We start from the raw sequence: 40503 nt of genomic DNA on the forward strand, positions 1-40503 counted from the left end.
GCTGGAAAGTGTCGGCATAGTATCAGAGCCCGGCGACACCCTCGAAGCAATCATGGCCATCGCGGAGCTGTTTCTGGACCGGCAGCGCAAGGTGGACGCCGAGTATGCCGAGGCGCTCAGGATGGTGAGTTCCAAAGAAGAGGATCTAGCTGCCCGACGGGTTGCGGTAGGGGTGGCGGAGCGTCGCGAGGAGGAATGGCTGGCCGGCATTACCGAAGCGCTCAAGGGAACGTGGCTCGAAAGCGGTCTGTCCGCGTCAGGCGTTGGCGCTGTGCTCGATCAATTGGCCGAACTGTCAAGAAGCCTGCAGGAACGGGAGGATCTGCAGCTGCGTATCGACAAGATGGAGGCCGATAGGGCCAATTTTCTGGTCGAGGTCATCGCCGTTGCGGTCGAAGCCGACGAGCCGACGAAGGATGGCGAGCCGGAGCAGTTGGCTACCCGCCTTGCCGAGCGCCTGGAGCGTGCCGAGCGGACACGTGAAACGAAGGCAAGCCTCGGCAACGAGCTGAAGCGCCTCAAGGAGGCGCGCGAAATCCTCGACACCGAGATTTCGGCACACGAACGCCGCAAGAATGAAGTGCTGGGCGTCTTTGGCGTCGCCACTCTGTCCGAGGTAGTCGAACGCGACGAGCTGCTGCGTGAGCGCGATGGCTTGCGCACTACCGTCGCCGAACTTGAGGAGCGGATAGTGGCGGAACTCGCAGTCGATGGATTCGACCAGGCACGCTCGATCCTGGACGCGATCGATTTCGACAGCCTCGCGGTCGAGAAGGCTGAGGGCGAGCAGCGGCTTCGCCAGTTCGATGAAATCATCCAGCAACAGCTGATCCGACAGACCCGCGCGGCAGACAAGTTGGACGCCATCGGCGGTGACAGCGCGGTTGCCCGCCTGGATGCCGAACGGCGCACAACCCTGTTGGAAATCGAGGAGAAGGCCACCCGCTACATTGAGCTGAAGCTTGGTATCATGTCGGCTGGAAATGCTTTGCGGATCTACCGTGAGAACCACCGTTCGGGGATGATGGCGCGTGCATCAGACGCATTCAAGCTAATGACCCGTGGGCAGTATTCAGGCCTTACAACCCAGCCCGTCAAAGGCGAGGAGGTTCTCATCGCGGTGCAGCGCGACGGGCAATCCAAGCTCGCTGAAGCGCTTTCGAAGGGCGCGCGCTTTCAGCTCTACCTAGCACTGAGGCTCGCCGGTTATTACGAGTTCGCCCAATTCCGGCCCTCGGTTCCCTTCATCGCCGACGACATCATGGAAACCTTTGACCATATTCGCTCGGAGGAAGTTTTTAGATTGTTTGGGGAGATGGCGAACACAGGTCAGGTCATCTATCTCACGCACCACAAGCACCTATGTGAAATCGCCAAGGCTGTTGTGCCACAATCTACCATTCACCAGCTGGATTAGGCTCGATTAGAATTCGCGTCAAAACGGTTCAACTAACCAACTCGTCTGACATAGGAACCTTCGATCGAATCCGTCATGACGTCCCATAGAGGCTGAGAAATGCCTATTTTGTTCTGCAATGTTGCGTGGATGAACGACTACGCCGGGCGGAGCGCGGATGCCCGCCTCTCGGTGGCGGGGCATTTCGAGTAAGCAGGGTTATTGCGCCGAAGAATGCAACTTTGTTGCAGCCAACGACGGGTACGTTTACGTCGCTTCGAGACGATTAAGGGCGAATTGGATCGGCAGGTGCGCCCACAATATGGGTTCAGTTCAAGGGGCGTAACCCGCCCAGCACTACAAGGATAAGATCAGGTCGTTCAGGGCTAGGACGCTCGCCGAAAATGCATTCGTGCTGCCCCGGAGGGATAGGCACCGCGTCAAAGGGTGGAGTGGCCAGGCAAGCTGATGGTATGCGAACGATACGACAGATCGATCCGCCAGAGCATTCGTCAAGAGAGTAAAGGCATTATCGAAGGCGAGCCAGTCGCTCCCGTCGGGGCATCGCCCGCAAGCGGAGGATCGCGCCGCGCCGTGCATGCGATTGGACCTCTCGTCCCGCTGCGCTGCTGAGAACTCTCCTGTCAGGCGGTCTAGGTTCCGCGCTTCGGGCCGAGCAGGAAAACTATGAGGGCAGCGACGAACGTGGCAACAGCACTGTAGGCAATGGCGCTGGCGATCCCCGCATTCTCCACCAACAGCCCGCCGAAAATCGCGCCGGCTGCGATTGCCACTTGGAATGCTACGACCATCAGCACACCGGCGCTTTCGGCCTGCTCGGGAACGGCCCGCCGCACCATCCACGTCTGTAATCCCACCGGCACCGCGCCGAAGGCAAAGCCCCACGCGCCAACCGCAATCCCCGAGGCGAAGGCCGATGCTCCCGCCGTCAGTAGCGAAACAGCCGCTATCCCTATGAGCAGCGGTGCAAGGGCCGCGACTGCCTTGAGACTGTACTCGGCCAGAAGCCCGCCGGCCAAATTGCCGAAGAATCCGCCGATGCCAAAAGCAAGCAACACAAGCGAGATCGTCTCGACGTCAAGCGCGGGAATCTTTTCGAGGAAGGCGCGGATATAGGTGATTCCGGCGAAGTGGCCGGAAGCGACCAGCAGGATGACAAAAAGCGCAACCTTGACCATCGGAATCTTTGCCACATCCAGCAGGCTGCGGACGCTAGTCACTCCAATCGGAGGCAGTCTCGGAATGGTTATGAGCTGCACGAGCAGTGTAGCGACGCCGCCGGCTGCGGCGAGCATGAAGGCGCTTCGCCATCCCCAGATATCGCCGACATAAGCGCCGATTGGAGCTGCGCAGACGGTAGCTACGGAAACGCCGGTGAGGATGGTCGACATAGCGCGAGGCAGGAGGTGGCTTGGAACGAGCCGCATCGCCAGTGCTGCCGACATCGACCAGAAGCCTCCGAGCGCTATGCCGAGCACGATGCGTGCAGTCAGGAGAACCGCCAGCGACCACGCGCCGGCCGCCAGAACGTCCGACAAGATCAGCAGGACCGTCATGGTCCACATGACGGTCCTGCGGTCCAGGCGCTTTGTGATGATGGCCACCGTCGGCGCCGAGATCGCCCCGACGATAGCTGTCGCCGTCATCGCCTGTCCAGCCGCTCCCTCGCTGATACCGAGATCATGCGCGAGGGGCGTGAGCAGGCTGACAGGCAGAAACTCTGCCGTGACCAGCCCGAAGGTGCCCAAGGAAAGCGAAATGACGGCACCCCATGCCGGGCCAGACGGTGGGACTGGCTTTTCTGGGTCGTGCAGAACAGCGTTCATAACGCCTGCTGCGGATCGGGTCATGAACGAAGTCTCCACTTTGATGCAATGCAACGTGATGTTGGCTGCCTTGACCCAAATCTAAAAACACAAGCGCATTTCCCGGCGGCGTTGTACGGAGGAGGGGATGTTCATTGCTTCGCGATACTTTGTGACGGTGCGGCGCGCAACATCGATGCCGGTTTCCTTCAGCCGGACAGCGATGTCCTCGTCGGAAAGCACGTCGCCGGGAGATTCTGCGGCAATGATCGCTTTGATCCGATGCCGGACAGCTTCGGCGGAGTGCGCATCGCCGCCTTGGCAGGACGCGATCGCGACGGTGAAAAAATACTTCAGTTCAAAAACTCCGCGCGGGGTAAGCATGTACTTGTTCGAGGTCACCCGGCTTACCGTCGACTCGTGCACGCCGATCGCTTCAGCGACGGTTCTAAGATTGAGAGGCCGCAGGTGGGCGACGCCATGTTCCAAAAAGGCATCCTGCTGACGCACGATTTCAGCCGCAACCTTAACAATTGTCTTGGCGCGCTGATCGAGGCTGCGGATTAGCCAGTTCGCGTTTTGCAAGCATTCTTCGAGAAATGCTTGATCTTTCGAATTTTGGGCAGTCTGACGCGTGACTTCGGCATAGTAGGTTTGGTTGATCAGCAGCTTCGGCAGCGTGGCGGGATCAAGTTCGATCTGCCACCCGCCTTGCGGCGAGGGTGTGACCCAGACGTCGGGTATGATTGATTCAGAGGCACCGGATTCGAATCTGTTCCCAGGCTTTGGATCGAGCGCACGAACCTCATGCATCATGTCGAGAAGGTCTTCTTCATCGACGCCGCAATGCTGCTTCAGCGCCTCAAAATCGCGTCGCGCAAGCATTTCAAGATGAGCAACCAAAGCTGCCATTGCCGGGTCGAGCCGGTTTCGCTGGCGCAACTGAATCTCGAGGCATTCTCTGAGACTTCGCGCAAAAACTCCCGGTGGATCAAATTGTTGCAAGGTTCCGAGAACCCGTTCCACAACAGCCTCATGGACATTTAGGCTCTCGGCCAGCTCCAAAAGGTTTGCCCGAAGATAGCCAGTGTCTTCCAGATCGGCGGCAAGCTGGCCAGCGATCAGCCGCTCCTGTGGTGTGAACGCAGTGAGGGCGATCTGACGAGCGACATGGTCGTGCAATGTTTCGGCGAGGGTGGCAAACTCGTCGAGGGAAGGGCCATTGCCCGGCGGGTTGTTGGTCGTGTTGCGAAGTGATTTCCATTGCCCGAGCCGTTCAGGCGACCCTGCCCCGGTCAGTCCTTCAACGGCGTTTGCACCAGGGCCGAGAGGCTGATCCGCTCCCGAAATCGAAGCATCGTCAAAAGGCCCGCCATCGTTTGACGCAGATTCCAAGAGCGGGTTCTTCTCGATTTCCCGCTCCACGAACTGATGCAGTTCGGTATGCGCCAGTTGCAGCAAGCGAATCGACTCAATGAGTTGAGGCGATGCGACGATAGATTGCTTCTGGCGCTGAAACAGGCTTGCTGAAGATTGCATGGTGAGTGCGATAATCCTGTCGAGGAGCCTCTTGGGGCCTGCAATGGCGCCAGTGAGACGTTTTCTAGGTCATGCGGCGGCTTTCAGCGTTTCAAGGACGTTTTGCGGGGATGAGACGCCATACGGGTCGGCCTCGCAGTTGTCGGAGAAACCTTCCTCCTCGAACCAGTGCTCCACCACGCCATTGTTGATCAGGGCGGCGTAACGCCATGAGCGCATCCCGAATCCGAGATTGTCCTTGGCAACCAGCATGCCCATCTTGCGTGTGAACTCGCCTGAGCCATCGGGGATGAGCTCGACCTGCTTCAGGCCCAAGGACTTCCCCCACGCATTCATGACGAAGGCGTCGTTGACTGAGAGGCAGTAAATCGCGTCAATTCCCTCCTTCTCAAACTCATCATAGAGCTCTTCGAACTTGGGCAATTGGTAGGTCGAGCAGGTCGGCGTGAAGGCGCCAGGCAGCGAGAACAGGATGACGCGCTTGCCGGCAAAGTAGTCGTCAGATGTCTTTTCTTCCCAGCGATATGGATTTGGCCCCTCGACCGACTTATCGTGAACACGCGTGAGAAAGGTGACGAAGGGAACTTTCTTTCGAACTGTCATCAAGTTGCTCCTAAAGAAGACTGCGCTGAATTCTGGCAGAGGCTGGCGCAATACCGGGCAAAGGCTCGTATGCCCGGCACGGAATGAGGGCCTCGCGGCTCGCAACCTCCTTTTCCCTCCCGACCATGGGAACGTCTTGGCGGTGTCTTGGCCACCCGAACGCAATCGATCTGAGCGATCTGGACACCGTCGAGCCGGTGCTTTCCACGGCTATGGCGCCGGAAGCGGGATCGGTTACTAGCGATCGTGCGTTTCGAAAAAGGATAGCGGCCGGAAGGAGCCAATATCGCAAGCATATGGGGGCCTGAAATGTCTTCATGCAACACACCCGCGTCACAGGACTCCGAGTCACTGGACTGGTTCAGCGTGTTGTGGATATGTGGCAGTGACCCGCCGGCCTTGGCTTGGGTGACCCTTTGACAAGGCTTTTCGGCACTCACATGCTGAACAGGACCGGCAAACCGCATTTGCGCGCGCTGCCCGTGTTGGCGTGCCGGCATCGGACCAGCCATGCGCAAAGCGGCCATCCAGAACGGACTTCCGGAGGAGACGATGCCCCGATGTTCAGCTGCAAGGGGCACCGTCTCCTCAGGCCACGGTCTGGAGCTTCGCGTGTCGGGCATGGTGCAAGTCGCTTTCATCGTGATTTGATGGTGCTCTAACCAGGAGCAGCAAGCGGCGTGCCATTTGGAATAGAGGGGCTGTTGGACCGCCCCTCCTTCTCGGAGGCCGTGTCTTAGAAGATCGGGCGCGCGCTATAACCGCCTCGTCACACAGGCAACAACGATGCTGTATGGTGCGGATATTCGGCGCTTCAGCCCCGGCTGGGCAAAGACGAACCGGAAGCCGAGCCGATGCATTACCTGAGCCTGGAGGGCACTCCAGTCATTGCGTAACGTGTGGCGCTAGCGTTCATTGGTGCGCCGGCACGGCTATCGCGAACATGCGCCTGTCGCAGCGACCATGAGCGGGCGCTCTTGGGCAAGCGCCTTGGCCCCGTGAGGATCGAATTCCCCAATCGTGTCTGTTCGCCGCCTCTTATGTTCGAAACTGGACCAGAATGTCGCAAGCCCGACCTAAAGGTCGCCGAGGCGTTCTGTCCGACACTGTTCCGTCGCCTTTGTTGGCCCGCGACACCGGCCTATTTCGCCTAGCTCTTCTCTGGCCTCAGGCTAAGCCCCTAAAAGCATCACAGATTTTTTTCTTCGGTCGGCCAAATTGGCACGAGTTTTGAAGCCTCTTCGTTGCGGGCCGGGAGCCGCCGACCGACTTTCATTTCGTGGATGGCACGAATGGAACGAAGAAAGAAAAGCAAAATGTCAAATCCGCGTCGGATAGCGTCTATGGGCATGGTGTGCTCGGCGAAACCGCCCTTACCCAACAGCTCGCCGCCCTTGTCGACCCTTGCGCAGGGAAAGCTTGGCCGGCGGCGGCTCAAACGCCCACCGCGCCGACTTTGTCCTGACCTCGAAGGTGCAAGATAACGTTCCGCATCTCGCCGCGCGATGTGCCTAGACAGTTACGCGTTAGCCGTTCTTGATAATCGGTCTGCCTTCGGAGGACGTCATCTATATGCCGTCTTAGGTCTTCGCTGCCGCAGCGCCCGCCGGTCACCTTCCGCCCTCGCTATTGAGTGAAGTGCCACCATGTCCGAACAACCTTTGCCGACGCTGCCGATGTGGCGCCTCGATCACATTGAGCCATCGCCCGAGATGTTGGCGCTACGCACCAATGGTCCGATCCACCACGTGCGCTTCCCGTCCGGGCACGAAGGCTGGTGGGTCACAGGCTATGACGAGGCCAAGGCGGTGTTGACCGACGCGGCGTTCCGGCCCGCGGGAATGCCGCCGGCGGCATTCACCCCGGATTCGGTGATTCTCGGTTCGCCAGGATGGCTGGTCTCGCACGAGGGGGGCGAGCATACGCGGCTACGCACGATCGTGGCGCCGGCCTTCAGCAACGGCAGGTTGAAGCAGCTCGCGCAGCAGGTGGAGGCGATCGCCGCGCAGTTGTTCGAGACGCTGGCGGCCCAGCCCCAGCCCGCCGATCTGCGGCGCCACCTCTCCTTTCCGCTTCCTGCGATGGTCATTGGCGCGCTGATGGGCGTGCTCTACGAGGATCACGCCTTTTTTGCAGGGCTGTCCGACGAGGTGATGACGCACCAGCATGAAAGCGGCCCGCGAAGCGCGTCGCGCTTGGCCTGGGAAGAACTCCGCGCCTACATTCGCGGCAAGATGCGGGACAAGCGCCAGGATCCGGGCGACAACGTGCTGACGGATCTGCTCGCGGCGGTCGACCAGGGCAAGGCGACCGAGGAAGAGGCGATCGGCCTGGCGGCAGGCATGCTGGTAGCGGGGCACGAGAGCACCGTGGCACAGATCGAATTTGGCCTGCTGGCCATGTTCCGCCATCCGCAACAGCGCGAACGCCTGGTGGGCGATCCATCCCTGGTGGACAAGGCGGTGGAGGAAATCCTGCGCATGTACCCGCCTGGCGCCGGCTGGGACGGCATCATGCGCTATCCGAGGACCGACGTGACCATCGCGGGCGTGCATGTTCCCGCAGAGAGCAAGGTGCTGGTCGGCCTGCCGGCGACGTCGTTCGATCCGCGCCATTTCGACGACCCGGAAATCTTCGACATCGGACGTGACGAAAACCCGCACCTGGCGTTCTCCTACGGGCCGCACAGCTGCATCGGCTTGGCGCTAGCCAGGCTGGAACTCAAAGCGGTGTTCGGTTCGATCTTCATGCGCTTTCCCGCGCTGCGCCTGGCGGTGGCGCCCGAAGAACTGGAGTTGCGCAAGGAGATCATCACTGGCGGGTTCGAGGAGTTCCCGGTGCTCTGGTGATGGGCGGACGCCACGAGGAATCGCGATGTCCTCGAATTGCCCGCGCGACTGCCGCGCGCCGATCAGATCAGCCAACCAACAGGTGACCAAGATGGACGTGCAAGAAACCACGGCAGCATGCCGGGACGCCTTCGCCGAACTCGCGTCGCCAGCGTGCATTCAGGACCCGTACCCATTCATGCGGTGGTTGCGCGAGCACGATCCGGTACATCGCGCGGCGTCGGGCCTCTTTCTGTTGAGCCGCCACGCCGACATCTACTTGGCGCTTAAAGCCACTGGCGATGCTTTTCGGGGGCCGGCACCAGGCGAACTGGCGCGCTATTTCCCGCGTGCGGCGAGCAGCCTGTCGCTAAGTCTGCTGGCGTCCACTTTGGCGATGAAGGAACCTCCAACGCATACGCGTCTGCGCCGGCTGATCTCGCGCGATTTCACCATCGGCCAGATCGACAAGCTGAGGCCGACCATCGCTCGCATTGTCGCAGCGCGCCTGGACGGCATGGCGCCCGCACTGGAGCGCGGGGAGGCAGTGGACCTGCATCAGGAATTCGCGCTGGCCTTGCCCATGCTGGTTTTCGGAGAACTGTTCGGCATGCCCCCGGACGACATTCTCGCGCTCGTCACCGGCATCAGCGCCATTCTGGAAGGCCTGAGCCCGCACGCCAGCGATCCGCAGCTCGCCGCGGGGGACGAGGCCAGCGCCAGGGTGCAGGCCTACTTCGGCGACCTCATACAGCGCAAGCGCACCGATTCCCGCCACGACATCGTGTCAATGCTGGTCGGCGCACACGACGACGATGCCGAGACGCTGTCGGATGCGGAATTGATCAGCATGCTCTGGGGCATGCTGCTGGGCGGCTTCGCCACCACTGCTGCGGCCATCGGCCATGCTGTCCTGGCGATGCTGGCGTATCCCGAACAGCGGCACTGGCTGAAGGGAGATGCCGTGGGGGTGAAGGCATTCGTCGAAGAAGCCCTGCGCTACGACGCGCCCGCCATGTTCAGCTCCATTCCGCGTATCGCCCAGCGCGACATCGAAATGGGCGGCGTGGTGATCCCGAAGAACGCGGACGTGCGCGTGCTGATCGCGGCCGGCAATCGCGACCCGGACGCCTTCGCCGATCCCGATCGCTTCGATCCCGTGCGGTTCTGCGGCACCAGTCCTGGCATGTCGATCGACGGGAAGATCATGCTGACCTTCGGCCACGGCATCCACTTCTGCCTTGGTGCGCAACTGGCCCGGGTGCAGTTGGCCGAAAGCCTGCCGCGGATCCAGGCGCGCTTCCCCACGCTGGCATTGGCCGAGCAGCCGACCCGGGAGCCCTCCGCGTTCCTTAGGACGTTCCGCGCGCTGCCGGTGCGGCTGCATGGGCAGGAGGGCTGAGATGCGCGTCGTGGTCGATCAGGATCTGTGCGGAACTACCGGGCAGTGCGTGCTGACGCTGCCGGGCACCTTTCGCCAGCGCGAACCGGACGGCGTGGCCGAAGTGTGCGTGGCGACGGTCCCGCAGGCGCTGCACGCCGCCGTGCGGCTTGCGGCCAACCAGTGCCCGGTCGCCGCCATTCGGGTGATCGAAAGCGACGCCGGCCATGACGAGCGCGCCAGCGCCGACCCTGCGCCTTCTCCGGCGCAGGCCGAGCGGCATGCCGCGAAAGAACAATGCAATTCAGGAGACACGATGGCAAGGTTTGAAGGCAAGGTGGCCGTGGTGACCGGCGCCGGCGCCGGCATCGGCAAGGCATGCGCTCTCGCCATCGCGCGCGGGGGCGGCAGAGTGGTGGTGGCCGACATTGATGGCTCGGCGGCCATCGCCTGCACCGCGCAGATCGCGGCCGAAGCAGGCCACGCGCTGCCCATAGCCATGGATATCGCCGATGAGCAGGCGGTGGCAGCGCTGTTCGAGACGGCGGAGCGGCACTTCGGGGGGGTCGACCTGCTGGTGAACAATGCGAGCGCCATGCATCTGACCCCGCGCGACTGCGCGATCCTCGACCTGGACCTGGCAGTCTGGGACCAGACCATGGCGACCAATCTGCGCGGCACGCTGCTCTGCTGCCGGCAGGCCATCCCACGGATGATCGACCGCGGCGGTGGCGCGATCGTCAACATGTCGTCGTGCCAAGGGCTCAGCGGTGACACGGCGCAGACTTCCTACGGCGCGTCGAAGGCGGCGATGAACATGCTCTCGGCTTCGCTCGCCACCCAGTACGGTCATGCGCAGATTCGCTGCAACGCGGTTGCGCCGGGTCTTATCATGACCGAGCGTCTCCTCGCCAAGCTGGACGAGTGCATGCAACGGCATCTGCGCCGGCACCAGCTTCTGCAGCGCGTCGGCCGCCCCGAGGACGTGGCCGCGCTCGTGGCGTTCCTACTCTCCGCCGATGCTGCGTTCATCACCGGCCAGGTCGTGTGCATCGATGGCGGCATGCTGGCGCATGTGCCGACATACGCCGACGGTGGCAACAGCTGCGCCGCGCGCCCTCCCGGCGACACCGAATCGGCGACGGCGGCGCGCTGCTGATGGACATGCTGCTCAACCCACTCAACCGTCGGCACCGGCTGCGATCCGACATCCCGGTCATGCCCGGCGCTTTCCCCCTGGTCGGGCATCTTCCAGCCATTGTCTGCGACCTGCCGCGCCTGCTGCAACGCGCAGAACGGACGCTGGGCAGCCACTTCTGGCTGGATTTCGGCCCTGCCGGACATCTGATGACCTGTGTGGATCCGGACGCATTCTCTCTGCTCAAGCACAAGGACGTGTCCTCGGCGCTGATCGAAGAGATCGCGCCCGAATTGCTTGGCGGAACGTTGGTTGCCCTGGACGGCGGCGCGCACCGGCAGGCGCGCGATGCCATCAAGGCAGCGTTCTTGCCCAAGGGGCTGACCCAGGCCGGGATCGGAGACCTGTTCGCGCCGGTCATCCAGGCGCGGGTGCAGGCGTGGCGCGCCCGCGGCGAGGTAACTATCCTGCGCGAGACCGGCGACCTGATGCTGAAGCTCATCTTCAGCCTCATGGGAATCCCCGCGCAGGACCTGCCGGGATGGCATCGCAAGTACCGGCAATTGCTGCAGTTGATCATCGCGCCACCGGTCGACCTGCCCGGATTGCCTTTGCGGCGCGGCCGCTCCGCCCGCGACTGGATCGACGCGCAGTTGCGCCGGTTCGTCCGCGATGCGCGCGCGCATGCCGCGCGCACCGGGTTCATCAACGACATGGTGAGCGCTTTTGACAGCAGCGACGGTCCGCTCTCCGATGACGTCCTGGTCGCGAATATCCGCTTGCTGCTGCTTGCCGGTCACGACACCACTGCCTCGACGATGGCCTGGATCGTGATCGAGCTGGCGGGGCAGCCTGTGCTGTGGGACGCCCTGGTCGAGGAGGCGCAACGCGTGGGCGCGGTGCCGACCCGGCACGCGGACCTGGCGCAGTGTCCGGTCGCCGAGGCGCTGTTCCGCGAGACACTGCGCCTGCATCCGGCGACCACGCTCCTGCCGCGTCGCGCGCTGCAGGAATTGCAACTCGGCCAACGGCACATTCCCGCGGGCACCCACCTATGCATCCCGCTGCTGCATTTCTCGACCTCGGCGCTGCTGCACCAGGCGCCTGATCAGTTCCGCCTGGCGCGGTGGCTGCTACGCACAGAACCGATCCGGCCCGTGGACATGCTGCAGTTCGGTACCGGTCCACACGTCTGCATCGGCTACCACCTGGTATGGCTGGAAATGGTGCAGTTCTGCATCGCCTTGGCGCTGACCATGCACAAGGCCGGGGTGCGGCCGCAGTTGCTGAGCGACGTCGAAAAAGGCCGGCGCTACTACCCGACCGCACATCCGTCCATGGCAATCCGCATAGGCTTCTCATGAGCTGGGCACGCCCTGTGTGGCAAGGCAGCGGCGCCGGCGGGGCGCGACATTGCTGCACTCAGCGCACGCACTCGTGTGACGACTTGCGCTCGCCGTGGCCGTCTCAGCTACAAGGACATGAACGACATGCAAACCTGTTCCACAATACACGACGACCGAACTGGCGTTTCCGCATTCGGCGGGTTGGGCGCGCAGGCGCGCGGCGCATCTGGCGGGCTGCTCCCGGAGATCTGGATGCAGGACGGCGCAAAGCGGGTCGAACAGGCGCTGGCGCGTCTGCTCTGCGCCGAAGACGACGGTAAGACAGAGCTGATGGCAGCCATGCGCTACGCCACCTTGCATGGCGGGAAGCGCACCAGAGCCTTGCTCTGTCTGGCTGCCGGCGCACTGGCGGGCACGCCGGCGCACATGCTCGACGACGTCGGCGCCGCCATCGAGATGATGCACGCCTGTACCCTGGTCCACGACGACCTGCCCGCGATGGACGACGACGTGCTTCGCCGCGGCCTTCCGACCGTGCACGTAAAGTTCGGCGAAGCCACTGCGATCCTGGTCGGCGATGCGCTGCAGGCCCACGCCTTCCTGACGCTGGCGAGCCTGGATGCGCCGGGCGACAATCGTGTCGCGCTCGTGCGCGACCTGGCGCAGGCGGTGTCCGCGGAGGGTGCCGCAGGCGGGCAGGCCATGGATCTGTCGCTGGTCGGAAAGCACGCCGGGCTGGACAGGATCCTGGCGATGCACCGGATGAAAACCGGAGCGCTAGTGCGCGCGTCGGTTCGCATGGGCGCGCTATACTCCATCGCGGAGGATGCCGCGCACGCTGCGCTGTATGCTGCGCTCGATCGCTACACCGCCTGTTTTGGCCTGGCGTTGCAGGTTGCCGACGACATTCTCGACGCGACGGCGAATACCGCGACTCTTGGCAAGACCCCCGGTAAGGACGCGGCGGCGCAGAAGCCGACCTGCGCGTCAATCATGGGGCTGCAGGCTGCGCGCCAGTTCGCCCTGTACTTGTTGCACGACGCCGGGGAGGCCATCGCCCCTCTGGGGCCGCGTGCGGAAGGGTTGGCGCAGATGCTGCAGCGGGCCAACGTCTATCTGTCCGCGCCATACGCATGAGCGCGCCCATCCGTAAGGACTCGCCCCTGTGCTGGTGCGATCGGCCGGCGGGCGCTGCATGCTGCACTGTGTCCGTGTCGGCGGCGACGTGCGCGACGTCTGCACGCTTCTGTTCTCGTTAGCCCTCTGCAGAAGGAACATCCCGCGTGAACGCGCTGTCCGAACAGATCCTTTCCGAATTGCGTCACCTGCTGAGCGAGATGAGCGACGGCGGCAGCGTCGGTCCGTCCGTATACGACACGGCGCGAGCTCTGCAGTTCGACGGCAAAGTCACCGGTCGGCACGAGGCATATGCGTGGCTCATTGCGCAGCAACAGGCCGATGGCGGATGGGGAAGTGCGGACTTCCCGCTGTTTCGCCATGCGCCCACCTGGGCGGCGCTGCTGGCATTGCAGCGTGCCGATCCTCTTCCCGGCGCCGCCGACGCAGTCCAGGCTGCAATCCGGTTCCTCGAGCGCCAGCCCGATCCCTACGCGCATGCGGTGCCGGAAGACGCGCCCATCGGCGCGGAGCTGATCCTGCCGCAGTTGTGCGACGAGGCCGCATCCTTGCTGGGCGCCTTGGCGTTTCCGCGCCACCCGGCGCTGTTGCCGTTGCGGCAAGCACGCCTGGTCAAGCTGGGGGCTGTGGCGACCTTGCCGAGCGGCCATCCGTTGCTGCACTCCTGGGAAGCCTGGGGGGCGTCGCCGGCCACCGCATGCCCGGACGACGACGGCAGCATCGGCATCAGTCCGGCGGCCACCGCCGCGTGGCGTGCGCACGCCGTGACACAGGGAAGAACGCCGCAGGTCGGGCGCACCGACGGGTATCTGCAGGCGGCATCGCGGGCAACGCGCACCGGCATCGAAGGTGTCGTTCCCAACGTCTGGCCGATCAATGTGTTCGAGCCATGCTGGTCGCTGTACACCCTGCATCTGGCCGGTCTGTTCGCGCATCCCGCGCTCGCCGAGGCGGTGCAAGTGATCATCGCGCAGCTCGACGCCCGCCTCGGAGTCCGCGGTCTGGGCCCTGCCTTGCACTTCGCGGCCGATGCGGACGACACCGCCGTTGCGTTGTGCGTCCTTCGCCTTGCAGGCCGCGACCCGGCGGTCGATGCATTGCGCCATTTCGAAACCGGCGAGCTGTTCGTCACCTTCCCCGGCGAGCGCAATGCCTCGGTGTCGACCAACATCCATGCCCTGCATGCGTTGCGAATGTTGGGAAAACCCGCCGCCGGCCCCAGCGCCTACGTCGAGGCCAATCGCAACCCGCACGGTCTATGGGACAACGAAAAATGGCACGTTTCGTGGCTGTATCCAACCGCGCATGCGGTCGCTGCGCTGGCGCAAGGCAACCCGCAGTGGCGCGACGAGCGCGCGCTGGCAGCGCTGCTGCAGGCGCAGCGCGACGACGGCGGCTGGGGCGCCGGTCGCGCGTCCACATTCGAGGAAACCGCCTATGCGCTGTTCGCGTTGCACGTGATGGACGGGAGCGAAGAGCCGGCAGGACGCCGGCGCATCGCGCAGGCGGTGGCGGGTGCGCTGAAGTGGATGCTCGCCCGCCACGCAGCGCACTCACTGCCCCAGACACCGCTGTGGATCGGCAAGGAACTGTATTGCCCCACCCGGGTGGTGCGCGTGGCCGAACTCGCCGGGTTGTGGCTGGCGCTTCGTTGGGGGCGGCGCGTCTCGGCCGAGGGAGCAGGAGCGGGGCCATGATCCCGACCCATCGCGCGCTGCAACAGGTGCTGGAGTGGGGGCGTTCCCTGACCGGGTTCGCCGACGAGCATGGCGTGGAAGCAGTCCGGGGCGGCCAGTACATCCTGCAGCGCATCCAGCCGAGCCTGCGCGACACCAGCGCCCGCACCGGCCGCGATCCGCTGGACGAGACGCTGATCGTGGCGTTCTATCGCGAACTGGCGCTGCTGTTCTGGCTGGACGATTGCAACGACCTTGACCTGATCGCGCCGGAGCAGCTCGCCGCGGTGGAGCAGGCGCTGGGGCAGGGCGTGCCGTGCGCGCTCCCCGGATTCGATGGCTGTGCCGTGCTGCGCGCTTCGCTCGCCGCGCTCGCCTACGATCGTCGCGACTATGCCCAGCTTCTCGAGGATACCCGGTGCTACTGCGCGGCGCTGCGTGCCGGACACGCGCAGGCGGCAGGGGCGGAACGATGGTCCTACGCCGAGTACTTGCAGAACGGCGTGGACTCGATCGCCTACACGAACGTGTTCTGTTGCCTGTCGTTGCTGTGGGGGCTGGACATGGCGACCTTGCGCGCGCATCCGGCGTTTCGCCAGGTCCTGCGGCTCATCTCCGCGATAGGGCGCTTGCAGAACGATCTGCATGGACGCGAAAAGGATAGGTCGGCCGGCGAGGGAGCTAACGCGGCGATCCTGCTGCTGCAGCGCTATCCGGCTATGCCTGTGGTGGAGTTCCTCAACGACGAGCTGGCCGGCCATACGCGCATGCTGCACCGGGTGATGGCGCAAGAACGCTTTCCCGCGCCGTGGGGACCGTTGATCGACGCCATGGCGGCCATTCGCGCGCAGTACTACGAGACCTCAACCAGCCGCTACCGCAGCGACGCTGCGGAGGGAGGCCAGCGTGCGCCGGCCTGAACGCGCGGGAAGCGGCGGCTTGCGCGCGCTCCCGTCGGTCCGATCCGACGCAACGCCGTCGCCCGATGCGGCGGATGGAGCGAGCATCAGCGACACCAAGTTGAGCCGGCGCAAGGACGACCACCTGGACATCGTGCTGGATAGTCGAACGGCACGGGCCAAGGCCGCCGGCTGGGAGTACATCCGCTTCGAACACTGCGCATTGCCCGAGTTGGATCTGACGCAGATCGACCTCAGCGCCTCGCTGCTGGGCAAGACCATGCGCGCGCCTCTGCTGATCAGCTCCATGACCGGCGGCATGCCACGCGCCGAGGCCATCAACCGGCATCTAAGCGAGGCAGCGCAAGCCTTGGGGATCGCCATGTGCGTCGGTTCGCAGCGCGTGAGCCTGCAATCCCGCAACTCCCAAGGGCTGACGCGCGCGCTGCGCCGCCAGGCCCCAGACGTTCCCTTGCTGGCCAATATCGGCGCCGCGCAACTGCGTGAGGCCGACGGCCTGGACCTGGCGCGCCGGGCGGTGGATGCACTGGAGGCCGATGGACTCATCGTCCATCTCAATCCGCTGCAGGAAGCGGTACAGCCGGAGGGCGACCGCGACTGGCGCGGCGTCCTGGCGCAGATCGCTCGCGCCGCGCGCAGCATGGGGGTGCCGATCGTGGCCAAGGAAGTGGGGTCGGGCCTCTCTGCCTCGGTGGCTTGTGCGCTCGTTCAGGCGGGCGTGGCGGTGATCGATGTCGCCGGCGCCGGCGGCACCAGTTGGGCCGCGGTGGAGGGCGAGCGGGCCCCCGATGCCGCCGACCGTACAGTTGCGATGGCGTTCGCCGATTGGGGGATCCCGACCCCGGCCAGCGTGCAGGCGGTACGTCGGGCGCTGCCAGCGGTGAAGCTGATCGCGTCGGGCGGGGTCAGCGACGGCGTCGACGTGGCCAAGGCTATCCGCCTGGGCGCGGACATCGCCGGGCAGGCAGCCGGCGTGCTGCGCGCGGCTACGGTATCCACCGAGGCCGTTGTCGCGCATTTCGAGATCGTCATTCGCCAGTTGGCCGTCGCCTGCTTCTGCACCGGCTCGGCTGATCTGGCGGCATTGCGTCAGGCGCGCTTGTTGCCCTCGGCGCACCTGCCCGCCGGTTGACGCCGGCGGCGCCCGTACGTGCGGCGGGCGCTAGTCCTACTGAGTGAGAAAGTCTCGGAAGCGGGGGGATTGCCTGGTCGCGGGGTTGTTCGGGTGCTGCTTCGTGATCGGGGAGGCACCCCGCCATGCCCCGAACGGACAGCCGAGAGTAAAGCGGTATTCGACGGCTATGTCGATGCTTGATCAGGGTGGTCACGCCGATCGAGCCGAGCCCCTGAAAGGGCCGGAACACCAGGTGCGGCGGGAGACCGGCAGGAGCAGATGGTGCAAATCCATTGCAATGAAGGAGTATTCCTGCAAGCAACGGAGAAGGTAAGCCAGCCTCAATCCCTTGTGTTTGCTTGGTGTTATGCAAATTAGGCACCGATCCACATTGCCCCCGAGTCATGCGCGGTCGGTCGTGAGGTGCCTCCGGCTATCCACAGCACTTCCCGGCAAGGTGCCCAACGCCCATTAGAGGCGCATGGATCGGCTTGATCAAGGCGTTGGGCGCGGTCGTCATGAAGCCGTAAAGCTCGAAATCGCCGGCGCCGTCCTTGACCTTGCGCACCCCATGCCATGGCGTCCAGAGGCCAGCGAAGAAGAAAAGCGGCCGGTCCTCATTGAGCGCGCGAACCAATCCGCTGAATACCTGTCTCAGGGTCCTTATGCCGGGTGTTGGGCTGGGCTCCGAGAAACTCGTCACAGGCACCACACAGCGATGCTCAACCCCAACATACTGCTGCCAATGGCCGTATTGTGGGTTGCGGATATTGGTCGTGCCGTAGTCGGCCTTGCCCTTGACCCGTTCGAGCGGTGTCGGCATTCCCCAAAGCAGGTTGGCGACTTCACGTTGCCCGTCTGCCGCATTGCGGACCACCGGACCGGGCTGGTTGGGGGCTGGTTGGGGTAGATGTCGATGGACGGTTCAGGTTGCCTGAGATGGTCGCGCAGAGCCCTGGTGCACTGGCGTATGGCTTCTTGCGACGTGGTGATGTTGTGCAGATTGCACATCTAGGAAGGAGCAACCCCGTTCTTTTTGGCAAGCATGGAAAGGGCTTTTTCCTTGATATCTGCCGCGACCAAAGTCAGAGCTTCGTCGCGATCCTTGAAACTTGCGATCGATGTACCCTTGAGGGTCGCCTGAAAAGAGCCGAAGAGCTCTTCCTGCCACAGGCAATTTCTCGCGATCACTGGAATAACAACCGTCGTGTTGTTGGCCTCTCTCTCCATCGCGTGAGTTAGCTCAATCTGGTTGCAATAACGCGAGTTGATAAAGTCAACGCTTATCAGGAGGATGATAATGTCGGCGCTCTCTAGATTGCCCTTGATGGCGTCCGCCCATTTGTCGCCAGTCTCGATTTCGCCATCGTGCCAAGCCTCGACAAGACCAAGTCGGCTCAGCGGCGTAAGGTGCTTTAGAAGGTCAACCTTGATAGCCGCGTCTGCATGCGAGTAGGAGATAAACGCCTTGAGAGGCTTGGGACTGGGGCTAGCCGCATTTTGGGGGAGGGACATAGTCCCACCGGGACCTCCTCTTATCAGTCCATTCTTCCTCAGGCGGTCCTTAGTTGTCGTGTAACGTTCTTCTATCCAACCCAGTTTATTGAAAAGGGCTGCGTTCTTAACGCTCACTTTTCCGCCCCCCGACAATTCTCTAACGGCGTCCATAAACCGGTCTTCTAGAGTTCCAACGCGCTTCCGCGATTTTGCCTTGCTTGCCATTTTATGGAGCCCCCCGAATCTAGGTCGACACTTCCAGCGAAAGTCTTTTGCAGTCAAGTCGACGCTGGAAATTAAGCCGGGAAATCCTCTAATTGGGGAGCCGGCTTGTTGCCAGCAATAAACTCGAACGGTGCGTTGCGTCTTTGTGTTAGCTTGTCGGGTCGGAGGTCTAGCCAGCCTGAGTTAGAGCCTTCTCAAGCGCCGGTCTGGGCACCTCAAGCTGCGCCTTGTCGCCACCCCATAGTCGTCCCCGACGCTGCGAGCCGTCCAAGGGTTGTCAGCTCTGGTGATGCTGACACGGGGCCTAGCTTACGCGCTTACCGTCATCTCAGCCCCTGTCGGTTATGTCCGCGGCCAGGGCATCGATATTCCGTCGAATTGCTCTCCCAGGTCGCACCGCTCCTTGGCTCATATCGCATTCACCAGACTATCTCTGGAACGAGATTGACCGACCCGGGAACGCTCCAGGCCGATCCGAGCTAACCGGTCAATCCAAACAACTTCGAATTACCTTAGCGGGTATTATTCTAAAAATGCCCACGGTGCCCCGGTTACAGGCAGCCCGCGAACGCGGGCGAAAGGGTGGACGCCGTCCGAAACAAACCCAATCAGCCCTCCGAAATCACTCGACTCAGCTAAATGAAGGCTGTGCGGCATCTGAAGCAGCCCGTCTCTTTCATAGGACCACCGTCGAGTATCATCGGCGCCGAGGTCAAATAGCCGTTGGCTGAATGTTCTTTCAGTTGGCCGTCTGCAGCGACGCATGCACTAGGCCTATTACGAAGAAAAGCCGGTGGACGGTGGCCACAGCAGCTGTATGAACCGTGCTCGCCGGCGTGCCTTCGGACGTGGCAACCGCATCGGGTCGAGCCGATCTGGAAGGTGCTGCCGATCGCCCCGTCGAGCTACCACGACCATGTCGCCAAGCGCATCGATCCTTCCCGGCTGTCGGCTCGGGCGAAGCGGGATGAGGCCATGGCCTTGAAGGATGAGGTCCGACGCGTGTTCGAGGCCAACTTCCGCGTCTACGGCGTTCGCAAGGTCTGGCGGGAGTTACAGCGTGAGGGCTCGACGTCGCCCGCTGCACGGTTGCCCCACTGATGAGGGCCATGGGTCTTGAGGGCATCATCCGCGGCAAGCCGATCCGCACCACGGTGAGCGACAAGGCCGCACCTTGCCCTCTCGATCACGCTAATCGCCAATTCCATGCCCCGGCGCCGAACATGCTGTGGGTCTCCGACTTGACCTGCGTCGCGACCTGGACGGGCTCCGTCTATGTCGCCTTTGTCATCGACACCTATGCGCGAAGGATCGTCGGCTGGCGGGTGAGCCGGACGGCGCATGCCAGCTTCGTTCTGGACGCTCTGAAACAGGCTCTCCATGATCGGCGGCCCGTGCAGGGGGGCAGGCTGATCCATCACAGCGATAGAGGCCGCCCAATACGACTCTATCAGATACACCGAGCGCCTGGCGGAGGCCGGCGTTGAGCCTTCGGTAGGCAGCGTCGGCGACAGCTACGACAATGCTCTCGCCGAAACGATCAACGGCCTTTACAAGGCCGAGGTGATCCATCGACGCGGACCATGGCGCGACTTCGAAGCCGTCGAGTTCGGTAGCTCGATTGGGTCGATTGGTTCAACAATCGCCGGCTGCTGGAGGCCATCGGCAACATTCCGCCGGCCGAAGCTGAGGAACGCTACTACGCCATTCTGTATGACCCAGCCATGGCCGCGTGACTCAACGAAACGGCCTCCGGAAAACCCGGTGCGGTTCAGTTCTCGGAGGAACGACGTTGCCGCGCGGCGCTAAAGAGAGAGGAAGATTGATCTCTTTCCATATCATTTTCTTCACATATGATACCTAAATAGATCATAACGCATTGAAACTACTCGCTGGATGAGATACCTTTGCGTACCATCGCGCATTGGAATAGATCGTATAGGTTGCGTTATGGACTCTCAATCGGAAATTCTACGGGAAATCGGTGGGTTTTTCAGGCAGGCGAGGTTGGCCGCTGCGATGACGCAGGAGCAGGTCGCCGATTTGGCGGGTATATCCCGTCCCCGATATCGCGACATCGAAAAGGGAGCCGCAGCCGCGCGTGCGACGACGCTCATGAATATCGCTCGCGCGCTCGGTCTGGAAATGATGCTGGTTCCGCAAGCCATGGTGCCGGCTGTCCAGGCTCTATTGCGTCCGCATGATGATGACGATCGACCCGCCTTTGTTTCTCAACCTGACGATGACGATCATGGCTCCAGTCTTTCGCGCACCTAAGACGATCCCGTCACTGGACGTGCTCTTGAATGCAGTGAAGATCGGCACAATCGTCAGGACGCCGGGCGATTTCAATGCGTTCAACTTCGATGACGCCTACCGCGCGACGGGCGGCTTTCCGGTTCTCAGCCTGTCGTTCCGGGCAGCGACGGGAGGATTGCGGAAAGATCCAAAGCCTCTGGCAAGCGCCTTGCCCGCTTTCTTCGCGAACCTCCTGCCGGAGGAGAAATTGCGGGAGGCGATGGAAAGGCATCACGAAGGCAATGTGCGGCCAGGCAATGATTTCGATCTTTTAGCGGCACTGGGCGCCGATCTGCCGGGAGCCGTACGGGCGTTGCCCAGTGACGGCGCGATAACGGTTTCGAAGGATGGCTCAAAGGATCACCCCAAGGCACGGTTCTCGCTTGCCGGCGTGCAGATGAAGCTGTCAGTCATGAAGAACATTGGAAAAGGCGGCGGCCTTACCTTGCCGATGGACGACGAGCAGGGCCGGTACATTGCCAAGTTCCCTTCGACGGCGTTTCCGGGCGTTTCCGAGAACGAATTCGCCAACCTGGCGCTGGCAGCAGCAATCGGCATGGAGGTTCCTGAATGCGAACTGGTCGAGAAGTCCGATTTTGAGGGCGTTCCCGAAGAATTCAATACGCTGTCGGAGGGCAAGGTCCTTCTCGTCAAACGCTTCGATCGCGGCGCCGGTGGCGAGAGGATACACATCGAGGATTTCGCTCAGGTCTTCGGTGTCTACCCCTCGCGCAAATATGAGGGGGCCGCTTATCACGACATAGCCTTGGCTCTTGGCGTGGCCGTCTCGCCTACGGCGGCTCTCGATTTCGTCCGCCGCCTGGCACTGAGCGTCATCACCGGCAATGGCGACATGCACCTGAAGAATTGGTCTTTGATGTATCCCGGAAACGGCGACAAGCCGGCGCTTGCACCAATCTACGACGTCCTGTCCACTGTGCCATATATTCCCGCCGACGCCATGGCGCTGTCGCTTGGAGGAGAGCGCTCGTTCAAGGCGCTAGCAGCACCGCGATGGAAAGCATTTGCGAACCGCGCAAGGCTTCCGGAGCCGGCAGTCCTAAAGGCAGTGGTCGAGACGGTCAAACTCGTCAACGAGTACTGGTGGCATCTCCCTGAGCGCGACGTTGTCGCAGCGAAAGTGCTCGAGCGGATGGACGAACATGTGAAGGCGATGACGCCGATACTGAACTCCTGCGCCGATAAGTGAGCCGAGTCCCCTCGGGTTGCTGATATAGCGGAACTTTCGATCCGCGGCCCTATGGATGGCTGGATCGAAGGCATGCCAGCGTGGCGCAAGATTCCGCGGAGTGTCCACGATGACACGCGTTAGCAAGCACGTCAGCTCGCCGGAACAGACAGCATCCGCAATTCACCCAACAGGATCGAGCTGCTGTTCGTCCACTTCAACATAACGACGCGGTTCAAACGAATTCGGTGACTGAGGATCGCGATCCGACGCTTTGTGTCGCCATTGTCGGGTCCGCTACACGGTCTGTTGCGACGATCCTTTCTTTGGCCCTCAGGCTAAACCCCTGAAAAGCAACCATCAAATTATTCTTCGGTTCGATCAGCCAAATTGGCACGAGTCTTGAGATCCTTAGGTGCGAGGCGGCTACAGCTGCCCGACCGGCATTCATGTCGCGGCAGCCGCGATGAATGGAACGAAGGAAGGAAAGCTACATGTCAGGTTTGCGTCAGATCGCCTTTTACGGCAAGGGCGGCATCGGCAAGTCCACCACCTCCCAAAATACGCTCGCCGCCCTTGTCGACCTCGGGCAGAGAATCCTCATCGTCGGCTGCGACCCCAAAGCCGACTCCACCCGCCTGATCCTGAACGCGAAGGCGCAGGATACGGTGCTGCACCTCGCGGCAGAGGAAGGTTCGGTGGAAGACCTGGAACTCGCGGACGTGCTCAAGGTCGGGTACAAAGGCATCAAATGCGTGGAGTCGGGCGGGCCCGAGCCGGGTGTCGGCTGCGCCGGCCGCGGCGTGATCACCTCAATCAACTTCCTCGAGGAGAACGGCGCCTACGACGACGTCGACTATGTCTCCTACGACGTGCTCGGGGATGTGGTGTGTGGCGGTTTCGCGATGCCGATCCGCGAGAACAAGGCCCAGGAAATCTATATCGTCATGTCCGGCGAGATGATGGCGCTCTATGCAGCCAACAACATCGCCAAGGGTATCCTGAAATACGCCCATTCGGGCGGCGTGCGGCTCGGTGGCCTGATCTGCAACGAGCGCCAAACCGACCGCGAACTCGACCTCGCCGAGGCGCTTGCTTCCAGGCTCAATTCCAAACTTATCCACTTCGTGCCGCGCGACAACATCGTCCAGCACGCCGAGCTCAGGAAGATGTCTGTGATCCAGTATGCGCCGGACTCCAAGCAGGCCGGCGAATACAGGGCGCTGGCCGAGAAGATCCATGGGAATTCGGGCCAGGGCACCATCCCGACCCCGATCACCATGGAGGAGCTCGAGGACATGCTGCTCGACTTCGGCATCATGAAGACGGACGAGCAGATGCTTGCCGAGCTTCAGGTCAAGGAAGCGGCTAAGGCGGCCGCACAGTAGCGACTACTGCCGACATGAGGCGCCGCCTGACCTGGTGCGTCTTTCAAAGAACGGCGCCTCGTCGGTGAGGCGTCACCCTGAACCTTGAAAGGGGTCCCATGAGCCTGGAATACGAGAATGACGGTGGCCTCCATGCGAGGCTAATCGAGGAAGTGCTGTCGCAATATCCTGACAAGTCGGCGAAGCGCCGCAAAAAGCACCTCAGCGTCGCAAAAAGCGGCGACGAGGCTGGCGAGGAAAGCGAGGTCCTTTCCGAATGCGAGGTCAAATCGAACATCAAGTCCATCCCCGGCGTGATGACAATTCGCGGCTGCGCCTATGCCGGCTCGAAAGGCGTGGTGTGGGGTCCAGTCAAGGATATGGTCCATATCTCGCACGGCCCGGTAGGCTGCGGGCAATATTCCTGGTCTCAACGCCGCAACTACTACCTCGGCACGACCGGCATCGACACGTTCGTCACCATGCAGTTCACCTCCGATTTCCAGGAGAAGGACATTGTTTTCGGCGGCGACAAGAAGCTCGAACGGATCATCGACGAGATCGAGGAACTGTTTCCGCTGAACAAGGGCATGACTGTGCAATCCGAATGCCCGATTGGCCTGATTGGCGACGACACCGAAGCTGTATCCCGCAACAAGGCCAAGCAGCACGGAAAGACAATCGTGCCGGTGCGCTGCGAGGGCTTCCGCGGCGTCTCGCAATCCCTCGGCCACCACATCGCCAACGACGCGATCCGCGACTGGGTGTTCGAGAAGAAGGACCTCGAGTTCGAGGCCGGCCCGTACGATGTCAATGTGGTCGGGGACTATAATATCGGCGGCGACGCCTGGGCTTCGCGCATCCTGCTCGAGGAGATGGGTCTGCGCGTGGTCGGCAACTGGTCGGGCGACGCTACGCTGGCCGAAATAGAGCGAGCGCCAAAGGCGAAACTCAATCTCATCCATTGCTACAGGTCGATGAACTACATCTGCCGGCACATGGAGGAAAAGTATGGCATCGCCTGGATGGAGTACAATTTCTTCGGCCCCTCCCAGACCGAAGCCTCTCTGCGCAAGATAGCCAAGCACTTCGGGCCGGAAATCGAGGCCAAGGCCGAGGCGGTCATAGCCAAATACCGGCCGCTGGTCGAGGCGGTCATAGCCAAGTACCGGCCGCGCCTCGAAGGCAGGACGGTGATGCTTTATGTCGGCGGGCTGCGCCCCCGTCACGTCGTCACGGCATATGAGGACCTGGGTATGGTGATCGTCGGCACTGGCTACGAATTTGGCCATAACGACGACTATCAGCGTACCGGCCACTACGTGAAGAAGGGCACTCTGATCTACGACGACGTGACTGGTTACGAGCTGGAGAAGTTCATCGAGGGGATCCGTCCTGATCTCGTTGGCTCCGGCATCAAAGAAAAGTACCCGGTCCAGAAGATGGGCATACCGTTCCGTCAAATGCATTCCTGGGATTATTCCGGCCCGTATCACGGCTACGACGGGTTCGCCATCTTCGCGCGCGATATGGATCTGGCCATCAACAACCCGGTCTGGAACCTCTACGACGCCCCCTGGAAGAAAAAAGCCGAGCCGTCGGCGGCGATCGCAGCCGAATGAAACCCTGGCCTCCCGGAAGCCGGGAGGCCATGAACGCCTGTGGCCGCTTGTCCGCGGGAGACCTGAAACTTTCGACGTCCCTGTGCCGCCGTATGGCGGACCAGATGCAAAGAGGTAACCGCCCATGCCGCAGTCGGCTGAAAAAGTTCTCGACCACGCGCCCCTGTTCGGCGAGCCGGAATACAGGCAGATGCTCGCGGAGAAGAGGCTGAATTTCGAATGTCCTCACCCGGACCAGGTCGTTACCGACCAAGGCGAATTCACCAAGACGTGGGAATACCGCGAAAAGAACCTTGCTCGCCAAGCCCTTGTCGTGAACCCCGCCAAGGCCTGCCAGCCGCTCGGCGCGGTGTTCGCGGCCGCAGGCTTCGAGCGAACCATGTCCTTCGTCCATGGCAGCCAGGGCTGCGTGGCCTATTACCGCTCGCACCTGTCGCGCCATTTCAAGGAGCCTGCTTCGGCGGTTTCCTCCTCGATGACCGAGGACGCGGCAGTGTTCGGCGGCCTGAAGAACCTGGTCGATGGGCTCGCCAACACGTACCAACTCTACGACCCGAAGATGATCGCCGTCTCGACCACTTGTATGGCAGAGGTCATTGGCGACGATCTGCACAGCTTCATCGAGAACGCCAAGGACGAAGGCTCGGTCCCGCGCGACTTCGACGTGCCTTTCGCCCACACTCCGGCCTTCGTCGGCAGCCATGTCGACGGCTATGACGTTACGGTCAAGGGCATTTTGGAGCATTTCTGGAAAGGGGAGGAGCGAACGGAAGCCGAGGGGACCATCAACGTCATTCCGGGCTTCGACGGATTCTGTGTTGGCAACAACCGGGAACTCAAGCGCCTGCTCGACCTGATAGGCGTATCCTACACCTTCATCCAAGACGCCTCTGACCAGTTCGACACGCCGTCCGACGGCGAATACCGCATGTATGACGGCGGCACGAAGATCGAAGACGTGAGGAAGGCACTCAACGCCGAGGCGACGCTGTCGCTGCAGCATTACAACACCCGAAAAACCCTAGAGTATTGCGAGGGGGTGGGGCAGGCGACGGCCTCGTTCCATTACCCGCTCGGTGTAAAGGCGACTGACGACTTCCTGATGGAGGTTTCCGCGATTTCCGGCAAGCAAATCCCGGAGGTAATCCGCCTCGAGCGCGGCCGACTTGTCGACGCCATGGCGGACAGCCAATCCTGGCTGCACGGTAAGAAATATGCCATTTACGGCGATCCGGACTTTGTCTACGCCATGGCCCGCTTCATCATGGAGACGGGCGGCGAGCCGACCCATTGCCTCGCCACCAACGGAACGTCGGCATGGGAAGCGGAGTTGAAGGAACTGCTTGCATCATCGCCCTTCGGCAAGGATGCTCAAGTCTGGGCGGGCAAGGACCTCTGGGCGATGCGCTCGCTGCTCTTCACCGAGCCGGTGGACCTGCTGATCGGCAACTCCTATGGCAAGTATCTGGAGCGCGACACCGGCACGCCGCTGATCCGGCTGACGTTTCCGATCTTCGATCGCCACCATCACCATCGGTTTGCGCTGATGGGCTACCAAGGCGGGTTGCGCGTGCTGACGACGATCCTCGACAAGATCTTCGACAAGCTCGATCGCGAGACAAGCGAGACGGGCGTGACGGACTATTCGTATGACCTCACCCGCTAAGCTTGACGGTCGGCTTTGGCCGGTCGTCTTCCCGAGGGACTTTGGAGACCGACGCAATGTCCTTGCTCAGAGCCAAAATCCAGGATGTCTTCAACGAGCCTGGCTGCGAAAAGAACCGCGGCAAGGATGCCAAGGCGCGCAAGGAGGGCTGTTCGAAGCCACTGATCCCCGGGGCGGCGGCCGGCGGCTGTGCCTTCGATGGCGCCAAGATCGTGCTGCAGCCGATCACAGACGTCGCACACCTGGTCCATGGGCCGCTCGCCTGCGAGGGCAATTCCTGGGACAACCGCGGTGCGGCTTCGTCCGGGCCAACGCTGTGGCGCACGAGCTTCACGACCGACCTCACCGAACTCGATGTTGTCATGGGGCAGGGCGAGCGGAAGCTCTTCAAAGCGATCCGCGAGATCAAGGAAGCGTATGGGCCGCCGGCGATCTTCGTCTATCCGACCTGCGTGACGGCGCTGATCGGCGACGACATCGACGCCGTCTGCAAGCGCGCGGCGGAAAAGTTCGGCTTGGCCGTTGTACCGGTCAATGCGCCGGGCTTCGTCGGCTCCAAGAATCTCGGCAACAAGCTTGCCGGCGAGGCGTTGCTCGAGCATGTCATCGGCACGGTCGAGCCCGACGATGCCGGCCCTTACGACATCAACATTCTTGGCGAATTCAACCTCTCGGGCGAATTCTGGCTGGTGAAGCCGCTGCTGGATCGGCTCGGGATCCGGGTGCGCGCCTGCATTCCGGGTGACGCCCGTTACGTCGATGTTGCCGGCGCGCACCGCGCCCGGGCGGCTATGATGGTGTGCTCGACCGCGCTCATCAATCTGGCACGCAAGATGGACGAGCGCTGGGACATCCCGTTTTTCGAGGGCTCCTTCTACGGGATCACCGACACCTCGGAAGCGCTCCGACAGATCTCTGAGCTGCTGGTGAAGCAGGGTGCCGATCCGGAGATCCTCGGCCGCACCGAGGTATTGATTGCAGAGGAAGAGGCGATCGCCTGGAAGAACCTAGCGGCCTACCGGCCGAGGCTCGAAGGCAAGCGCGTGCTGCTCAACACCGGCGGCGTGAAGTCCTGGTCGGTCGTCCATGCGCTGATGGAGATCGGGATCGAGATCGTCGGCACCTCTGTCAAGAAGTCGACCGTCGAAGACAAAGAGCGGATCAAGCAGATCCTCAAGGACGACAACCATATATTCGAGCAGATGGCAGCGCGCGAGCTTTACGCCATGCTCTCCGAACACAAGGCCGATATCCTGCTATCAGGCGGGCGCACGCAATTCGTCGCTCTGAAGGCCAAGACGCCCTGGCTCGATATCAACCAGGAGCGCCAACATCCTTACGCCGGCTATGACGGCATGGTGGAACTCGTACGCCAGATCGACCTGGCCATTCATAACCCCATCTGGTGCCAGGTACGCGAGCCGGCACCATGGGATTGCCAGCCTGCGGTGAGGGAGGAACTGCCGCGCACGAAAAGCGAGACCGTGACCTTGCATGCTGTCCAGGAATTCTCCGGCACGACGGCCGCTGATTTCGGCGAGTGTTGAGGAAGCCAATGGGCCGCATCCTTCCCCAGACCAAAGCGGCGGCGGTCAATCCGCTGAAGTTATCGCAGCCATTGGGTGCCGCCTTGGCCTTTCTTGGCGTCGACGGCGCGATGCCCTTGTTCCACGGCAGCCAGGGTTGCACCAGCTTCGCGCTCGTGCTCTTCGTGCGACATTTCAAGGAAGCCATTCCCTTGCAGACAACCGCGATGGACGAGGTGGCAACGATCCTCGGCGGGGCAGACCATCTGGAAGAGGCGATCCTCAACCTCAAGGCCCGCACAAAGCCAACGCTGATCGGGGTTTGCACGACCGCGTTGGTGGAAACCCGGGGCGAAGACTGCGCAGGAGATATCGCCAATATCAGGCTGAAGCGGACCAAAGAACTCGCGGGTACGGAGGTGGTGCTGGCCAACACGCCAGATTTCGATGGTGCGATCGAAGAGGGCTGGGCCAAAGCTGTCACCGCGATGATCGAAGGGATTACACGGCCCGGCGAGCAAGCGCGGCAGTCGAAGAAAATCGTGATCCTGCCTGGCTGGAACCTCACTGTGGCTGACACCGAGCATTTACGTGAGATGGTTGAAAGCTTTGGACTGAAGCCGGTGATTCTGCCGGACATCTCCGGCTCGCTCGACGGTACGGTGCCCGACCGCTGGGTCACGACCACCAATGGCGGCACCAGCGTCGAGGATATCCGCGAGCTAGGCACGGCCGAGCAATGTATCGTCATCGGTGAGCATATGCGCCGCCCGGCCGAGCTGCTGCAGAGGTTGACCGGCGTGCCTTACGTGCTGTTCCGGTCGCTGACCGGATTGAGGGACGCCGACCGGTTCGTTTCGCTGCTGTCCGCAGTTTCGGGCGAGGCGGCGCCGGCTGAGGTGCGCCGTCGGCGGGCGCAGTTGCAGGACGCGTTGCTCGACGGACATTTCCACTTTGGAGGCAAGAAAATTGCGATCGCTGCTGAACCAGACCAACTCTACCAACTCGCGAGCTTCTTCATCGGCATGGGCTCCGAAATCGCGGCGGCGGTCACAACGGCCGCTATGTCGAAAATTCTGGAGGAAGTGCCGGCGCAGTCGGTTCAAATCGGCGATCTCGGCGATTTGGAAGCGCTTGGCGCCGGCGCTGATCTTCTCGTTACTCATTCCCACGGCCGCCAGGCGGCGCAGCGCCTCGGCATTCCGCTCATGCGGGTCGGCTTCCCGATCTTCGACCGGCTCGGGGCCCAGCACAAGCTCACCGTCCTCTACCAGGGGACCCGCGACCTGATCTTCGAGGTTGCCAACATTTTCGAAGCCAACGGGCGAGCGCCGACGCCTGAGGCGCTTGATCCACTCCGTAAGCGAGAAATGCCAGATGAGCTCCGTCCGTCGCCTCTCGCTCGTCACTGACGAGGTTCACGTACCGACGCCGGAACGCCAAGCGGGCGCATTGCGCGTGGCGATCGCCACGCAGGACATGAAGAACCTCAACGCCCATTTCGGATCGGCCAGGCGCTTTGCTGTCTACGACGTTATGCGCGAGGAGTGGAATCTCGTGGAAGCCGTGGCCTTTGACGACGTTTCCGACGAGAGCGGGAAGCACCGAACCGAGGGCGATGACCGCATCACCCCGAAGGTGGAGGCGCTAAAGGGCTGCCATTTGCTGTTTTGTCTGGCGATCGGCGGACCTTCGGCAGCCAAACTTGTTTCCGCAAAGATCCATCCGATCAAAGTGCCGCAGCCCCAGACCATCCAAGAGGTGTTGTTGCGCACGCAGATGATGCTCAGGACGTGTCCTCCCCCTTGGCTGCGCAAGGTGCTGGCGCAGGCAGGTGTCGCTGAACAGAAACCCTCCTTCGAGGACGAAAGCTGAAATGAGGAGTGGGCCAAATGTTTGAAGCCGCTGTTGACGCTGCCGCCACCGAGGACGAGGCGGCCCTTGCCACCCCGTTCGTCAAATGCCTCGTGCGGCTGATCCGTGCCAATGATTCCCACGGGTCATGGGAAGGCAAGTCGGACGCCGAGCTGCTGGGCGACTTCATCATCACCAGGGAACAGCGCCGTGCAATTCCAATCATCGGCGATCCCGATCCGGACGTGCTGTGGAGGCTCGATAAGTTCTACACCGCCGTCGGGCTTGCGATTGAGGAACGCTCCGGCCTGATGGCATCGCCGATGATGGAGATAAGCCACGAGGGCTTCGGGCGCGTGCTCTTCACGGCCGGGCGACTGGTCGTTCTGTCCAAGACCCTGCGCGACGTCCATCGGTTCGGCTTCGAGACGTTCTGGAAACTCGCTGCGGCCGGTACCCAACTGGCCGGCGATGCCACCGCAGCCATTGAGGCTTATCCCGAGGTGGCGCGGGCGTGATGGAGCCGATTTTCGATCAAGGGGATCATGTCAGGCTCGAGGACATGCGATCGCCACCCCTCTCAGTCGAGGCGGTCGAGGCCGATTTGGTTCCTGGGGTAGCGCTGATGAAGCCACTGGTCCTGATCTGTTCGCAAGATGCGGAGTTGTATCTGTACTACAGCCACATTCTGGGGGTGGATGGCTTCAGGATCGAACTGGCCAGAAGCGTGGAAGAAGCGCTGGCATTAGCCAGTGTACGGGAGCCGCAGGCCGTGGTGCTGGACTGCCAGCCGGCAAGCTCGACAGGGTCCACCATCTGTGCCCACCTCAAGGCGGAGTTCCGGAACAGAGGCCTACTGGTTATTGCGCTGATCGCGCCCGGCGCCGAAAACCAGCACCTCGATCTCTTGAAGGCAGGTATTGACGAGAGTTTTCTGCGGCCCTTCGCGCCGGCGATGCTGCTCGACTGTCTACGCACGAAGCTGGCGCTGCCAAAGCCGGGTTCAAACGGGATCGAAAACGGCAGCTGGCTCCGCTGTGGCAGGCTAGAGATGAATGTCGATGCCCGCCGAGTTCATGGTAACGGCCACGACATCCACCTTGGACCGATCCAGTTCAAGCTGCTGCGGCATTTGCTCGAGACTCCCGGCATGGTGTTCACCCGAGTCGAGTTAAAGAACGCAGCTTGGGGGGAAAAGATCCATGTCGGTGAACGCACTGTCGATGTCCATATCAGCCGGATCAGAAAGGAGCTGGAGAGGACGTCGGCCGGGAGCGTCATTCGAACCGTCAGGTCCGACGGCTACTCGCTGGAGGAGGCGGACGTTGAGCCTGAAGCTGACGGTGAATAGGCATCGGTGCGCTGCCACTCGCTCGAGTGGCCGGACGGCTGAACAGAGAACTGATGTAGTGCCACCCCCATCTCCGTCTTGCCGAGGGCAAGTCTTGCGGCTTCGAAACGCGCCTACAGATACGACATACTTAGAAAGAAGCAGTCAGATGGCCTTCAAAAGCGTACTCAGTGTGACGGGAGTTGACCACTCCGATCAGGATGTCAGGACAGCTGCCAGCTTGTGTGCCGAAGTCGGCGCGTATCTTTCCGTACTGGTGATGTCGCCTCTGCCGCTCGTGATGCTCGCCTCGGCCGCTGGGCGGTGGCATCCCCGAGTGGCCTGGACACGCGCACGCCATTGCCGCACTGGAACAACGGCACAGACACGAGATTTCACAGGACACGGGCAGTTCGGAAAAAAGATCCAGGGAAATTCACAAACTGCTGAAAGCCAACGTGGCGGTGCTATGATGTCGATATTGCGAACTGCGATCAGGCCAGCGGTGCGACAGCGGGCGCTCTGCAACGATCTGACAATCGTCGGCCGCGCATTTCTCAACGACATTAACTCTTGTTATCAACGGCAGCCCTGTTCGACACCGGAAAGCCGGTGCTTGTCGTGCCGGCGGGCGCTGAGGCGACTCTGTCTCCACGGCGCGTGCTGGTCGGCTCGGATTCGCGAGTCGAGGCGTCCCGTCCGATTCGGGAAGCGCTGCATCTGCTAGCCGGTGCTGAGGAAGTTCGTGTCGCCCTAGTGGATCCGGAGGCGACCTGCACCGGAAATGGAACCGAGCCGGGAGCTGATATCGCTGCCTATCTCACACGTCACGGTGCTCGGGTGTCGGTTGACCTGCTGGCGAGCGCCGGAAAATCGGCAGCCACGGTGCTCGCGCAGCACGCAGTCGACGTCTGCCGACATGATAGTCACGGCGCTTATGGCAATCGCCGGCTGCGTGAGCGGCTCTTCGGCGGTGTCGCGAGATGGATAGTTGGCAAGCCGCCATTACCGCTGTTTTTGGCTCTCTGACTGGTTCTGAGGCGGCACCGTTGCTTTTCGTGCTACTCACCTGGCCTGATGCGAAGTCGGAAAAGGTGGCGGGAACGCGCAGGTTTCGGGAAGCTCACGAGCAACTTCCAGACGCCATCGCGAAGAACATTCCCGGACGCCTCTACGCGCTCGGTGTCTGCTCGCCTAGACAAGCCGTAGCGCACAAACAAACGGTCGGGCAGAAGCCCAGGCGTCCTCATGCGCTCAAAACACCGATACTTAAGCCGCGTCAGGTCGAGAAAAAGAGCCGTTTCAGCGCGGCAGGCCGCGTTCGTACCGTAGACTCAACGTATCGTTCACGATTTCCTTCACCACTGGCCGGGAACGGAACAAGGCAACGACCGTGCGGCGTTCAAGGCACCGACCTTCGAGTCCGACGGTCGAGCTCTTGCCGGCCGTCGGCGCGCGAACGGTGGCATCAATCACGTGTCATCGCCCTGGGATGGTAGCCGGGTCAGCGGCGAGGGCGGCCGCATCTTCAGCGTTTTAGTCTGCCCGGCCCACCGCGTGGCGACGGAGCGGCCTTGAGGCTGGTCAAATTCCGACAACGCTCACATTCGCACCAGGGCAGAGGCGATGCTCGGAGGGAGCGATCCCTGCAATTGCAATGGCGTTCCGCTGAGCGACCGGAACGGCAAGAAGCTCAAGCAAGGCTTGAGGCAGACGATGATGACTGGCTGGCGCTAGCCAACGCGGTCATGATGTCCATCTGTTCGTCCCTATATGTCGAGACGTCCGTGGCCACGCTTCTGTGCCGACGTGAAGCGGGTGATGCGTGTCCAAGACCTGACAATGGCAGGAAACATGTCGCGACTAATACAACCGGCTATCTGAGCCCCCGGAAGCTTTTAGGTATAATCAGCATTACTGCACGCCGAGCGCGTTGGCACGGCCTTTGCGAATTGAGTTTCAGCAACACTGAGTGAAGGCTGAATGCACGCAGATGCGCAAGACGAGCGATGCTCTCCTTTCGTTGAACCCTCGTGCCACGTCTCAAAGGGGAACAAGCTTGCCCATAAAATCACGCAACCTTTGGCAACAGCTTTGGAGGGCAAGATGATGTTGCGGATGGGGTCACCGGCTCCTTCGATCAAAGTGGAGGACTGGCTGCGTGACGGGCTCCTTGCGGACTTCCAGCCCGGCAAAGTCTATATCGTCGAATTTTGGGCAACTTGGTGCGAACTTTGTGCGGCGGAGATGCTCGAGCTGAAGCAGCTACAGGAGAAATACCAGGACAGCGGACTTGAGGTCGTCGGGATCGCGGCTGATGAAGACGCTCCAACGGGGGTCGAGGCCCGGACCAAGTTGGACGTGTGGTCAAAGAGCAGCATCTGCCGGATTTGCTGCAGGCCCTCGCCAAGTACAGGGGTGCGAAGGCTTGTTGCGGCGCTCTCTTTGCGGCTGCGCAAAACAATTTCCCGAAGGTGCCAAAGCGCGGTCGGCCGAGGAGGAAAGATAAAAAACGGTAATTGGTCGAAATGGCACTGGCCAATTTGTCCATTTCCCTGGCGTGACCGCGGCAAGGAGGGTCCATGCAGCACTTCGTCGATCGTCTGCAGCAGGATCGAGCTCAAATCTTCATGGCTCCGGTCGCATTGCGGCGGAAGTGATGTTCAACGCGAATTCGCGTGGAAGACGTCTCAGTCGTGGACGTGTTCAAGGTCGGCCCGAAGCACATCAATTGCGGGGAATCGGCCGCCTAGAGCCGGGCGTCGGCTGCGCAAGTGTCCCGAAGTACGCGTCCAAAAGCAGCGCCGTGCGATCTCATCGGAGGTCCCGATCCGGACGTGCTCTGGACGCTCGACATGTTTTACACCGCCGAGGAGCTTGCCATCGAGGAGCGCTCCGGCCTGATGACACCGCCAATGATTGAGATGAAACCTGTGAAGGCGTCGGGCGCGTGCTTTTCACGGCCGGGCGTTTGGTCGTTCTGTCGAGACGTTCATCGGTTCGGCTTCGAGACCTTCAGAAGCTAGCGCAGGCCGGTACGGAACTGGTCGACGATGCGACTGCAGCCATCGAAGCCTATCCCGACGTGGCACGGGCGTGAAGAAACCGATTTCGAGGAAGGATCTATGTCAAAGCTAGATGAGATGGGAAGAAATTCCGCAGGCTTCAGCTGCGCGCGGCAGTTGCCAAGATGAAATTGCGCGACCTTGCAGAATTGCCGGGAAAATGGACGGACATGGAGGAAGTTGCCGACGAAACATTGGCCGTTTTTGCCGAGTTGGATGGTGCCAAGAGAAAGCTCGCTGCAATGAAGAAGTTACGATGACGAGCACATTCACCACCCGCGACGGCTCCGGATGGATGCCGGAATATCTCACCGCTATAGACGGCAGGACCTGCATCGGCTGCGGCCGCTGTTTCAAAGTCTGCTCGCGCGAGGTCATGCAGCTTTACGGCGTCGATGACGCGGGTGAAATCCTCGGCGCCTGCGACGGTGAGGACGATTTCGATGGCGAGCTCAATCGCATGATCATGGTCGTCAACCATGCCGGCCGCTGCATCGGCTGCGGAGCCTGCGGCCGCGTCTGCCCGAAGAAATGCCAGACCCATGTTGCGGCCGACCAGCTCGCAGCCTGATCTGAGGAGACAAACAAGGAGAACGGCGTTGCCCTTTAGAATATTTTGTCGCGCCCTTGGGCTGGTCCTGTGCAGCACCGCTCTGACCGTCTACTTCGCTTCTCATTCCATCGGCACAGTAGTCGTCACGACGCTGGCTTGTTCCTTGCTCTTTCAGCTGGCGTATTTCGCAAGTGTGCTCTTTCTGATCTGGCGGTCTGACTGGGCCAGCCGAGCTGGCCAAAGGGCTGAGTATCTCGACAGTAGCAAGGAAGCTGGACCCGCGCCGCCACACCTTGATGAGGTGACGAATGAATCCTCAGATTTGCTCCAGCGCGATCAAATGCTGGCCATATCACTGCTGCTGCCTTGAGGCGCCGTGAGAAGGTCAGAGGTCGGTGATTAGGTCCAAACGCTCCATAGCGTGGAAGCAATAGCCAGAGCCTTTCATTATTGGCGGCGATCTCACAATATTGGTTTCCCTTCCCTCAGCATGTCCCGGCGCCGGGAGAAACAGTAAATCGAGGGACTCTTTTTGCGTTCACAATGATACCCAAAGCAGTTGCTTCGGCAACTTCCTCAAACATATTAATCATGCTGAATGCAGTGCCCACAAGTGAGACATCGATATGCTGGCCTGCCCCTGTCTTTTCGCGATGGCAAAGAGCGGCGGATGTGGATCCAAACGCGTTAACGCCAGTAAACTGGTGGAGTATCGAAATATCGACTCTGGTAGGGAGGCCATCAGGTTGACCGGTCATTTCCATCAAACCGGTGTATGCTTACGCAGGACCCGTCTGCCCGTACGCAGAGATAGAGCAATAAACAACGCTGAGTTTGACTTCAGCTACGGATTCATAGTCCAAACCGAATCTCTGCGTAACTCGGGCGTCAATGCCTGAAGGACGACATCGGCATGGCCGCCAACTTTTTGATGACCGCGAGTCCATCCGGGTCGGCCAGTGCTATCGAACTCGCGGGATCTCCAGGTTCTTGTATCGTCGCCAAATATCGGTCTTTCAATTTTGATTACCTCTGCACCGTAGCCAGAAAGCAAAGCACCCGCTCCCGGTCCGGCTACATTGTTTTTGAAATCCAATAACTTCATCCCTTCAAATACCCTTTAGCTCATGCTTGTAAAAGCTCATGCGTATAAACACTCCTTAGTAGAGTTGGGCGAGCGCCGTTCGCCTGCCGATCTTTCATCAGTCTCTTGATGAAGGGCTGTGAGCAATATGTACCTTTATGGGAGTTTGTCTGACTACCGACGATCCGTTATGCAGGCTCCCTTTAGCCGGGCATATTCACCAAATCCTCCTTCGAGGGCGGTTCTGGTCGGGTTTCGATGCCCCGTAGCACCTCTGTCCGGGGGTCTGAGCGCGATCTGGCGGTGGTTGCAGGGGTGGTCGCCCTTAGGTGTGTTTTCAGCAAGGTTCCGGAGGCGGGCCGGCCTCCCTTGCGCATAACAGTAGGCCGCTCCAGGGTTGACTAATCTTCTTATGCCCCCTGCCAGCATAACGAGTAGTTGAATGTCATAACTCAACAGCGGTGGCGCTGTTCCGCAATTCGGACTTACTGTCGGGCGTCAGCAACACGGGGCTAATTTTATGCCAATGACGCCATTCGGCACTCGCAAGATCATAATCACCTGCGCGGTCACGGGTGGATCAAAATACAATCGCGATCACCCAAATTTTCCGATTACCCCCAAGGAAATCGCCGACTCAGCCATTGAAGCCGCACGCGCTGGCGCAGCGATAGTCCATGTTCATGTGCGCGATCCCGCGACCGGCGCCGCCTCTTACGATATTGATCTATTCAAGGAGGTTTCTGATAGGATCCGCCAGTCGGCAGACGATGTCATTTTAAACCTGACCTGCGGCGGAAATGCCCGGTTTGTGCCCGACCCTGAAGATGAATCGCGCGCGGCAGTTGGAACAACGGTGGCGCCACCCGAAATTCGATATGCGCATATTGAAGAGTGTCGGCCGGACATTGCGAGTCTCGATGTTACGACATCAAATCAGGGCGATGGCGGCGATGAGTACGTTTACCTAAATACGCCGCGGACGCTACGGGCGATGGCGAAGCGCTTCAAGGAGCTCTGCGTTAAGCCAGAAATTGAGGTATTTGAGGCTGGCGATATCGGCTTTGCGCACCAGTTGATCGCTGAAGGCTTAATCACCGAAGACCCGATATTTCAGTTTGTCCTAGGCGTGAAGTGGAATGCACCGGCGACGCCCGACACAGTTGCTTACATGAAAGGCTTATTGCCGGAGCAGGCTCATTGGGGTGCGCTCGGGACGGGGCGCAACCAGTACCCGATCGCAGCGCAGTCAGTCTTGCTTGGGGGTAACATTCGCGTCGGTCTTGAAGATAATCTATATCTACGACGAGGCGTTTTCGCCACTAACGGGCAGCTTGTGGAGCGAGCTCGGCAGCTAATCAATATTCTGGGGCATGAGCCTGCGACACCTAAAGAAGCGCGAGATATCCTTGGGCTGCGTGCCAAGTGGCCGACCGCTGCTAGGCCGGTGACAGACTTCAGAGTAACGAAGGTGAACTGATGTGGTGAATGCCCCCTCGGCTCGCGTCGCTAGTATGGCTGTTTCGCGTCATGGTGGCGCTTAGGGAGGAAGGCAGAACTCAGGTGCGTATCCTTGCTAGCGACCATCGTGCTTTCGATCGGGGCGGACGACAGGCGCAGCGCGCAGCCGTGCCCGACCACTCGCAGTTGTTTCACGGCCCCTAGGGTGATTTCGATATGAAGCCGTCTACCGATGAACCGTGCTGCCTTCGCCGCGCCAGCATTCGGTTCATCGAACGGCATAAAGTTTCAACCGGGGGAATAACACTTGTTACTCGCCTCATCTCTTAAGCGCTTAACTGTTCTCCACGTGTATTCAGGTGAATATCCGCGCCTGAAAACGATGAACGTAGATGATGTGACTGGACGAAGCGCTTTTTTCAACGTGTCTTGCCAAAACAAGGAACTGATATGAGCAAGATCTATTTGAACGCTGGTTCGGCAGTGGAGGATCTGTTATTCGATGGAATGTTCATTGCCGCGGGCGGTTTCGGCCTCTGCGGTATTCCGGAACTGTTGATCGATGCCATCCGCGAGACTGGCACCAAAGAGCTGACGATCGCCTCGAACAATTGCGGCATCGATGACTTCGGTCTCGGCGTGCTACTGAAGACGAAGCAGATCAAGAAGATGATCTCGTCCTACGTCGGCGAGAACGCTGAATTCATGCGACAATACCTAAGCGGCGAGTTGGAGCTGGAGTTCAACCCACAGGGGACGCTGGCCGAGCGCATGCGCGCCGGCGGTGCTGGCATCGCCGGCTTCTATACCAAGACGGGCGTAGGCACTGTGGTCGCTGAAGGCAAGGAGCACAAGAGCTTCAACGGCGAGACCTATGTGCTTGAAAGGGGCATCGTCGCAGACCTATCGATCGTCAAAGCCTGGAAAGCGGACACGTCAGGCAATCTCGTTTTCCGCAAAACAGCGCGGAACTTCAACCCGCCCGCGGCCACTTGCGGCAAGATCTGCGTGGCAGAGGTGGAAGAGATCGTTCAGATCGGCAGCCTCGAGCCCGATCAAATCCACCTGCCGGGGATCTACGTCGATCGCCTAATCCAAGGCAAACACGAGAAACGCATTGAGCAGCGCACCACGCGCGCGGCGGCTTGAAGGACGGAGAGACAAATGGCTTGGGACAGGAACCAGATGGCGGCGCGCGGCGCGCGCGAGCTTGAAGACGGCACATACGTCAATCTTGGCATCGGCATTCCCACACTTGTCGCCAACCATATTCCCGAGGGCGTGCATGTGACGCTGCAGTCGGAGAACGGACTGCTCGGCATCGGTCCCTTCCCGACCGAGGACGAGATCGACGCTGACCTCATCAATGCCGGCAAGCAGACGGTGACGGCGCTGCCGCATTCGGCCTTCTTCGACTCCGCGCAAAGCTTTGCCATGATCCGCGGCGGCAAGATCGCGATGGCGATCCTTGGCGCCATGGAAGTATCGGAGAACGGCGATCTCGCCAACTGGATGATCCCCGGCAAGCTGGTCAAGGGCATGGGCGGCGCCATGGACCTCGTTGCCGGCGTGAAGCGGGTGGTGGTCGTCATGGATCACACCAACAAAGCCGGGGAATCGAAGGTGCTGAAGGCCTGTACGCTGCCGCTCACTGGCCAGGGTGTCGTCGACCGTATCATCACCAATCTTGGCGTGCTCGATGTCGTGGAAGGCGGATTGAAGCTGGTGGAGCTTGCCGACGGCGTCACTGACGACGAGTTCCGCAGCGCCACCGAAGCAGCGATCGTCAACTGACCAGGGGGCACTCCGGCGGGCATGCCCAACCTCTGCGATTTGAACCAGCGAAGGAACGATCATGACCAGCACTTCATCCATCGTCGTTGCCAGCGCCGCACGCACGGCTGTCGGCTCTTTCAACGGCGCCTTCGCCGCCACCCCGGCGCATGAACTTGGCGCCGTCGTCATCAGGGAGCTTTTGGCGCGCGCCGGCGTCGAGCCGGGCGAAGTCGACGAGGTCATTCTCGGCCAGGTGCTGACCGCCGCGCAGGGCCAGAACCCCGCCCGCCAGGCGTCGATCAATGCCGGCCTGCCCAAGGAGACGACCGCCTGGGGCCTCAACCAGGTTTGCGGCTCTGGCCTGCGCGCCATAGCGCTCGGCATGCAGCAGATCGCTGCTGGCGACGCCACTGTGATCATCGCCGGCGGCCAGGAATCGATGTCGCTGTCGCCTCACGCCGAGCACCTGCGCGCCGGCGTCAAGATGGGCGACTACAAGATGATCGATACCATGATCAAGGATGGGTTGTGGGACGCCTTCAACGGCTACCACATGGGCAACACCGCCGAGAACGTCGCCCGCCAGTTCCAGATCACCCGCGACGACCAGGACCAGTTTGCGCTTGCCTCGCAAAACAAGGCCGAGGCCGCGCAGAAGGCCGGCAAGTTCAAGGACGAGATCGTCGCCTTCACCATCAAGGCCAGGAAAGGCGACACTGTCGTCGACCAGGACGAGTACATCCGCCACGGCGCCACCATCGACGCCATGTCCAAGCTGAAGCCGGCTTTCGACAAGGACGGCACCGTGACCGCCGCCAACGCGTCGGGCATCAATGACGGCGCCGCCGGCGCGCTGCTGATGAGCGAGGCCGAAGCCACAAGGCGCGGCATCACCCCGCTGGTGCGCATCGCATCCTGGGCGACGGCAGGCGTCGATCCGGCGATCATGGGCACCGGACCTATTCCCGCCTCGAAGCGGGCGCTCGAGAAGGCCGGCTGGTCGGTCAAGGACCTCGACCTTGTCGAGGCCAATGAAGCCTTCGCCGCGCAGGCCTGCGCCGTCAACAAGGGCATGGGCTGGGATAC

At 61.4% G+C, this 40503-nt stretch carries 38 protein-coding genes and 3 pseudogenes (1 of these 41 cut by a window edge); 32 read left to right on the top strand and 9 right to left on the bottom strand.

What is annotated here, in order from left to right; all coding sequences use genetic code 11:
* Positions 1 to 1417 carry the 3' end of an ATP-binding protein gene (locus NKI05_RS26890; protein WP_352793558.1) on the top strand. It extends 2054 nt beyond the left edge of the window, so the window shows 1417 of its 3471 coding nt (coding positions 2055-3471); its start codon lies beyond the left edge, outside the window; its stop codon occupies positions 1415 to 1417.
* A gap of 632 nt (positions 1418 to 2049) precedes the next feature.
* Here the strand turns inward: NKI05_RS26890 and NKI05_RS26895 are convergent.
* From NKI05_RS26895 to NKI05_RS26910, 4 genes are all read right to left on the bottom strand, one after another.
* Positions 2050 to 3267: an MFS transporter gene (locus NKI05_RS26895; protein WP_352793560.1), complete on the bottom strand. Its 1218-nt coding sequence runs from the start codon at positions 3265 to 3267 to the stop codon at positions 2050 to 2052.
* Positions 3268 to 3324: 57 nt separating this feature from the next.
* Positions 3325 to 4761: an RNA polymerase factor sigma-54 gene (gene rpoN / locus NKI05_RS26900; protein WP_352675866.1), complete on the bottom strand. Its 1437-nt coding sequence runs from the start codon at positions 4759 to 4761 to the stop codon at positions 3325 to 3327.
* Between the two features lie 69 nt (positions 4762 to 4830).
* Positions 4831 to 5364 (bottom strand): peroxiredoxin, encoded by a 534-nt coding sequence (locus NKI05_RS26905; RefSeq protein WP_352793563.1) that lies wholly within the window; start codon positions 5362 to 5364, stop codon positions 4831 to 4833.
* A gap of 1189 nt (positions 5365 to 6553) precedes the next feature.
* Entirely contained in the window at positions 6554 to 6802 is a 249-nt protein-coding gene (locus NKI05_RS26910) for a hypothetical protein (protein ID WP_352793565.1), read from the bottom strand.
* 208 nt (positions 6803 to 7010) lie between these two features.
* Here NKI05_RS26910 and NKI05_RS26915 point away from each other — a divergent pair, with 208 nt between their 5' ends.
* From NKI05_RS26915 to fni, 9 genes and pseudogenes are all read left to right on the top strand, one after another.
* On the top strand, positions 7011 to 8213 hold the full coding sequence (locus tag NKI05_RS26915) for a cytochrome P450 (protein ID WP_352793567.1): 1203 nt from the start codon (positions 7011 to 7013) through the stop codon (positions 8211 to 8213).
* A gap of 91 nt (positions 8214 to 8304) precedes the next feature.
* Complete coding sequence (locus NKI05_RS26920) at positions 8305 to 9594, top strand: cytochrome P450 (RefSeq protein WP_352793569.1); 1290 nt, start codon at positions 8305 to 8307, stop codon at positions 9592 to 9594.
* Between the two features lies 1 nt (position 9595).
* Positions 9596 to 9721 (top strand): annotated as a pseudogene (locus tag NKI05_RS26925) (ferredoxin); the annotation flags it as partial.
* Positions 9722 to 9889: 168 nt separating this feature from the next.
* Positions 9890 to 10732 (top strand): SDR family oxidoreductase, encoded by an 843-nt coding sequence (locus tag NKI05_RS26930; protein ID WP_352793616.1) that lies wholly within the window; start codon positions 9890 to 9892, stop codon positions 10730 to 10732.
* A complete protein-coding gene (locus tag NKI05_RS26935) occupies positions 10732 to 12075 on the top strand; it encodes a cytochrome P450 (RefSeq protein WP_352793571.1) in 1344 nt (447 codons plus the stop codon). The genes NKI05_RS26930 and NKI05_RS26935 overlap by 1 nt, the downstream gene beginning before the upstream one ends.
* A gap of 117 nt (positions 12076 to 12192) precedes the next feature.
* Positions 12193 to 13194, top strand: a complete 1002-nt coding sequence (locus NKI05_RS26940; protein WP_352793573.1) for a polyprenyl synthetase family protein — start codon at positions 12193 to 12195, stop codon at positions 13192 to 13194.
* A gap of 146 nt (positions 13195 to 13340) precedes the next feature.
* Positions 13341 to 14891, top strand: a complete 1551-nt coding sequence (locus NKI05_RS26945; protein ID WP_352793575.1) for a hypothetical protein — start codon at positions 13341 to 13343, stop codon at positions 14889 to 14891.
* A complete protein-coding gene (locus tag NKI05_RS26950) occupies positions 14888 to 15790 on the top strand; it encodes a terpene synthase family protein (protein ID WP_352793577.1) in 903 nt (300 codons plus the stop codon). The genes NKI05_RS26945 and NKI05_RS26950 overlap by 4 nt, the downstream gene beginning before the upstream one ends.
* A gap of 85 nt (positions 15791 to 15875) precedes the next feature.
* On the top strand, positions 15876 to 16922 hold the full coding sequence (gene fni, locus NKI05_RS26955) for a type 2 isopentenyl-diphosphate Delta-isomerase (protein ID WP_352793618.1): 1047 nt from the start codon (positions 15876 to 15878) through the stop codon (positions 16920 to 16922).
* A gap of 415 nt (positions 16923 to 17337) precedes the next feature.
* Here fni and NKI05_RS26960 read toward each other — a convergent pair whose 3' ends face one another.
* Together NKI05_RS26960 and NKI05_RS26965 are read right to left on the bottom strand one after the other, a co-directional pair.
* Entirely contained in the window at positions 17338 to 17781 is a 444-nt protein-coding gene (locus NKI05_RS26960; RefSeq protein ID WP_352793579.1) for an SOS response-associated peptidase family protein, read from the bottom strand.
* A gap of 134 nt (positions 17782 to 17915) precedes the next feature.
* Positions 17916 to 18626: a toll/interleukin-1 receptor domain-containing protein gene (locus tag NKI05_RS26965; protein WP_023727169.1), complete on the bottom strand. Its 711-nt coding sequence runs from the start codon at positions 18624 to 18626 to the stop codon at positions 17916 to 17918.
* An 864-nt stretch (positions 18627 to 19490) separates the two neighbouring features.
* Here NKI05_RS26965 and NKI05_RS26970 point away from each other — a divergent pair.
* The 12 genes and pseudogenes from NKI05_RS26970 to NKI05_RS27025 all read left to right on the top strand — a co-directional run.
* Positions 19491 to 20362 (top strand): annotated as a pseudogene (locus NKI05_RS26970) (IS3 family transposase); the annotation flags it as partial.
* Positions 20363 to 20576: 214 nt separating this feature from the next.
* A complete protein-coding gene (locus NKI05_RS26975; RefSeq protein ID WP_023690557.1) occupies positions 20577 to 20903 on the top strand; it encodes a helix-turn-helix domain-containing protein in 327 nt (108 codons plus the stop codon).
* Entirely contained in the window at positions 20878 to 22134 is a 1257-nt protein-coding gene (locus NKI05_RS26980) for a type II toxin-antitoxin system HipA family toxin (protein WP_352513766.1), read from the top strand. The genes NKI05_RS26975 and NKI05_RS26980 overlap by 26 nt, the downstream gene beginning before the upstream one ends.
* A gap of 473 nt (positions 22135 to 22607) precedes the next feature.
* Positions 22608 to 23501, top strand: coding sequence for a nitrogenase iron protein (gene nifH, locus NKI05_RS26985; RefSeq protein WP_023706403.1), 894 nt, complete (start codon positions 22608 to 22610; stop codon positions 23499 to 23501).
* Between the two features lie 98 nt (positions 23502 to 23599).
* Positions 23600 to 25102 (top strand): nitrogenase molybdenum-iron protein alpha chain, encoded by a 1503-nt coding sequence (nifD, locus tag NKI05_RS26990; RefSeq protein ID WP_023703020.1) that lies wholly within the window; start codon positions 23600 to 23602, stop codon positions 25100 to 25102.
* A gap of 124 nt (positions 25103 to 25226) precedes the next feature.
* Positions 25227 to 26768, top strand: coding sequence for a nitrogenase molybdenum-iron protein subunit beta (gene nifK, locus NKI05_RS26995; protein WP_352793582.1), 1542 nt, complete (start codon positions 25227 to 25229; stop codon positions 26766 to 26768).
* Between the two features lie 56 nt (positions 26769 to 26824).
* Positions 26825 to 28315, top strand: a complete 1491-nt coding sequence (gene nifE, locus NKI05_RS27000) for a nitrogenase iron-molybdenum cofactor biosynthesis protein NifE (protein ID WP_352793585.1) — start codon at positions 26825 to 26827, stop codon at positions 28313 to 28315.
* An 8-nt stretch (positions 28316 to 28323) separates the two neighbouring features.
* Complete coding sequence (nifN, locus tag NKI05_RS27005) at positions 28324 to 29706, top strand: nitrogenase iron-molybdenum cofactor biosynthesis protein NifN (protein ID WP_352793587.1); 1383 nt, start codon at positions 28324 to 28326, stop codon at positions 29704 to 29706.
* Entirely contained in the window at positions 29672 to 30169 is a 498-nt protein-coding gene (nifX, locus tag NKI05_RS27010; RefSeq protein ID WP_352500674.1) for a nitrogen fixation protein NifX, read from the top strand. The genes nifN and nifX overlap by 35 nt, the downstream gene beginning before the upstream one ends.
* A gap of 17 nt (positions 30170 to 30186) precedes the next feature.
* The gene (locus NKI05_RS27015) at positions 30187 to 30666 is read left to right on the top strand and encodes a NifX-associated nitrogen fixation protein (protein ID WP_352793590.1); all 480 of its coding nucleotides are present in this window, start codon (positions 30187 to 30189) and stop codon (positions 30664 to 30666) included.
* A complete protein-coding gene (locus NKI05_RS27020) occupies positions 30666 to 31499 on the top strand; it encodes a response regulator transcription factor (RefSeq protein WP_352793621.1) in 834 nt (277 codons plus the stop codon). The genes NKI05_RS27015 and NKI05_RS27020 overlap by 1 nt, the downstream gene beginning before the upstream one ends.
* A 552-nt stretch (positions 31500 to 32051) precedes the next feature.
* Entirely contained in the window at positions 32052 to 32507 is a 456-nt protein-coding gene (locus NKI05_RS27025; protein ID WP_352793592.1) for a universal stress protein, read from the top strand.
* Positions 32508 to 32780: 273 nt separating this feature from the next.
* On the opposite strand, the gene NKI05_RS27030 is transcribed toward NKI05_RS27025, so the two are convergent.
* Positions 32781 to 32954, bottom strand: a complete 174-nt coding sequence (locus NKI05_RS27030) for a hypothetical protein (RefSeq protein ID WP_352793594.1) — start codon at positions 32952 to 32954, stop codon at positions 32781 to 32783.
* Positions 32955 to 33596: 642 nt separating this feature from the next.
* On the opposite strand from NKI05_RS27030, the gene NKI05_RS27035 reads away from it, so the two are divergent.
* The 6 genes from NKI05_RS27035 to NKI05_RS27060 all read left to right on the top strand — a co-directional run bounded on the left by NKI05_RS27035 (position 33597) and on the right by NKI05_RS27060 (position 35466).
* Complete coding sequence (locus NKI05_RS27035; protein ID WP_352793623.1) at positions 33597 to 34382, top strand: TlpA disulfide reductase family protein; 786 nt, start codon at positions 33597 to 33599, stop codon at positions 34380 to 34382.
* Positions 34334 to 34504, top strand: coding sequence for a DUF269 domain-containing protein (locus tag NKI05_RS27040; protein WP_352793596.1), 171 nt, complete (start codon positions 34334 to 34336; stop codon positions 34502 to 34504). Before NKI05_RS27035 ends, NKI05_RS27040 begins: the two co-directional genes overlap by 49 nt.
* Complete coding sequence (locus NKI05_RS27045) at positions 34450 to 34578, top strand: hypothetical protein (RefSeq protein WP_352793598.1); 129 nt, start codon at positions 34450 to 34452, stop codon at positions 34576 to 34578. The genes NKI05_RS27040 and NKI05_RS27045 overlap by 55 nt, the downstream gene beginning before the upstream one ends.
* A gap of 90 nt (positions 34579 to 34668) precedes the next feature.
* Positions 34669 to 34803, top strand: coding sequence for a CCE_0567 family metalloprotein (locus NKI05_RS27050; RefSeq protein ID WP_502898771.1), 135 nt, complete (start codon positions 34669 to 34671; stop codon positions 34801 to 34803).
* Entirely contained in the window at positions 34800 to 35114 is a 315-nt protein-coding gene (fdxB, locus tag NKI05_RS27055; RefSeq protein ID WP_352793600.1) for a ferredoxin III, nif-specific, read from the top strand. The genes NKI05_RS27050 and fdxB overlap by 4 nt, the downstream gene beginning before the upstream one ends.
* Complete coding sequence (locus tag NKI05_RS27060) at positions 35086 to 35466, top strand: exopolysaccharide production repressor protein (RefSeq protein WP_352793603.1); 381 nt, start codon at positions 35086 to 35088, stop codon at positions 35464 to 35466. Before fdxB ends, NKI05_RS27060 begins: the two co-directional genes overlap by 29 nt.
* A gap of 115 nt (positions 35467 to 35581) precedes the next feature.
* Here the strand turns inward: NKI05_RS27060 and NKI05_RS27065 are convergent.
* Together NKI05_RS27065 and NKI05_RS27070 are read right to left on the bottom strand one after the other, a co-directional pair.
* Positions 35582 to 36043 (bottom strand): annotated as a pseudogene (locus NKI05_RS27065) (CoA transferase).
* Complete coding sequence (locus NKI05_RS27070) at positions 35941 to 36201, bottom strand: CoA transferase (protein ID WP_352793605.1); 261 nt, start codon at positions 36199 to 36201, stop codon at positions 35941 to 35943. The pseudogene NKI05_RS27065 and the gene NKI05_RS27070 overlap by 103 nt, the downstream one beginning before the upstream one ends.
* A gap of 499 nt (positions 36202 to 36700) precedes the next feature.
* On the opposite strand from NKI05_RS27070, the gene NKI05_RS27075 reads away from it, so the two are divergent.
* The 4 genes from NKI05_RS27075 to NKI05_RS27090 all read left to right on the top strand — a co-directional run.
* On the top strand, positions 36701 to 37660 hold the full coding sequence (locus NKI05_RS27075; RefSeq protein WP_352793607.1) for a beta-keto acid cleavage family enzyme: 960 nt from the start codon (positions 36701 to 36703) through the stop codon (positions 37658 to 37660).
* A gap of 431 nt (positions 37661 to 38091) precedes the next feature.
* Complete coding sequence (locus NKI05_RS27080; protein ID WP_352793609.1) at positions 38092 to 38790, top strand: CoA transferase subunit A; 699 nt, start codon at positions 38092 to 38094, stop codon at positions 38788 to 38790.
* Positions 38791 to 38805: 15 nt separating this feature from the next.
* A complete protein-coding gene (locus NKI05_RS27085; protein WP_352461220.1) occupies positions 38806 to 39435 on the top strand; it encodes a 3-oxoacid CoA-transferase subunit B in 630 nt (209 codons plus the stop codon).
* 61 nt (positions 39436 to 39496) lie between these two features.
* A partial coding sequence (locus tag NKI05_RS27090) for an acetyl-CoA C-acetyltransferase (RefSeq protein ID WP_352793612.1) occupies positions 39497 to 40503 on the top strand: 1007 nt, incomplete at its 3' end.

It is taken from the genome of Mesorhizobium sp. M0771 (genome assembly GCF_040320155.1).
In the GTDB taxonomy this organism is placed as follows: Bacteria; Pseudomonadota; Alphaproteobacteria; order Rhizobiales; family Rhizobiaceae; genus Mesorhizobium.

Excerpts from the sequence above, each read along its gene's own strand:
- NKI05_RS26895 (WP_352793560.1), bottom strand. The coding sequence starts at position 3,267 with ATGACCCGATCCGCAGCAGGCGTTATGAACGCTGTTCTGCACGACCCA.
- rpoN (WP_352675866.1), bottom strand. The coding sequence starts at position 4,761 with ATGCAATCTTCAGCAAGCCTGTTTCAGCGCCAGAAGCAATCTATCGTC.
- NKI05_RS26905 (WP_352793563.1), bottom strand. The coding sequence starts at position 5,364 with ATGACAGTTCGAAAGAAAGTTCCCTTCGTCACCTTTCTCACGCGTGTT.
- NKI05_RS26915 (WP_352793567.1), top strand. The coding sequence starts at position 7,011 with ATGTCCGAACAACCTTTGCCGACGCTGCCGATGTGGCGCCTCGATCAC.
- NKI05_RS26920 (WP_352793569.1), top strand. The coding sequence starts at position 8,305 with ATGGACGTGCAAGAAACCACGGCAGCATGCCGGGACGCCTTCGCCGAA.
- NKI05_RS26930 (WP_352793616.1), top strand. The coding sequence starts at position 9,890 with ATGGCAAGGTTTGAAGGCAAGGTGGCCGTGGTGACCGGCGCCGGCGCC.
- NKI05_RS26935 (WP_352793571.1), top strand. The coding sequence starts at position 10,732 with ATGGACATGCTGCTCAACCCACTCAACCGTCGGCACCGGCTGCGATCC.
- NKI05_RS26940 (WP_352793573.1), top strand. The coding sequence starts at position 12,193 with ATGAACGACATGCAAACCTGTTCCACAATACACGACGACCGAACTGGC.
- NKI05_RS26950 (WP_352793577.1), top strand. The coding sequence starts at position 14,888 with ATGATCCCGACCCATCGCGCGCTGCAACAGGTGCTGGAGTGGGGGCGT.
- NKI05_RS26965 (WP_023727169.1), bottom strand. The coding sequence starts at position 18,626 with ATGGCAAGCAAGGCAAAATCGCGGAAGCGCGTTGGAACTCTAGAAGAC.
- NKI05_RS26975 (WP_023690557.1), top strand. The coding sequence starts at position 20,577 with ATGGACTCTCAATCGGAAATTCTACGGGAAATCGGTGGGTTTTTCAGG.
- NKI05_RS26980 (WP_352513766.1), top strand. The coding sequence starts at position 20,878 with ATGGCTCCAGTCTTTCGCGCACCTAAGACGATCCCGTCACTGGACGTG.
- nifH (WP_023706403.1), top strand. The coding sequence starts at position 22,608 with ATGTCAGGTTTGCGTCAGATCGCCTTTTACGGCAAGGGCGGCATCGGC.
- nifD (WP_023703020.1), top strand. The coding sequence starts at position 23,600 with ATGAGCCTGGAATACGAGAATGACGGTGGCCTCCATGCGAGGCTAATC.
- nifK (WP_352793582.1), top strand. The coding sequence starts at position 25,227 with ATGCCGCAGTCGGCTGAAAAAGTTCTCGACCACGCGCCCCTGTTCGGC.
- nifE (WP_352793585.1), top strand. The coding sequence starts at position 26,825 with ATGTCCTTGCTCAGAGCCAAAATCCAGGATGTCTTCAACGAGCCTGGC.
- nifN (WP_352793587.1), top strand. The coding sequence starts at position 28,324 with ATGGGCCGCATCCTTCCCCAGACCAAAGCGGCGGCGGTCAATCCGCTG.
- nifX (WP_352500674.1), top strand. The coding sequence starts at position 29,672 with ATGAGCTCCGTCCGTCGCCTCTCGCTCGTCACTGACGAGGTTCACGTA.
- NKI05_RS27015 (WP_352793590.1), top strand. The coding sequence starts at position 30,187 with ATGTTTGAAGCCGCTGTTGACGCTGCCGCCACCGAGGACGAGGCGGCC.
- NKI05_RS27020 (WP_352793621.1), top strand. The coding sequence starts at position 30,666 with ATGGAGCCGATTTTCGATCAAGGGGATCATGTCAGGCTCGAGGACATG.
- NKI05_RS27035 (WP_352793623.1), top strand. The coding sequence starts at position 33,597 with ATGGGGTCACCGGCTCCTTCGATCAAAGTGGAGGACTGGCTGCGTGAC.
- NKI05_RS27040 (WP_352793596.1), top strand. The coding sequence starts at position 34,334 with ATGTTTTACACCGCCGAGGAGCTTGCCATCGAGGAGCGCTCCGGCCTG.
- NKI05_RS27050 (WP_502898771.1), top strand. The coding sequence starts at position 34,669 with ATGAAATTGCGCGACCTTGCAGAATTGCCGGGAAAATGGACGGACATG.
- fdxB (WP_352793600.1), top strand. The coding sequence starts at position 34,800 with ATGACGAGCACATTCACCACCCGCGACGGCTCCGGATGGATGCCGGAA.
- NKI05_RS27060 (WP_352793603.1), top strand. The coding sequence starts at position 35,086 with ATGTTGCGGCCGACCAGCTCGCAGCCTGATCTGAGGAGACAAACAAGG.
- NKI05_RS27070 (WP_352793605.1), bottom strand. The coding sequence starts at position 36,201 with ATGAAGTTATTGGATTTCAAAAACAATGTAGCCGGACCGGGAGCGGGT.
- NKI05_RS27075 (WP_352793607.1), top strand. The coding sequence starts at position 36,701 with ATGCCAATGACGCCATTCGGCACTCGCAAGATCATAATCACCTGCGCG.
- NKI05_RS27080 (WP_352793609.1), top strand. The coding sequence starts at position 38,092 with ATGAGCAAGATCTATTTGAACGCTGGTTCGGCAGTGGAGGATCTGTTA.
- NKI05_RS27085 (WP_352461220.1), top strand. The coding sequence starts at position 38,806 with ATGGCTTGGGACAGGAACCAGATGGCGGCGCGCGGCGCGCGCGAGCTT.